The 55,270-nt window shown below is 68.3% G+C and carries 51 protein-coding genes (1 of these 51 cut by a window edge); 18 read left to right on the top strand and 33 right to left on the bottom strand.

Annotated features, from left to right (window positions below; all coding sequences use genetic code 11):
* Positions 1–248 precede the first annotated feature (248 nt).
* Positions 249–1,229, top strand: a complete 981-nt coding sequence (locus tag AC07PF_RS25680) for a Bug family tripartite tricarboxylate transporter substrate binding protein (protein WP_494613741.1) — start codon at positions 249–251, stop codon at positions 1,227–1,229.
* Between the two features lie 7 nt (positions 1,230–1,236).
* Here AC07PF_RS25680 and AC07PF_RS25675 read toward each other — a convergent pair whose 3' ends face one another.
* The 7 genes from AC07PF_RS25675 to AC07PF_RS25645 form a co-directional block, all read right to left on the bottom strand.
* A complete protein-coding gene (locus AC07PF_RS25675; RefSeq protein ID WP_494613740.1) occupies positions 1,237–2,244 on the bottom strand; it encodes an SDR family oxidoreductase in 1,008 nt (335 codons plus the stop codon).
* Between the two features lie 11 nt (positions 2,245–2,255).
* A complete protein-coding gene (locus tag AC07PF_RS25670) occupies positions 2,256–2,471 on the bottom strand; it encodes a hypothetical protein (protein ID WP_494607053.1) in 216 nt (71 codons plus the stop codon).
* A gap of 102 nt (positions 2,472–2,573) precedes the next feature.
* Positions 2,574–4,751: a TonB-dependent receptor gene (locus AC07PF_RS25665; RefSeq protein WP_494613739.1), complete on the bottom strand. Its 2,178-nt coding sequence runs from the start codon at positions 4,749–4,751 to the stop codon at positions 2,574–2,576.
* Positions 4,752–4,786: 35 nt separating this feature from the next.
* On the bottom strand, positions 4,787–6,250 hold the full coding sequence (locus tag AC07PF_RS25660) for an ABC transporter permease subunit (protein WP_494613738.1): 1,464 nt from the start codon (positions 6,248–6,250) through the stop codon (positions 4,787–4,789).
* Positions 6,251–6,259: 9 nt separating this feature from the next.
* Positions 6,260–7,657: an ABC transporter permease subunit gene (locus tag AC07PF_RS25655; protein WP_494613737.1), complete on the bottom strand. Its 1,398-nt coding sequence runs from the start codon at positions 7,655–7,657 to the stop codon at positions 6,260–6,262.
* Complete coding sequence (locus AC07PF_RS25650) at positions 7,654–8,364, bottom strand: ABC transporter ATP-binding protein (RefSeq protein WP_494613736.1); 711 nt, start codon at positions 8,362–8,364, stop codon at positions 7,654–7,656. The genes AC07PF_RS25655 and AC07PF_RS25650 overlap by 4 nt, the downstream gene beginning before the upstream one ends.
* A gap of 99 nt (positions 8,365–8,463) precedes the next feature.
* Positions 8,464–9,699 (bottom strand): GTP-binding protein, encoded by a 1,236-nt coding sequence (locus AC07PF_RS25645; protein ID WP_494613735.1) that lies wholly within the window; start codon positions 9,697–9,699, stop codon positions 8,464–8,466.
* Positions 9,700–9,875: 176 nt separating this feature from the next.
* On the opposite strand from AC07PF_RS25645, the gene AC07PF_RS25640 reads away from it, so the two are divergent.
* Positions 9,876–10,304 (top strand): Fur family transcriptional regulator, encoded by a 429-nt coding sequence (locus tag AC07PF_RS25640; protein WP_494613734.1) that lies wholly within the window; start codon positions 9,876–9,878, stop codon positions 10,302–10,304.
* Between the two features lie 6 nt (positions 10,305–10,310).
* On the opposite strand, the gene AC07PF_RS25635 is transcribed toward AC07PF_RS25640, so the two are convergent.
* From AC07PF_RS25635 to AC07PF_RS25620, 4 genes are read right to left on the bottom strand one after another with little or no spacing between them, the layout of a single operon-like run.
* Positions 10,311–11,495 carry a lipid-transfer protein gene (locus tag AC07PF_RS25635; protein ID WP_494613733.1) on the bottom strand — a complete coding sequence of 395 codons (1,185 nt, stop codon included), beginning with the start codon at positions 11,493–11,495 and terminating at the stop codon, positions 10,311–10,313.
* A gap of 15 nt (positions 11,496–11,510) precedes the next feature.
* Positions 11,511–13,043 carry an AMP-binding protein gene (locus AC07PF_RS25630; protein ID WP_494613732.1) on the bottom strand — a complete coding sequence of 511 codons (1,533 nt, stop codon included), beginning with the start codon at positions 13,041–13,043 and terminating at the stop codon, positions 11,511–11,513.
* Positions 13,044–13,056: 13 nt separating this feature from the next.
* Positions 13,057–14,199: a DUF5938 domain-containing protein gene (locus tag AC07PF_RS25625; protein ID WP_007850884.1), complete on the bottom strand. Its 1,143-nt coding sequence runs from the start codon at positions 14,197–14,199 to the stop codon at positions 13,057–13,059.
* Positions 14,200–14,222: 23 nt separating this feature from the next.
* The gene (locus AC07PF_RS25620) at positions 14,223–15,029 is read right to left on the bottom strand and encodes an SDR family oxidoreductase (protein ID WP_145696702.1); all 807 of its coding nucleotides are present in this window, start codon (positions 15,027–15,029) and stop codon (positions 14,223–14,225) included.
* A gap of 185 nt (positions 15,030–15,214) precedes the next feature.
* Between AC07PF_RS25620 and AC07PF_RS25615 the strand changes: the two genes are divergently transcribed.
* The 3 genes from AC07PF_RS25615 (at position 15,215) to AC07PF_RS25605 (ending at position 18,171) form a co-directional block, all read left to right on the top strand.
* The gene (locus AC07PF_RS25615; protein ID WP_108016464.1) at positions 15,215–15,880 is read left to right on the top strand and encodes a TetR/AcrR family transcriptional regulator; all 666 of its coding nucleotides are present in this window, start codon (positions 15,215–15,217) and stop codon (positions 15,878–15,880) included.
* A 157-nt stretch (positions 15,881–16,037) separates the two neighbouring features.
* Positions 16,038–16,973, top strand: a complete 936-nt coding sequence (locus AC07PF_RS25610; RefSeq protein WP_494613731.1) for a hydroxymethylglutaryl-CoA lyase — start codon at positions 16,038–16,040, stop codon at positions 16,971–16,973.
* Positions 16,966–18,171, top strand: a complete 1,206-nt coding sequence (locus AC07PF_RS25605) for a CaiB/BaiF CoA transferase family protein (protein ID WP_494613730.1) — start codon at positions 16,966–16,968, stop codon at positions 18,169–18,171. The genes AC07PF_RS25610 and AC07PF_RS25605 overlap by 8 nt, the downstream gene beginning before the upstream one ends.
* Positions 18,172–18,192: 21 nt before the next feature.
* Here AC07PF_RS25605 and AC07PF_RS25600 read toward each other — a convergent pair whose 3' ends face one another.
* Complete coding sequence (locus AC07PF_RS25600) at positions 18,193–19,146, bottom strand: helix-turn-helix domain-containing protein (protein ID WP_494613729.1); 954 nt, start codon at positions 19,144–19,146, stop codon at positions 18,193–18,195.
* A gap of 56 nt (positions 19,147–19,202) precedes the next feature.
* Here AC07PF_RS25600 and AC07PF_RS25595 point away from each other — a divergent pair, with 56 nt between their 5' ends.
* The 3 genes from AC07PF_RS25595 to AC07PF_RS25585 are packed head-to-tail and all read left to right on the top strand — an operon-like array spanning position 19,203 to position 22,461.
* Entirely contained in the window at positions 19,203–20,969 is a 1,767-nt protein-coding gene (locus AC07PF_RS25595; protein WP_494613728.1) for a thiamine pyrophosphate-binding protein, read from the top strand.
* Positions 20,970–21,020: 51 nt separating this feature from the next.
* Positions 21,021–22,019 (top strand): tripartite tricarboxylate transporter substrate-binding protein, encoded by a 999-nt coding sequence (locus AC07PF_RS25590; protein ID WP_494613727.1) that lies wholly within the window; start codon positions 21,021–21,023, stop codon positions 22,017–22,019.
* A gap of 4 nt (positions 22,020–22,023) precedes the next feature.
* Positions 22,024–22,461 carry a GlcG/HbpS family heme-binding protein gene (locus tag AC07PF_RS25585; protein WP_494613726.1) on the top strand — a complete coding sequence of 146 codons (438 nt, stop codon included), beginning with the start codon at positions 22,024–22,026 and terminating at the stop codon, positions 22,459–22,461.
* A 60-nt stretch (positions 22,462–22,521) separates the two neighbouring features.
* Here AC07PF_RS25585 and AC07PF_RS25580 read toward each other — a convergent pair whose 3' ends face one another.
* The 6 genes from AC07PF_RS25580 to AC07PF_RS25555 are packed head-to-tail and all read right to left on the bottom strand — an operon-like array spanning position 22,522 to position 28,434.
* The gene (locus tag AC07PF_RS25580) at positions 22,522–23,121 is read right to left on the bottom strand and encodes a YbhB/YbcL family Raf kinase inhibitor-like protein (protein ID WP_494613725.1); all 600 of its coding nucleotides are present in this window, start codon (positions 23,119–23,121) and stop codon (positions 22,522–22,524) included.
* A 43-nt stretch (positions 23,122–23,164) separates the two neighbouring features.
* Positions 23,165–24,637, bottom strand: a complete 1,473-nt coding sequence (locus AC07PF_RS25575; RefSeq protein WP_494613724.1) for a bifunctional 3-(3-hydroxy-phenyl)propionate/3-hydroxycinnamic acid hydroxylase — start codon at positions 24,635–24,637, stop codon at positions 23,165–23,167.
* Positions 24,638–24,640: 3 nt separating this feature from the next.
* The gene (locus AC07PF_RS25570; protein ID WP_494613723.1) at positions 24,641–25,483 is read right to left on the bottom strand and encodes a fumarylacetoacetate hydrolase family protein; all 843 of its coding nucleotides are present in this window, start codon (positions 25,481–25,483) and stop codon (positions 24,641–24,643) included.
* 11 nt (positions 25,484–25,494) lie between these two features.
* Positions 25,495–26,400 carry a VOC family protein gene (locus tag AC07PF_RS25565; protein ID WP_494613722.1) on the bottom strand — a complete coding sequence of 302 codons (906 nt, stop codon included), beginning with the start codon at positions 26,398–26,400 and terminating at the stop codon, positions 25,495–25,497.
* On the bottom strand, positions 26,397–27,449 hold the full coding sequence (locus AC07PF_RS25560; RefSeq protein WP_494613721.1) for an amidohydrolase family protein: 1,053 nt from the start codon (positions 27,447–27,449) through the stop codon (positions 26,397–26,399). Before AC07PF_RS25560 ends, AC07PF_RS25565 begins: the two co-directional genes overlap by 4 nt.
* 4 nt (positions 27,450–27,453) lie before the next feature.
* Entirely contained in the window at positions 27,454–28,434 is a 981-nt protein-coding gene (locus tag AC07PF_RS25555) for a Bug family tripartite tricarboxylate transporter substrate binding protein (RefSeq protein WP_007850854.1), read from the bottom strand.
* 91 nt (positions 28,435–28,525) lie between these two features.
* Between AC07PF_RS25555 and AC07PF_RS25550 the strand changes: the two genes are divergently transcribed.
* The 5 genes from AC07PF_RS25550 (at position 28,526) to AC07PF_RS25530 (ending at position 35,271) form a co-directional block, all read left to right on the top strand.
* Positions 28,526–29,452, top strand: coding sequence for a LysR family transcriptional regulator (locus AC07PF_RS25550; protein ID WP_007850853.1), 927 nt, complete (start codon positions 28,526–28,528; stop codon positions 29,450–29,452).
* A gap of 131 nt (positions 29,453–29,583) precedes the next feature.
* Positions 29,584–30,114, top strand: coding sequence for a putative pterin-binding protein (locus AC07PF_RS25545; RefSeq protein WP_494613720.1), 531 nt, complete (start codon positions 29,584–29,586; stop codon positions 30,112–30,114).
* A gap of 13 nt (positions 30,115–30,127) precedes the next feature.
* The gene (locus AC07PF_RS25540) at positions 30,128–33,151 is read left to right on the top strand and encodes a hybrid sensor histidine kinase/response regulator (protein WP_494613719.1); all 3,024 of its coding nucleotides are present in this window, start codon (positions 30,128–30,130) and stop codon (positions 33,149–33,151) included.
* On the top strand, positions 33,148–34,341 hold the full coding sequence (locus tag AC07PF_RS25535; protein WP_007859940.1) for a response regulator: 1,194 nt from the start codon (positions 33,148–33,150) through the stop codon (positions 34,339–34,341). Before AC07PF_RS25540 ends, AC07PF_RS25535 begins: the two co-directional genes overlap by 4 nt.
* A 3-nt stretch (positions 34,342–34,344) precedes the next feature.
* The gene (locus AC07PF_RS25530; RefSeq protein WP_494613718.1) at positions 34,345–35,271 is read left to right on the top strand and encodes a response regulator; all 927 of its coding nucleotides are present in this window, start codon (positions 34,345–34,347) and stop codon (positions 35,269–35,271) included.
* Positions 35,272–35,721: 450 nt separating this feature from the next.
* Here AC07PF_RS25530 and AC07PF_RS25525 read toward each other — a convergent pair whose 3' ends face one another.
* Positions 35,722–35,988: a hypothetical protein gene (locus AC07PF_RS25525; protein WP_494613717.1), complete on the bottom strand. Its 267-nt coding sequence runs from the start codon at positions 35,986–35,988 to the stop codon at positions 35,722–35,724.
* Between the two features lie 48 nt (positions 35,989–36,036).
* Positions 36,037–37,047 carry a biotin synthase BioB gene (gene bioB / locus AC07PF_RS25520; protein ID WP_494613716.1) on the bottom strand — a complete coding sequence of 337 codons (1,011 nt, stop codon included), beginning with the start codon at positions 37,045–37,047 and terminating at the stop codon, positions 36,037–36,039.
* Here bioB and AC07PF_RS25515 point away from each other — a divergent pair.
* Together AC07PF_RS25515 and AC07PF_RS25510 are read left to right on the top strand one after the other, a co-directional pair.
* A complete protein-coding gene (locus tag AC07PF_RS25515) occupies positions 37,046–37,300 on the top strand; it encodes a hypothetical protein (RefSeq protein WP_494613715.1) in 255 nt (84 codons plus the stop codon). The genes bioB and AC07PF_RS25515 overlap by 2 nt on opposite strands.
* Positions 37,301–37,690: 390 nt before the next feature.
* Positions 37,691–38,119 (top strand): hypothetical protein, encoded by a 429-nt coding sequence (locus tag AC07PF_RS25510; protein ID WP_199234335.1) that lies wholly within the window; start codon positions 37,691–37,693, stop codon positions 38,117–38,119.
* A 34-nt stretch (positions 38,120–38,153) separates the two neighbouring features.
* Here AC07PF_RS25510 and AC07PF_RS25505 read toward each other — a convergent pair whose 3' ends face one another.
* The 10 genes from AC07PF_RS25505 to scpA form a co-directional block, all read right to left on the bottom strand.
* Entirely contained in the window at positions 38,154–38,549 is a 396-nt protein-coding gene (locus tag AC07PF_RS25505; RefSeq protein WP_494613714.1) for a phosphopantetheine adenylyltransferase, read from the bottom strand.
* Positions 38,550–38,646: 97 nt separating this feature from the next.
* The gene (locus AC07PF_RS25500; RefSeq protein WP_494613713.1) at positions 38,647–38,994 is read right to left on the bottom strand and encodes a hypothetical protein; all 348 of its coding nucleotides are present in this window, start codon (positions 38,992–38,994) and stop codon (positions 38,647–38,649) included.
* Between the two features lie 14 nt (positions 38,995–39,008).
* Positions 39,009–39,482, bottom strand: coding sequence for a VOC family protein (locus tag AC07PF_RS25495; RefSeq protein WP_184856053.1), 474 nt, complete (start codon positions 39,480–39,482; stop codon positions 39,009–39,011).
* 27 nt (positions 39,483–39,509) lie between these two features.
* A complete protein-coding gene (locus AC07PF_RS25490) occupies positions 39,510–40,331 on the bottom strand; it encodes a YdcF family protein (RefSeq protein ID WP_494613712.1) in 822 nt (273 codons plus the stop codon).
* A gap of 25 nt (positions 40,332–40,356) precedes the next feature.
* Entirely contained in the window at positions 40,357–42,405 is a 2,049-nt protein-coding gene (locus AC07PF_RS25485) for an acetyl-CoA carboxylase biotin carboxylase subunit (RefSeq protein ID WP_007855228.1), read from the bottom strand.
* A 28-nt stretch (positions 42,406–42,433) separates the two neighbouring features.
* Positions 42,434–43,120, bottom strand: a complete 687-nt coding sequence (locus AC07PF_RS25480; RefSeq protein ID WP_494613711.1) for a YwqG family protein — start codon at positions 43,118–43,120, stop codon at positions 42,434–42,436.
* A 7-nt stretch (positions 43,121–43,127) separates the two neighbouring features.
* Complete coding sequence (locus AC07PF_RS25475) at positions 43,128–44,660, bottom strand: acyl-CoA carboxylase subunit beta (protein WP_494613710.1); 1,533 nt, start codon at positions 44,658–44,660, stop codon at positions 43,128–43,130.
* A gap of 35 nt (positions 44,661–44,695) precedes the next feature.
* Complete coding sequence (meaB, locus tag AC07PF_RS25470) at positions 44,696–45,742, bottom strand: methylmalonyl Co-A mutase-associated GTPase MeaB (RefSeq protein ID WP_494613709.1); 1,047 nt, start codon at positions 45,740–45,742, stop codon at positions 44,696–44,698.
* On the bottom strand, positions 45,739–46,230 hold the full coding sequence (locus tag AC07PF_RS25465) for a GNAT family N-acetyltransferase (RefSeq protein ID WP_494613708.1): 492 nt from the start codon (positions 46,228–46,230) through the stop codon (positions 45,739–45,741). The genes meaB and AC07PF_RS25465 overlap by 4 nt, the downstream gene beginning before the upstream one ends.
* Entirely contained in the window at positions 46,227–48,398 is a 2,172-nt protein-coding gene (gene scpA, locus AC07PF_RS25460) for a methylmalonyl-CoA mutase (RefSeq protein ID WP_494613707.1), read from the bottom strand. The genes AC07PF_RS25465 and scpA overlap by 4 nt, the downstream gene beginning before the upstream one ends.
* Positions 48,399–48,517: 119 nt before the next feature.
* Here scpA and AC07PF_RS25455 point away from each other — a divergent pair, with 119 nt between their 5' ends.
* Positions 48,518–49,153, top strand: coding sequence for a GntR family transcriptional regulator (locus AC07PF_RS25455; RefSeq protein WP_007855222.1), 636 nt, complete (start codon positions 48,518–48,520; stop codon positions 49,151–49,153).
* On the opposite strand, the gene AC07PF_RS25450 is transcribed toward AC07PF_RS25455, so the two are convergent.
* Entirely contained in the window at positions 49,150–50,307 is a 1,158-nt protein-coding gene (locus AC07PF_RS25450; RefSeq protein ID WP_007855221.1) for a GGDEF domain-containing protein, read from the bottom strand. The genes AC07PF_RS25455 and AC07PF_RS25450 overlap by 4 nt on opposite strands.
* 195 nt (positions 50,308–50,502) lie before the next feature.
* Between AC07PF_RS25450 and AC07PF_RS25445 the strand changes: the two genes are divergently transcribed.
* The gene (locus AC07PF_RS25445; protein ID WP_494613706.1) at positions 50,503–52,356 is read left to right on the top strand and encodes an AMP-dependent synthetase/ligase; all 1,854 of its coding nucleotides are present in this window, start codon (positions 50,503–50,505) and stop codon (positions 52,354–52,356) included.
* A gap of 9 nt (positions 52,357–52,365) precedes the next feature.
* Here the strand turns inward: AC07PF_RS25445 and AC07PF_RS25440 are convergent, their stop codons facing one another.
* Complete coding sequence (locus AC07PF_RS25440) at positions 52,366–53,640, bottom strand: HD-GYP domain-containing protein (protein WP_494613705.1); 1,275 nt, start codon at positions 53,638–53,640, stop codon at positions 52,366–52,368.
* Positions 53,641–53,935: 295 nt separating this feature from the next.
* Between AC07PF_RS25440 and dusA the strand changes: the two genes are divergently transcribed.
* Complete coding sequence (gene dusA / locus AC07PF_RS25435) at positions 53,936–54,961, top strand: tRNA dihydrouridine(20/20a) synthase DusA (protein WP_494607135.1); 1,026 nt, start codon at positions 53,936–53,938, stop codon at positions 54,959–54,961.
* Here dusA and AC07PF_RS25430 read toward each other — a convergent pair.
* On the bottom strand, positions 54,936–55,270 hold the 3' end of the coding sequence (locus AC07PF_RS25430) for a bifunctional diguanylate cyclase/phosphodiesterase (protein WP_494613704.1). 2,470 nt of this gene lie beyond the right edge of the window; 335 of the gene's 2,805 nt are visible here — the last part of the coding sequence; its start codon lies beyond the right edge, outside the window; it ends in the stop codon at positions 54,936–54,938. The genes dusA and AC07PF_RS25430 overlap by 26 nt on opposite strands.

Here is a 55,270-nt window from a genome sequence, read left to right as displayed (position 1 = left end):
TTGGCTCTGTCCCACCCTGCAGCGCGCGGATGGCGATATTGACTGGGATCGTAGCCAGAAAACGCGGGGCTTCTGCTCAGGTGAAGCGAGGATGGCGCGGCATCGGGCAATGCCCCGGCGTGTCGGCCTCCGGCCTCGCGCCTTCACCTGTACGAAACCGATTCGGCACCAACCAGTGCCGAAGCGGCACACCTCGCGTCGCACCGGATGTAACCATGGGTAACCCAACTCACCGACAGGAATGCCCCATGGACACGATGATTTTGAAGAAAGTCCGGACCGTTGTTTCAGTGCATGTGCTGGCCCTGTCCAGCATGACTGCCTGCGCACAGGATTACCCCTGGAAAGCCATCACCCTGGTGGTGGGCTACCCTGCAGGCGGCAGCGTGGACCTGGTGGCACGCGCCATTGCGCCTGGACTGTCGCGCCGCCTGGGCCAGCCCGTGAACGTGGAAAACATCCCCGGTACCAGCGGCGCCCTGGCCGCGGCCCGGGTGGCACTGGCCGAGCCGGACGGGCATACGCTGTTGCTGGGTTCGCCGGCCGAGGTGGGCATCAACCACCTCGTGAGCCGCCGACGCGATGGCTACAACCCGCTGAAGGACTCCACGCCCATCGGTCTGATCGGCAGCCAGCCCCTGGTACTGGTGGCCAGCAAGAAGACGCCGGTGGCCAGCATCGACGAATTCCTGCGCGCCACCGCCGAGGCGCCCGAGGCCATGCGCTACGCCTCGTCGGGCATGGGTACGCCGCTGCACCTGGCGGGAGAGACCATCCGCCAGCAGTCGGGCGTGCGCATGGCGCACGTGCCCTCGCGCGGGGCCGGGGCCATGCTCGCCAACCTGGAGGGCGGGGATGTGGACTTCGCCGTGATGGTGCTGTCCAGCGCCCTGCCCCATATCCGGGACGGCAAGATCAAGGCCATCGGCATCACAGAGCCAGAGCGTTCCGCGGCTGCGCCCCAGATCCCCGCGCTGGCCGAACACGCACGCTTCAAGGGAGTGGATGCTGGCGTGTGGTTTGGCCTGCTCGGCCCCGGCAAGCTGCCGCCTGCCACCACCAACCGCCTGCGCGAGGGCCTGCGGCAATTGCTGCAGGAGCCCGAGCTGCGCAAGGCGCTGGGTGCCGCCGGCCTGTCCATGATGGACGGCACGGATTTCGCGCCCTTCCTGCAGGCGGAGATCCAGAAATTCAGGCGCGTGGTGGAGTTCGCCAACATCCGCAACTGAGGAGCCGCTATCCTCCGTCTCCCGCGTTGCCGGTGATCGGCAGCACGATGCCGGTGATGTAGCTTGAGCAGCAAGGCGCTGCCAGGAACACATAGGCCGGCGAAATCTCCTCGGGCTGGGCCGAGCGCCCCATGTGGGTGCTGGCACCGAACTGGGCAATGTCCTCGGGCGTCTTGTCGGCCGGGTTGAGCGGGGTCCATACCGGGCCCGGGGCCACGGCGTTCACGCGGATGCCCCGGTCGGCCAGGTTGTGCGCCAGGGCCTTGGTGAAGGCGTGGATGGCGCCCTTGGTGGCCGAGTAGTCGAGCAGCTCCTTGCTGCCGCGCAGGCCCGTGACGGAGCCGGTGTTGATGATGGCATCGCCCCGGTGCAGGTGCGGCAGCGCGGCCTTGGCCATGTGGAAGTAGCCGTAGATATTGGTCCTGAAGGTCTCGTCGAAGCGCTCTTCGGTGAGGTCTTCGAGCGTGCTCGCATGCTCCTGGAAGGCCGCATTGTTCACCAGCAGGTTGAGCTTTCCGAAGGCCTTGACCGCGCGGTTCACCGCGCTGGCGCAAAAGCGCGCGCTTTTGACGTCGCCCGAGATGGCGATGCAGCGCCGACCCTCGGCCTGCACCAGTTCGCAGGTGCGCCGGGCGTCCTCGTGCTCGTTGAGGTAGGCGATGGCCACATCGGCCCCCTCCCGGGCGAACAGCACGGCCACGGCCCGGCCGATGCCCGAATCGCCGCCCGTGATCAGCGCCGACAGGCCTTCGAGCTTGCCGCTGCCATGGTAGTGCGGCGCCTCGAAGCGCGGCGGCAGCGACATGTGCGCCTCGATGCCGGGCTTGGCGAGAGGCTGGCTGGGCAGCGGGGTGCCCGGCTCGGCACGACCGGGGCCGGGTGCCACGGCCTTTTTCCTGGGCTGCGCAGGCTTATTGGCGGAGGATGCCTTCTTTTGGCTTGCGTCCTTGGCATCCTGCTCGGCCTGGATGCGTTTTTGCTTGTTGGCGGTCTGCTCCGCGGCGGATTTCTTCATGCCTCCCTCCCCTACTTGAGCCATCTGCGCTGCGGTTTGGGTTGCACGGTGACGTCCACCGTCTTGTGCACACCGGGCTGGCCGGTGGCAGGGTCGGTCTCGACCACGTCCTCCAGGTCGATGTCCTTGACCTCCGAGTTGGTCTCCTCTTCCAGGTCTTCCAGGATGTTGTCGATCTTGCGTTCGGCCTTGTCGACCTCGGCTTTGGGGAGCGGGGTGATGCGCATGGTGCTACTCCTAGGGGAATGCACCATTCTTGCCAGTCCACCGCCGCCCATCTGTCATCCATTGCCGACGATAAGCTGTCCTCTTGTGCCGACAGGCACACCTCAGAAATCGACCCTGGCCGACAACTCGAAGCTGCGCTGCGGCGCCAGCAGCACCTGGCTGGTGGCCCGGCCGGCGTAGCTGGCATAGAGCTTGTCCGTCAGGTTGCGGATGCGAAAGGTCAGCAGCGCCGGTTTGAGGCGGTAGCTGGCCGCGATGTCGGCCGTAGTATGGCCGTTGATGCGGATCTGGTTGGCGTTGTCCGTGTACATCTTGCCGGTGTGGTTCACGGACAGCAGCAGGTTGAGCGGCAGGTCCTTGAAGCGGTAGCTGGCAAACAGGTTGGCCACGCGCTCGGGCACATTGGGCGGGGTGTTGCCCACGCGCGAGACACCGCCCGCCTCCACCAGCGAGTCGAAGCGCGCATCGAGCGCCGCCACATTGCCCGACAGCGTGAGTTGCTTCGTGGCGCGCCATGCGGCGGAAAGCTCCACCCCGCGCGAGGATTGGCTGCCGTTGTTCACCGTGAGGTTGGCGTTGCTGGCATCGCGCGAGAGCACATTGTCCAGGCCGATGTGGTAGGCCGCTGCCGTCCATTCCACATCGCCCGTACTCTGCTTGAAGCCCACTTCGAACTGCTTGCCCTTGGACTGCGGGAAGACCGCATTGCCGGCGGACAGCAGGAACAGCGAACCCACGGGGATGGTGGCATTGGTGTACTGCGCATAGACCGACGATTCTGAAGAGAGGTCGTACACGGTGCCCAGGCGCACCGAGTTGGCCGAGTACTTCGTGCCGAACGCGCTGAACGTGCCCAGGTTCAGGTCGGTCACGCTGCGGTCCACGTCCACCCGGTCGTGGCGCAGGCCGCCGACCAAGGTCCAGGCTTTCGTCAGCTTGAGCGCGTCTTCGGCAAAAACGGAGCTGCTGTGCACGTCCGACGTGAAGTTGGTGCGGTTGCCGCCGCCGGCCATCAGGGCAGGGTCGTCGTTGTAGGTCCCCACCGCAGGATCGAACAGCGGCACGCGCAAGGTGGCATTGGTGCTGGCCGAGCCGTTGGAAAAGCGCCGTGTGTTGTCGAAATCGGTCTTGCTGACCTCGCCGCCCACCACCAGCTTGTTGGCCAGAGCGCCGATGCGGCCTTCGTGCGAGGCGTCCAGCCGGTTGGCCAGGTAACGCTGGTCGTGCGCGATCAGGGTCTGGTCGCGGGTGATGGACGAAGGCGCCGTGAACACCGCGCTCTCCGCATTGCGCCACAGCCGCTCCACCTTGTTGGCCGTGAATTCGTTGCGCAGCGTCCATTCGGGCGTCACCCGGCTGGTGATGCGGGCGCGCAGCCAGTACGCCTCGGACTGGTTGCGGTCGTCCAGGATGTTGTAGTTGCTCTGCGCGATGCGCCGGTCGATCACCCGGCCGTCGGGCGTGCTGACCACGCGGGTCGGCTGGGTGGACAGGCTGCCCGGGATCAGCGGCGTGCCCCAGTAGGCATGGCCCTCGTCGCGCGAATAGTCGAACGACAGGTCGAGCCGCGTGGCGCGCGCCACGTCGAAGGACAGGCCCGTGGTCAGGTGCTCCAGCTTTTCGCTGGTACGGGCGATGGTGCCCACGCGCGTATCGTTGCGGCTGTAGTCGAGCCGGTAGGCCCCGGTCTCGCCCACCGCACCGCCCAGGCCCACGGCGGCGCGGGTCGATCCGTAGCTGCCGTAGGACAGCAGGGCCTCGCGGCCCGGGTTGTTGCGGTCGGGCCGCTTGGCCTGGAAGTTGACGATGCCGCCGATGGCGCTGTCGCCCTGCAGCACCGAGGCCGGGCCCTTGAGCACTTCGATGCGCTCGTAGTTCCAGGTGTCCTCCACCCGGTTGGTGACACCCGCGCCCGACATGCGCACCCCGTCGTACAGGTAGAGCACATTGGTGAAGCCGCGCAGCGACAGGGTGGTGGGTGCCGAAGGCGGGCCGCCACCGGCCATGCCGGCGGTGCTGCGCAGCGCCTCGCTCAGGGTGCGCGCGCCGCGCTCCTGCATCAGGTCCTGCGAGAGGATCTCCACCGAGGCCGGCGTTTCGCGCAGCGTGAGGCCCAGGCGCGAGGCGCTGCTGCTCTTGTTGGAAAGCTGCAGGCTGCCCTCGTCCCGCCCGGCCTGGATGTTGACGGCCGGCAGTTCGGCCTCGGTAGCCTGCGCCAGCGCGCCCTGCATGGCGGCCGCCACGGCCAGCGCGACGGCGCTGCGTTTGAATGAAGTCATGGTGTGTTCCTGAAGTGTTGACATGGGGATCGGGCTCAGACCACGCGGTAGCGGCGCAGCCGCCAGCCGGCCAGCGCCAGCAGCACCAGCGTGGGCAGCAGCAGTTGCAGCACCGTGCGTGCGGCCTCGGCCTGCACGGCGCCCGCCTGCTCCTCACGCCAGTGGAAGGCGGGGATGCGTGGAAAATCGGCCTCGGTGAGGGCCAGGCCGCCGTCGATGCGGGGGTAGAAGAAGTCCTTCCAGGCCTGGTGGTAGCTGGCCACCTGCGCCAGGAACCAGGCGTTGCGGCTGTGCCCCGTGCCGGCCAGCGCGGTGATGCCCTCGTAGGCCACGGCCGCGGGCGACAGTGCGCTGAAGCGCGCCACCAGCGCCTGCTGGCGGGCCTGCTGCGCATTGAAGCGTTCCAGTTCGGGCCGCAGGGTCTCGTCCACCTGGCGCTCTATGCGGTAATTGGCCATGGCCCGGCCACTCATGGGCAGGCGGCCGCCCCGGGGCACCAGTGTCTCGGGCTGGTCCACGTGCGTGTAGTCGGTGGCCAGCAGCGCCGCGTTGTGCGACATGGCCTGCGCCGTGACCACCCGGGTGCGCGCTGCCAGCTCGGCGCGCGAGGGCGCCGGGCTGGCCTGGGTCACCGCGATGTTCAGCAGCACCGGCGTCACCAGCACCAGCACCACCCAGCCGATGACCAGCACCATGGCGTTGGTGGCCGACGACCAGCCGAAGGCATTCACCGCCACCACCGCCGTGAACCAGAACAGCGCATAGGCCCCCACCACCAGCGCCCACCACAGGGTGGCGCCCGGCGCGGCGAGCGCCTGGGGCCGGGCGATGAGCAGCACCGCCAGCGGCACCAGCACCGCAGCCCCGAGCAGCACGGCCGCGCGCACGGCGATCTTGGCCGCCACCAGCGTGGGCAGCGCCAGCGGCTGCGACAGCAGCAGGCGCAGCGTGCCATCCTCGCGCTCGCCCGACAGCAGGTTGTAGCTGAGCGCAAAGATCAGCAGCGGCAGCAGGTAGACCACGACGAAGGCCAGGTCGAAATGCCCGCTCTGCAGGTGCCAGGGATTCTCGATGTCGTTGTTGTGCAGGAAGTTGACCTTGCTCTGGTGCGTGACCTTGAACTGCGCAGGGAACAGGTCGGTCTGCCCCAGGGCCACGGGCGCCAGCGACGCGCTGGGCATCACGGCATGGTGAGCGCCCAGGCCACCCGCCATGTTGGCGGGGTTGGCCGGGTTGCCGAAGGGCGTGGGCACCTCGGTGCCGGCCATGATGCGACCCAGTTGCGCCCGCTGGCCGGCGCGTGCCTGGCTGTCGGCTGCCACCAGGGCGGCCTGGGCCTGGTCGCGCTGGCGCGTCTGCAGCATGCCGTTGAACAGCGCATAGGCCACGAGCAGCAGGAACAGGCCGCCCACCAGCCACAGGCTGCGGTCGCGCACAAGAAGGCTCAGCTCCTGCCGGGCGACGAGGCGAAAGCGTTGGAATGGGGAAGATGGGTTCACCGATGTCTCCTACAGCGCCCGCTGCCGTGCGACGGCCACGCAGGCAAAAGCCACCGCCAGCGCGAGGCCGGCACACAGAATCAGCAGGCTGGTGCCGCTGCGGGCCAGTGCCCAGCCGAAGGACGGCGCGTGGTAATCAAATGCCGGCACCCGCGCCCACAGCGCGGGGCTGGCTTGGTAGGCGAAGTGCTGGTGGCCCAGCGGGTCGGCGTGGTCCACCAGGTCCTGGCTCACGATGTCCTGGATCACGCGCCGGTGGCGCTCGGCCGCAGTGGTGAAATCGCGGTGGTGCGCGAAGTCCGTGCCTGCCATGGCGCTGGAAAAGCTGCGCATCGCCAGCAGCGGCAGCAGCAGGCCGCCGGCCTCCTGCACGGCCTGCTGCTGCTCCCAGGTGTCCCACAGCCGGCCGAAATGGCGGTCGTACACGGCGTAGCTGGCCTGGTCGTCGAGCTTCAGCGCCCTGCCCCATTGGTTCAGGGGCACATCCTTGCTCCAGCGCTCGGTGGTGCCGAAGGCCTGCATCCAGGTCGTGTCGGAGGTGGCCCTGAGGTCGGCCGCCAATGCCTGGTTGAATGCGAGCCGCGTCGGGCTGGGGAACACGGCGCGCGAGAGCTCGGACAGCACGCGCGGCGCCACCACGGCGTTGGCGATCCACAAGGCCAGCAGCACGGTGATGGCCACGCGCGAACTGCGCGAGGCGGCCGACACCCCGAGCGTGGCGAAGACGAAGATGGCCAGGTACAGCGCATAGCCCAGCGCCAGCCCGCCAAAGCGCAGCAGCGCTTCCAGGCGCTCGCCGCTGCCGGCGGACAGCGCCACGGCCGTGGCCGCGACCAGCCCGGCCGGTACCAGCAGCACCCCCAGGGCCCCGCCCAGTGCCAGCGCCTTGCCCCACAGCAGGCGCAGGGGCGGCACGCCCAGGCTCAGGGTCTGGCGCAGCATGCCCTGCTCGCGCTCGCCCGCAAAGGCGTTGAAGCCCAGCACCACCACCAGCAGCGGCCCCAGCACCTGCAGGATCCAGCCCACCGAGAGGTCGCCGAAGCGCTGCAGGCCGGTGGCGTCCTGCGCGGGGCGGAATTTCACCTCGCTCTGGCGGTGCGCCTGCAGCCACACGGTGCTGCCGATGTAAGGGTTGATGCCAGCATCCAGCAAGGCCAGTGCCGCGTCGGGCTTGAAGGCGTGCATGCCCTGGTGGGCGGCATCGTGGGGGTGGCGCGCGCCCTGGCGCAGCCAGTCCTGGTAGTCGGAGTTCTGCGCGGCGGCCTGCTCGGCGCGCGCCTCGCGCTGGTGGCCCCACCCCACGGCCAGGGCCGTGAGCAGCAGCAGCACGACGATGCCGCCCGCCCAATAAAGGCGCCCGTCGCGCAGGCGCTCGCGCAGGTCCTTGGCGGCGATGAGCGCGATCATGCCGTGCCCCGCATGTGCTGCAGGTACAGGGCCTGCAGGTCGGTGCCGCTGATCTCCTGGCCGTCGAGGCTCTCGACCAGGCGGCCCTGCTTCATGATGCCGATGCGGGTGGCCGTCTGCCGGGCGTGGAACAGGTCGTGCGTGGTGGCCAGGATGGCCACGCCCGCCTCGCTCCCGCGCTGCAGCAGGCTGGTGAACTCGGCGGCGGCGTGCGGGTCCAGGCCCGAGGTGGGTTCGTCGAGCAGCAGGGCCTTGGCCTCCTTGGCCAGCGCCACGGCGATCCAGATCTTCTGGCGCATGCCCTTGGAGTACGCGGCCACGCGCTTGTCGGCCGCGCTGGCATCCAGCCCCACCTGGGCCATCAGCTCCAGCAGGCGCGTGCGCGGCGGCGCCTCGCCCAGCGCCAGCGCGGCGAAGTAGCGCAGGTTCTCCAGCCCGGTCAGCGTGCCGTAGAGGTTGACCTGCTCGGGTATGTAGGCCAGGTACTGCTTGGTGGCCACGGGCTCGCGCGTGACGTCCACGCCATGCACCAGGGCCTGGCCGCCATCGGGGGCGATGAAGTTCAGGAACAGGTTGACCGTGGTCGTCTTGCCCGCGCCATTGGCGCCCAGCAGGCAGTAGATCTCGCCCGGGCGGATGCACAGGTCGAGCGGGTGCAGGGCGGTCTGGTCGCCGTAGCGTTTGGTCAGGCCAATGGCTTCGAGCACAGGATGTCCTTCGGTGAAAAATGGGGAAATGGAGGGCACAGGCTGGCGCCCGCCCAGGCAGGTCGTTGGCCGGCCGTGGCCTCTTCGGGCAGGTTCAGCTCAGGCGGGCGCCGGGTGTTCCACCCGTTCCCATGGGGGAAACGGGTCGCTCAACAAGCGCCAGCGCTCCGGGGGCAGGCGGCGCTCCGCATCGGTCAGCTGGGCGCTGCGCACGGCCTGCTCGATGGCGCCCTGGTCCAGCCCGATGCCGATGAACACGATCTCGTTGATGCGGTCGCCCCAGGGCTCCTGCCAGCGCCGCTCGATGGCGCGGCGCTCTGCACTGCCGGGCGGCGGCAGGTATTCGGGCCTGGACGCCGCCCACCAGTGGCCCACCCCCTCCACCGTGGCCCGGTTGCCAGCGCGTGAATAGGCCACGGCCCATTGCGGACGGCTGGCCAGCCAGACATGGCCCTTGGCGCGCAGCAGTCCGGGGATCGGCGCCTCGGCCAGCGCGGCAAAGCGCGCCGGGTGGAAGGGCTCGCGCGAGCGCAGCACGAAGCTCGCGATGCCGTACTCCTCGGTCTCGGGCGTGTGCTGGCCCGCCAGCTCCCTCGCCCAGCCGGGCATGGCGCTGGCACGCTCCAGGTCGAACTTGCCGGTGCCCAGGATGCGCGCCAGCGGCACCTGGCCGCGCTGCGCCACGACGATCTCGGCCACGGGGTTCAGGGCCTTCACGGCCCCCATCACTGCCAGCAACTGGTCGGCATCCACCAGGTCGGCCTTATTGACCACCACCACGTCGGCAAACTCGATCTGCTCGGCCAGCAGGCCCGCCAGGGTGCGCTCGTCGCCTTCGCCTGCTGTCTCCCCGCGCTGGGCCAGCAGATCGGCGCTGGAATAGTCGGCCAGCAGATTCGCGGCATCGACCACCGTGACCATGGTGTCGATGCGCGCATGGTCGCTGAGCGACTGGCCGTTCTCGTCCCGGAAGTCGAAGGTGGAGGCAATGGGCAGCGGCTCGCCCACGCCGGTCGATTCGATCAGCAGGTAGTCGAACCGGCCCTCCAGTGCCAGCTTGCGCACCTCCAGCAGCAGGTCTTCGCGCAGGGTGCAGCAGATGCAGCCATTGCTCATCTCCACCATCTTCTCTTCGGTGCGCGACAGCGCTGCACCGGCGTTGGCGGCACCACGCTCCAGCAGCGAGGCATCGATGTTCACCTCGCTCATGTCGTTCACGATGACCGCCACGCGCAGCCCTTCGCGGTTGGCCAGCACATGGTTGAGCAGTGTGGTCTTGCCCGAGCCAAGGAATCCGGAGAGAACGGTGACGGGCAGGAGTGAAGTGGTGCGCATGATCTTTAAATGATAATGCGTTATCAATATCAATTGCAACCGGGTGCAAGAAAAATGCGGCGGCCCTGGGTGCGGGCTTTACAGGAGGCTGCGCCCACACCCAGGGGCAGCACCTGTGCGCACATTTTTTCACTGATAATTGGTTATCAACAACAAGCCCTGCGGCACCGCCCCCCATGGAACGATCCACCCGGCAGCGCGCCGCCATCCTGGCGGCGATTGCAGATGCCCAGCGCCCCCTCACCCCACAGGAGGTGCTGGACAGCGCGCGCGAAGCCGTGCAGGGCCTGGGCATGGCCACGGTCTACCGCAACATCAAGGCCTTGCTGGAGGATGGATCGCTGCAGGCGGTGCAACTGCCGGGCGAAAGCCCGCGCTACGAGCCGGCCGAGCACGAGCACGGGCACCACCACCACCATTTCCAGTGCACGGTGTGCTCGCGCGTGTTCGACGTGCACGACTGCCCGGGCGACCTGGCCGGCATGGCGCCCAAGGGTTTCACGGTGGAGCGCCACGAGCTGACGCTGTATGGCCGCTGCGCGGACTGCGCGAAGGCGGCCGCCGCGGCCCCGAAGACCCGCGCCAAGGCCGCCGCCACCCGCTGATCGGTTTCAGGCCGCCTGGTACAGCGTCACCACGCAGGCCCCGCCCAGCCCCAGGTTGTGCTGCAGCGCCGTGCGGGCGCCGGGCACCTGCCGTTCCTGCGCACTGCCGCGCAGCTGGTGCGTGAGCTCGTAGCACTGGGCCAGGCCTGTAGCGCCCAGCGGGTGGCCCTTGGACAGCAGCCCGCCCGACGGGTTGGTGACCACCTGGCCCCCATAGGTGTTGTCGCCCGCATCGATGAAGGCCGCCGCGCCGCCCGGCGGGCACAGGCCCAGGGCTTCGTAGCTGATGAGCTCGTTCTGCGCAAAGCAGTCGTGCAGTTCCACCACGTCGAGGTCCTCGGGGCCGATGCCGGCCTGCTCGTAGACCTGGTGCGCGGCCGCTTCGGTCATGCCGTAGCCCACCAGGCGCATCATGTCGTGGCGGTCGAAGGTGTCGGGCCGGTCCGTGGTCATGGCCTGGGCGGCGATGAACACGTCGGTGCGCAGACCATGGCGTCTGGCAAAGGCTTGGGACACCAGCACCGCGGCCGCAGCGCCGCAGGTCGGCGGGCAAGCCATGAGCCGGGTGAGCACGCCGGGCCAGAGCATGGGCGCGTTCATCACGTCATCGACCGACAGCTCCTTGCGCAGCAGCGCCAGCGGGTTGCGCGCCGCATGCCGGCTGGCCTTGGCGCGCACCTGGGCAAAGGCTTCGAGCGGCGTGCCGTACTGGCGCATGTGGCTCTGCCCGGCCCCGCCGAAGTAGCGCAGCGCCAGCGGCAGTTCGGGCATGCCGACCAGGGCCTCGGCCTCGCGGTCGAAGTCCCTGAATGGGCTGGGCCGGTCGTTGAACACGGTGCCGATGGCGCCCGGGTTCATCTGCTCGAAGCCCAGGACCAGCACGCAGTCGGCCGCGCCGCTTTCCACCGCCTGGCGCGCCAGGAACAGCGCCGTGGAGCCGGTCGAGCAGTTGTTGTTGACGTTGAAGACCGGTATGCCCGTCATGCCCAGGCCGTAGACGGCCTTCTGGCCGCTGGTGGAGTCGCCGTAGACGTAGCCCACGTACGCCTGCTCGATCGCGCCGTAGTCGATGCCCGCATCCGTGAGGGCCAGCCGCCCGGCCTGCGCGGCCATCACCGGGTAGGGTTCGCTGGCGCCGGGCTTGGCGAAGGGCACCATGCCCACACCCGCGATGAATGCCTTGTGTGACATGGATGGCTTTCTTTCTCAGCGCGCCAGCACGGTGGCGCGGATGTCCTTCTTGAGCACCTTGCCCACCTTGGAGCGCGGCAGGTCGGGCCAGATCTCCACCTGCTTGGGCGCCTTCACGCTGCCGATGCGCGCCTTGGTGAAGGCGATCAGCTCCTCGGGCTGCACCGTGCGGCCCGGCCGCAACTGCAGCACGGCCACCACCCGCTCGCCCCATTTGTCGTCGGGCAGGCCGATGACGGCGCTGTCCTGCACGTCGGGGTGTTGCATCAGCGCCTGCTCGACCTCGACCGAGTAGACGTTGAAGCCGCCGGTGATGATCATGTCCTTGGCGCGGTCCACGATGTAGAGAAAGCCGTCGGCATCCACCCGGCCGATGTCGCCCGTGTGGTGCCAGCCGCCCTGCCCCGCCTCGGCCGTGGCTTCGGGGTTCTTGTAGTAGCCCATCATCACCAGCGAGCTGCGCACCACGATCTCGCCGGTCTCGCCGCGCGGCAACAGCCGGCCTTCGCCGTCCATGGTGGCCACCTGCACCAGCGGGCCCGGCCGGCCGGCGCTGGACAGGCGCTCGCGCGCAACCGTGCCGTCGGCATGGAAATGCTCGCGCGGCGCCATCATGGAGATCATCATCGGCGCCTCGGTCTGGCCGAAGAGCTGGGCCATCACCGGGCCGATGGCCGTGAGCGCCTCTTCGAGCCGCGCCGCCGCGATCGGCGCCGCCCCGTACCAGAAGCACTGCAGCGAATCGAGCCGCGTGCTGGCCAGCTTTTCGTGGTGCAGCAGCATGTAGATCAGCGTGGGCGGCAGGAAGGTGTGCGTCACCCGGTGCCGTTCCACCAGCACCAGGAACTCGCCCAGGTCCGGCTTGGGCATGATGACCACGCGCCCGCCCAGGGCCATCACCGGCAGGCACAGCACGCCGGCCGCGTGGGTGAGCGGCGCCAGGGCCAGGTAGACCGGCCGGCCTTCGAAGGGGTAGCCCATCAGGGTGAGGGCGGACATGGTCTCCAGGTTGCGGCCCGAGAGCATCACGCCCTTGGGCTGGCCTGTGGTGCCACCGGTACCGGCGATCATGGCCAGGTCGTCCACGGGGGCGATGGCCACAGGCTCGTCGCCCACGCCCTGCACCCATTCTTCCCACGAAGGCGCCCAGCCCAGGGCCGCGTCCAGGCAGACGAACTGGCGCACCTTGGGCAGCTGCGCGCGCATCTGATCCACCATGGATGCATAGGCGCTGTGGAAGATGAGACAGCTGCAGTCGAAGGCGTCGAGCACGAAACGGTTCTCGGACGCCTCGTTGCGCGGGTTCACCGGGCACCACACGGCGGCCGCGCGCGAGATGCCGAACACGCAGGCAAAGGCCAGGGCATCGTTGCTGGAGAGCACGGCCACCTTGTCGCCGGGCGCGATGCCCGAACGCTGCAGCGCCCTCGCCACCCGGTGGCTGGTGCGCTGCACCTCGCCGTAGGAGAGGTCGGCCGTGCCCATGGTCAGGCACGGCGCGTCCTCGTCCAGCATGGCCCCCTTGTCGAGGTAGTCGATCAGGCGCATGGGGGCGGCCTGATCAGTGCTGCACCGTGAGCACGGGCGGCTGCACCAGGCCGAAGCTGCGCAGCACGCCCAGTAGCTCGTGGTGGCCAAAGGCCTGGCAGCCCGAGGCAAAGCCGACGCGGCGCGGGGCCTGCTGCAGCAGGTGGGCCGCGGCATAGGCCTGCATCAACCCGGTCTGCTTGTAGTTGCAGTTGCCATAGATCACGCAGTGGGCGCGTGCCAGCGGACCCGACGCATGCACCGAATCCACCGACTTGTTAATGCGCGGGTTCTCGCGCGGCGGCATGGAACCCATGACGGCAGCGGCCGTCTGCGCCAGGGCGGCGTAGCGGTCCTCCTCGTTCATGCCCTCGGTGGCCTTGAGCGCGGCGGCCACGATCTGCGGCACGCCCAGCATCAGCGGCTTGTTGAACACGCCGCCCAGCACCTTGACGTTGGCCACGCGCGGGTCCTTCTTGAACCACACGGGGTGCGAGGTGCCGCCCCAGGGCAGCGCCAGTGCTGCCTCGTGCTGGCCGGGAATGGCCAGGCTGTACAGCCCGGCATCGGGCTGCCACTCCACGTACTGGTTCTGCTCCAGGTAGTAGGCCTTGGACGTGGCGGCATTGACCAGGATGGTCTGGGTGGACGCCACCGTGGGGCTGCCGCCCCAGAACACCGCGATGTCCAGGGTATCGAGGCCCGGCGTCTCCAGGCACAGCTGGGCGGCGATCTCGCCCGTGGTGTACATCTGCGCCAGGCCCGGCGACAGCAGCAGGCCGGCGGCTGCGAACTTCGGCCCGTACTCGGCCTCCAGCGTGATGAGCCAGTCCTGCTCGCCCGTGGTGTCGGTGTAGTGGCACTTCGTGGCCAGGCAGGCCTGCACCACCTCGTGGCCGAATTTGGCGAACGGGCCCACGGTGTTGAGCACCACACTGGCGCCGTCGAACAAGGCGCTGAGCGCTTCCACCGTGTGCGCCACTTCCACCACCTCGTAGCTGGCGGTTTCGATGCCGGGCACGTGCGAGCGCATCGCCTCGTCGAGCTTTTCCTTGCTGCGGCCCGCCGCGATGAAGGGGATGTTGTACTCGCGCAGGTACTCGCAGACCAGCCGGCCGGTGTAGCCGGAGGCGCCGTAGACCACGACGGGTTTCTTGCTGCTGCTGGGTTTGTTCATGGTGGGTCTCCTGTTTGTGCTGCTCACATGCCCATGCCGCCATCGACCGGCAGGCCCGCGCCGGTGATGAAGCGCGACGCGTCGGAGCACAGGAAGACCACCGCATCGGCCATGTCGGCCACCTCGCCCAGGCGGCCCGCGGGCGTCTGCTCGATGATGGCGCCCACGGCTGCCTCGGGCGACGGGAACAGGCCGGCGGCCACCACGTCGGCGGCGAGCTTCATGCCCATTTCGGTGGGCACCAGGCCGGGGTAGATGCAGTTCACGCGCACGCCATAGCCGAGCTTGCCCGACTCCATCGCCGCCACGCGGGTGAGGCGGTCAACGGCCGACTTGGTGGCCGAGTAGCCGGCGATCGCCGGGAAGGCGATGGTCGCGGCCACCGAAGAGATGTTCACCACCGCCCCGCCCTTGCCCGCGCCACCGCCCGGGCGCATGGCGCGAAACGCGTGCTTGAGGCCCAGCGCTGTGCCGACGATGTTCACGTCGAGCATGCGGCGCAGCGATTCGGCCTCGATCTCGGACACCAGGGCCGTGACCTCGATACCGGCGTTGTTGATGAGGATGTCGAAGCCGCCCAGCGTCTCGACCGTGGCCTGCACGGCAGTGGCCCAGTCGGCCTCCTGCGTCACGTCGAGCTTCACGAAGCCGGCCTTGGCACCGCCGGCCACGGGCAGCTTGCCCGCCGCCTCCTGGCCCAGCGACGTGAGCACGTCGCCAATCATCACCGAGGCCCCGGCGGCAGCGAGTGCCTGGGCCATGCCTTCACCGAGGCCGCGCGCGCCACCGGTGACCAGGGCCTTGCGGCCGGTCAAATCGAACTTCGCCATGTCTTGTCTCCTGGTATTGGGATCGTTGGCTCACCGCTTTCTGCGATGAACGGAATCGATTCTGGAAATGTGTTTGACAAGTGTCAAGACAATTTCTTGACACTTGTCATAAATTCAATCGACCGGCCCTGGTCCATGCATGAAAAGACATGGGCGCCCTGCCCGGCTCTGCCTACAATGGCGCGATGGAAAGAGCACCCCGCCGTGACAAATACGCCGAACGCCGCGCCGAGCTGGGCGAGGCCGCACTGCAGACGCTGGCCGAACTGGGCTATGCCCGCACCAGCCTGCGTGAGATCGCACAGAACTCTGCCTTCTCGCACGGCGTGCTGCACTACTACTTCACCGACAAGCTCGACCTCATCCTGTGCAGCGTGCGCCAGTACAAGGCGCGCTGCGTCACGCGCTACGACGATGTGACGAACAGCTCGACCACCTTCGCACAGCTGGTGGACGGCTTCGTCGATGTGCTGGGCGAAACGGTGCGCAGCGAAGCGCCCATGCATCGGCTGTGGTACGACATCCGCTCGCAGTCGCTGTTCGAGGACGCGCTGCGCGCCGATGTGGAGGCCATCGACAAGAGCCTGGCCAACATGGTCTGGCGCGTGCTCACGCGCATGTCCGAGCTGGCCGGCCTGCCCGTGCGCGCCCCCATCGACCTCACCTATGCCATGTTCGACGGCGTGTTCCAGCAGTGCCTGCTGCGCCACATGGCCGGTGATGCCAAGGCCATACCGGTCATGCAGGGCCATGTGCGCCTGCTGGTGGAGCAGTTGATCGGCAAGCCCGCCGAGGCTGCTGCACCCGCCAAGGCGCCGCGCAAGCGCAAGCTGGCGGAGCAGGCTGCATAGCAAGCGCCACCGTCCCTTTTGTACCAGGCCGTTCTGTTCTGCAGAACGGCTTTTTTGTTTCCGGTGGTGCTTGACCTGTCTGAAAAGTCTCTTCATACTTTCATGAGACAGATCAATGTTCTTTCTTATAGAACATTGCCAGCATCCAGGAGATTCCATGCCCCCAATACCCGATGTGCTGATCAGCGAGGTCGGCCCGCGCGACGGCCTGCAGTCGGTGAAGGCCACCATGCCCACGGCCGACAAGCTGCGCTGGATCAATGCGCTCCATGCCGCGGGCGTGCGCGAGATCGAGGTCGCGTCCTTCGTGCCCGCGCGGCTGCTGCCGCAGATGGCCGATGCAGCCGAGGTGGTGCGCCATGCCATCACCCTGCCCGGCCTCACGGTGATGGCGCTGGTGCCCAACCGCAAGGGGGCGCAGGCAGCGCTCGAGGCCGGGGTGCACAAGCTCACCATGCCCGTCTCCGCCAGCGCCGCGCATTCGCTGGCCAATGTGCGCAAGACGCGCGAGGAGATGGTCGAGGAGGTGCGCGCCATATCGGACCTGCGCCGCGACATCGCGCCCCACGTGAAGCTGGAGGCCGGCATTTCCACCGCCTTCGGCTGCACCCTGCAGGGCCTGGTGCCCGAGGACGAGGTGATCTGGCTGGCCGCGCAGTGCGTTGCGGCCGGGGCCGACGAGTCCGGCCTGTCGGACACCGTGGGCTATGCCAACCCGGCCCAGGTGCGCCGGTTGTTCAAGCGCCTGCGTGCCGAACTCGGCGACAAGGCCGGTGCCGCGCACATGCACAACACGCGCGGCCTGGGCCTGGCCAACTGCCTGGCGGCCTATGAAGAAGGCGTGCGCACCTTCGATGCCTCATTGGGCGGGCTGGGTGGTTGCCCGTATGCGCCGGGCGCCTCGGGCAATGTGGTCACGGAAGACCTGGTGTTCATGTTCGAGGCCAGCGGCATTTCCACCGGCATCGACCTGCAGCGGTTGATGGATGCGCGCGCGCCGCTGGTGGCCGGGCTGCCCGGCGAGCCGGTGTACGGCATGACGCCCGAGGCGGGTTTGCCCAAGGGCTTCGTACAAGGAGCCAGCCATGTCTGACGCAACGAACAACGACCAACCCCTGCCCTACGCCGGCATCCGCGTGGTGGAGTTCACCCACATGGTCATGGGCCCCACCTGCGGCATGGTGCTGGCCGACCTGGGGGCCGAGGTGATCAAGGTCGAGCCCATCGAGGGCGACAGCACGCGCCACCTGCTGGGCTCGGGCGCCGGGTTCTTTCCCACCTTCAACCGCAACAAGAAGAGCATCGCGCTCGACCTCAAGAAGCCCGAGGGCCTGCAGGCCGCGCTGCGCCTGATCGCCACGGCCGACATCGTGAGCGAGAACTTCAAGCCCGGCACCATGGCCAAGCTGGGGCTGGACTACGCCTCCCTCAAGAAGCTCAACCCGCGCCTGATCTACGTGAGCCACAAGGGCTTTCTGCCCGGGCCCTACGAGCAGCGTACGGCCCTGGACGAAGTGGTGCAGATGATGGGCGGCCTGGCCTACATGACCGGGCGCCTGGGTGACCCGCTGCGTGCGGGCACCAGCGTCAACGACATCATGGGCGGCATGTTCGGTGCCATCGGCGCCATGGCGGCGCTGCGCCAGCGTGAGCTGAGCGACGAGGGCTCGGAAGTGCAGGCTGCGCTGTTCGAGAACAACGTCTTCCTGGTGGCGCAGCACATGATGCAGTTCGCCAGCACCGGCAAGGCGGCCAACCCCATGCCCAGCCGCATCTCGGCCTGGGCCATCTACGACGTGTTCACGGTGAAGGATGGTGAGCAGATCTTCCTGGCCGCCGTGAGCGACAAGCAGTGGGCCATCTTCTGCGAGGCCCTGGGCCTGGCCGAGCTGCTGGCCGACCCGCGCCTCACAACCAACAACGACCGCGTGCAGGCGCGCGACTGGATGATGCCGCAGCTGCGCGCGCACCTGGCCAGCCGCAGCGCGGCGGAACTGGCGGCCATCTTCGAGGCCAACGAACTGCCGTTCGCGCCCATCACCAGGCCCGAGGAGCTGTTTGCCGACCGGCACCTCAACGAGAGCGGGGGCCTGGCGCCGATTCGCCTGAACAACGGTACCGAATCCAAGGTGCCGCTCTTGCCCCTGACCATCGGCGGCACGCGCCCCGGCGTGCGCCTGCAGCCGCCGGGCCCGGGCGAGCACACGGCAGCCTTGCTGCAGGAGCTGGGCTACACCGACGCCGAAATGGCGGCCCTGCAGGCACAGGGCGCCGTGGCGGGCGTGGCCTGAGCGCGGGTTCCAGGGCGGGCTCTATGGCGCTGCAGCATCCACCCGGCGCACGCCATGGGCCACCAGGGCCCGGTACTCCGACGGGGTATGGCCCATGGCCCGGCCAAAGGACTTACTGAAGTAGGCGGCATCCTCATACCCCAGCTGGCCTGCCACCTGCGCAATGGGCATCGGCGTGTACGCGAGCAGGCGGCGCGCCTCCAGCATCAGGCGCTCCTGCAGTATTTCCAGCGCGGATTTCTGCACCAGGTTGCGGCAGGTGCGGCTGAGGTGGTCGGCCGAGACCCGCAGGGCCTCGGAATAGAACGTGAGCGGCCGGTGCTCGGCGTAGTGCTGCTCCACCAGGGCCAGGTAGCGCTGGAGCAGTGTGTCACGCAGGCCCTTGGGCGCCTCGCGTTCGAACTGCTCGCCCCGTTCACGGATGAAGCGCACGGCAATCAACGCCACCAGCGCGAGCAAGGCCGGCACGCGCCCCACATCGCTGCGCTGGAACTCTCTGGATATCCGCGCGAACATCTCTGCAATGCCCACGCTATCGTCTTCGGGGGAAAGCACGAACGAGGATTTGAGGTGGGTCTGCACCAGCTCCGACTCCCCCAGCAACTGGGACAGCGTCGACGCAGGCAGCGTGACCTGGTGGCCCACGGCGTCCCGCGTGTAGGTGAAGCCATGCACCGCCCCGGGTGCCAGCATCAGCATCACCGGGGACTGGGCCTGGAACTCCCGCCCGTCGATGGAGCCACGGATGCCGCCGCTTTCGATGAACTGGAACTGGTGCAAACCCTCATGCCGATGGGCCGGAATTGTCCAGTCCATCTCGGCGGCCCGCACCGCAATCTGCTCGTAGTGCAAACAATCATCCGGCTGGTCGTGGCGGACTTCACGGTAGGGCACCCATGGCAATTGCAGCTTCTTCATGACGGACAGGCCTTTTCTGATGCCGGAAAAGTACAGGAAATGAGCCGAAACGTCCATCGCTCTCCAGCAGGCCCACGGGCACCATGGAGGTCCTTTCACTGATGACCGCGACCATGACCCGCCCCCTCCCCTCCGAGCAAGCGCCCATTGCGCACAAGCCACCGCCCCTGCGGCTGACCGGCGCCCAGGCCCTGGTGCGCGTGCTGAAGGCCGAAGGCGTGGACACGGTCTTCGGCATCGTCGGCGGCAAGCTCTCGCCCCTGTTCCATGCGCTGAGCCAGGAGCCGGGCATCCGCTTCATCGGCGTGCGGCATGAAGCGGCCGGCCCCATGATGGCGGCCGCCGTGCATGCCGGCACGGGGCGCCTGGCGGTGGCCGTCGGCGAGTTGGGCCCCGGTGGCCTCAACCTGGCGTCGGGCCTGGGCGTCGCATTCAACAACCACCTGCCCCTGCTGGCGATCACCACCAACCAGCACCGGGCGGCCTCCTACCCGCACCTGGGCGTCTTCATGGACCTGGACACGCGGGCCGTCACCGCGCCGCTGACCAAATGGAATGCCGTGGTCAACGATGCACGCCGGGTGCCCGAACTGGCCCGTCGGGCCATCCGCGAGGCCCTGGGCGGCTGCCCCGGCCCGGTGCACCTGGACATTCCGCAGGACGTGCTCGGGGAAACGCAGGCCTTCGCCCCCGACGAGTTCGAGCTCACGCCCGATCGCTACCGCGCCACCCGGCACCCGCGCCCCCATGCCGACGCGGTGCGCGAGGCCGTCGCGCTGCTGCGCCAGGCCCAGCGCCCGCTGATCGTCGGCGGCGGCGGCGTGGTGGCATCGGGCGCCGTGGCCGAACTGCGCGAGCTGGCGCGTCGGCTGCGCGCCCCCCTGCTCCCGACGCAGATGGCGCTGGGCCTGGTGCCCAGCGACAGCCCCGGCTTCATCGGCCATGGCGGCATCATTGCCGGCGATCCGGTGCGGCACGCGTTTGCCCGCGCCGACGTGGTGCTCAGCGTGGGTTGCCGCTGGTCCTCCTGGATGTGGGACGAGAAAGGCGCACTGGCACGCCGGCACCACCGCGTGATCAACATCAACATCGACCCGAGCGCCCTCGGGCATTCGGTGGTCCATGAGGTGGCCATGCAGGCCGATGCGCTCGAAGCCCTGCGCGACCTGCTGGCGGCCACGCCCGCCGAACCCGGCAGGGACATGGCATGGCTGAACGAAATGCGCCAGGAGCGCCTGCACTACGAACAGGCGCTGGCCGCGATGGCCGCCGAGACCACGCCCGTCATGCACCCCGCGGCACTGGCCAAGGCGATCGGCGAGGCCCTGCCCGCCGATGCCCTGGCCGTCTTCGACGGCGGGCACACGACCTTCTGGAGCAACGACCTCACGCCGGTCCACGGGGTGCGCACGCGCCTGCACGAGCCCGGCATGAGCCACCTGGGCTTCGGGCTCCCCGCGGCGATCGCGCTCAAGAGCCAGTTTCCCGACCAGCCCGTCGTCAACATCACCGGCGATGGTGCCTTCGGCTTCACGCTCAACGAGCTGGACACAGCCCGGCGCCATGGCCTGCCGGTGCTCACCATCGTCCACAACAACGCGTCCTGGGGCGTGATCCGCATGGGGCAGAAGATGGGACTGGGTTTCGAGATGGCCACCGGGCTGGAGGACACCGACTACGCCGCCATCGCGCGGGGCTTCGGCTGCCATGGCGAGACCGTCACCGAGGCGCAACAGGTGGCCGGCGCGATGCAGCGCGCCCTGGCCAGCGGCCTGCCCGCCGTGCTCGACTGCCGCACCCGGTTCGTCCCCCATCCCGCCGTCGGGCAATTTGCCAGCATGAACAAATACAGCTTCGATTCCCTCTCCCGGACCGGATAGGCCACGAGGCAGCCAACGCATTCCCGTACAAACCCAAAAAAGGAGACAAGCATGAAAAGAAGGCAGCTGCTTCACGCAGGCATGGCCCTGGGCGGCCTGGGCGGCCTGGGCGGCCTGGGCGCATTGCCGCAGGGGGCCCTGGCACAACCCGGTGGATTTCTCAGTATCTGGTCCGGATTTCCGGCCGGCGGGCTGGGCGACCAGGTCACCCGCCCCCTGCTGGACCAGATGCGCGGAAAGTTTCCCCAGAACCTGGTCTACGACAGCAAGCCAGGGGCCGGCGGGCGCATTGCGGCGGAGCACGTCAAGCGCGCCGGCATGGATGGCAACCACATCCTCCAGTGCCCGAGCTCCAGCATGACGCTGCACCCCCATGTGTTCAAGAAACTGGGGTACGACACCCTCACGGACTTTGTTCCCATCGCCGGCCTGTGCTCTTACACCGCCGTCTTCACGGCGGGCCCCGGGCTGCCCGCCGAGGTGAAAAGCATCGCCGACTACACCCGCTGGGCCAAGGCCCACCCCACCGAAGCCAACTACGGCGTGCCCGCCATGGGCTCGACCCTGCACCTGGCGGGCGCCTTGTTCGGCAAGCAGGCCCAGATCGACATGCGTGCGATCTCCTACAAGGGAGGCGCGCCCCTGTTGACCGACCTGCTGGGCGGCCAGGTGCCGGTGGCGGTCAACGCGGTCAGCGAGGTGCTGCCGCACATCCGCAGCGGCAAGCTGCGCGCGCTGGCCGTGACGGCGCCCACGCGATGGCCGGCCCTGCCCGAGGTACCCACGCTGACGGAACTGGGCTTCAAGGACATTGCCTTTGTCGACTGGCTGGCCTGGTACGGGGCCGCCGGATTCCCCGCCGACAAGCTCAGGCAGGTGAACGCGGCCGTCAACGACGCCCTGGCCACCAGCCAGATGCTGGAGGTGTTCGCCAAGAACGGGCTGGAGGTCATGCGCGTGACCCCGCAGCGCCTGGCCACCAGCGTCAAGGAAGGCCACGCCTTCTGGGCCAGGGTGGTCAAGATCACAGGATTCACACCGGAGGACTGAAGCGATGCAGAAAATCACCCTGGCGCAGGCCAGCAAGATGCTGGAGGTGGCCCTGGCCAAGGCCTCCAGCGCCCACTACCCGCCCATGGGCATCGTGGTGCTCGACGAGGGCGGTCACCTGATCGCGTTTGCCCGGCAGGATGGCGCCAGCATGTTCCGCTTCGACATCGCCCAGGCCAAGGCCTGGGGCAGCGTCGGCATGGGCGCGTCGAGCCGCACCCTGGGAGAACGCGCCAAGAACAACCCCAACTTCTTCGTGTCCCTGTCCTCGACCTCGGACGGGCGCTTTCTTCCCCAGACCGGCGCGGTGCTGGTCAGGGACGCGGCCGGCAACACCGTGGGGGCGGTCGGCGCCAGCGGGGGCACGGGGGACCAGGACGAGGAGATCTGCCTGGCGGGCGTGTTGGCCGCGGGCTTTTTCAGCGACCTGCCGGCTGCGTGAAGCGGCAGCGGGGCCTGGCCAGAAATGGCCCAGGCCCCTGCCCTGCCAGGCAAGGCCGCCTCAGTGCGCGAAGCGCAGCACCAGGCTGCCGGCGGCCAGCGCCTTGCCCTGGAGCGCCTCCATCAACTGGGCCTTGGTGAGCCCTTCGGGCAGGGCGTCGGGGGCCAGCGAGGTTGCAATCAAGGTGAAGACGTAGTGCTGCGGCGCATTGCCCTTGCGCGGGCACGGGCCCAGGTAGGCCCTGTCGTTGAGCGTGTTGGCGCCCACGACGAACGCCGCCGGGCGCTGTGCGGAAGCACCCTGGGGCAACCCGCGCAGGGTGGCGGCCATGCCATAGGCCGTCCAGTGGTTCACCCCCAATCCGGCCCGGCCCGCCTGGTCGTCCATCACGATGGCAAAGCTCCGGGTGCCCTCCGGCACGCCCGCCCAGGCCAGCGCGGGCGAGAGGTTCTCGCCCACGCAGTTGGGGTTGGCAGGATTGCGGCCCGCAAACGGGCGCTCCAGCATGGCGTTGTCGCTGCGCCCCGGTGAGCTCAGGGCCAGGCCGGTGATGGTGGGCGCTGTCGCCGGGGGTGCCGGTGGCACCGCGGTCGGCGCGCCGGCGCGCCGGCGCAGCCCGCCAGCACCGCCAGGCCGGCAAAACGGGTCGCTGGAATCCACTTCATGGCTATCTCCTTCGGGTTGGACAGGATGCGAGGGCGGATCAGCGCTGCTGCCACTGCGTGAGCAACTGCGCCATTTCGGCAGCGCTGGACGCAGCGCCGTAGGTGTAGTGGTCGGGGCGCACGATGGCCGCATGCACGCCGTGGCGCAGCATCCAGGAAGACACCACGCCCTGGGCTTCGGGTTCGGAACGCATGTCGATCGGCCGCAGCCCTGGCGGCACCTCGATCGGCAGGGCGCCGTCGGTGACCAGGCGCCAGCCACTGCCAAAGCGCTGGTCCATGAGTTCGCCGCTTTGCATCCGGGGCTGGGGAAAGAGCGTTCCGGCTCCGGCCGTCGGCGCGACCAGGCCCGTGGTCAGGGCGGGGAGAATGTCCTGGCGCGGTGTGTCCTTCACCACCCCGCCGCACTCGGCCAGCAGCCGCGCATCGCGTTCGCGGGCCTTGTGCGGGTCGCGCTCGCAGATCACCTCGCCGACATGCTTGATGCGGCGCGTGAGTTCCATCACATGGGCCTTGCGCTCGCTGCCGTAGGTGCCGAGCAGGCGCTCGGCGGCTGCGCCAAACACCTCGCCCTTGGCCACCGACGCCAGCTTCCACGTGAGGTTGGCGACATCGCGCACGCCCTGGCACATGCCCTGCCCCAGAAACGGCGGCTGCATGTGGGCCGCGTCGCCCGCCAGGAACACGCGGCCCGCGCGCCAGTGCTGCGCCACCAGGGCATGGAACCGGTAGCTCGACTGGCGCCACAACTCCCCGTCCTGCGGGGTGATCCAGCGCGACAGCAGTTTCCACGTCTCCTCGGGGGTGGCCATCTGCCGGGGGTCTTCCCCGGGCTTGAGGCTGATCTCCCAGCGGCGGTGGTTTCCCGGTCCGATGACATAGGTGCAGGGCCGTTCCGGCTCGCAGTACTGCACACTGGTCTTAGGAAGCCTGGCCAGCCCTTGGTCGTTGACCAGTACATCCACCACGAGCCATGGCTCGTCGAAGTCCAGGTCTTCCAGTTCGATGCCGAGCATGCCCCGCAACGCGCTGGCGCCACCATCGGCAGCGATGGCCCAGCGTGCCCGCACGGTCTCGCCGCCGATGGTGAGCGACACGCCGTCGGCATCCTGCGAGAGCGCGGTGCACTCGGCGTTCTCCTGCACGGTGACGTTGCCCAGGCGGGCCACGAGTGCGCGCAGCGCGCGCTCGACCGGCGGCTGGGTGAAGACGATGGAGGGGGTGTAGCCCTGGGGGTACGGGGGCGCCACCATGGTCATGCGGCGGATCAGCTGGCCGTCGGCCCCGAAGTACTCCGACGGCGTGAAGGGCTCGCAAAAGCGCTGCACCTCGTCCACGACGCCCAGACGCTGGAATACCCGCATGATTTCGTGGTCCAGCGCAATGGCGCGCGGGATCTCGTAGACGCCCTGGCGGCGGTCGCACACGTGGACCTTCAGGCCGGCCTGGCCGAGCAGCCCGGCCGCAACCGCACCCGCCGGACCAAAGCCGACGATGGCAACGTCGTACATGGCTCAGGCCTCCGCGACGATGGGGTTGCTCAGGAGCCCGATCTTCTCGATCTCGATCTCGATGGTGTCGCCCGCCTTCATCCACACCGGCGGTGTGCGCGCCTGGCCCACGCCAGCCGGGGTGCCCATGATGATCGCGTCGCCGGGCTCCAGGGTCAGGCACTGCGAAAGCAGGTGGATGGTCTCCGCCACCCCCCAGATCATGTCGGAGGTGTTCGCATCCTGCATGACCTGCCCATTGAGCCGGCTCTGTATGCGCAGGCCCGTGGCCCCTGGCGCCAGTTCGTCGGCCGTCACCAGCACTGGCCCGAAGCCGCCGGTGCCATCGAAGTTCTTGCCGATCGTCCACTGGGGCGTGCGCTTCTGGAAGTCGCGCACCGACATGTCGTTGAAGCAGCTGTAGCCAAAGACATACTGCAGCGCCTCGTCCTGGGGCACATGCCGCGGCACCTTGCGGCCGATCACCACGGCGAGCTCGGCCTCGTAGTCGAACTTCGTGGACACCCGGGGCAACAGCCCTGGCTGGGCATGCCCGATCAGCGAGCTCTTGCCCCGGTAGAAGAACCAGGGGTACTCGGGCTTCTCGCGGCCGCCTTCCTTGGCGTGGTCGAAATAGTTCAGCCCCAGGCAGATGGTCTTGCCCGGCTCGGGCAGCAGCGGCGCAAAAGCCAGGTCCTTCAATGCCAGGCGCGGCGCGCCCGACTGCAGCGCGGCACGGCCCATGGCCGCCAGGTCATGGCCGGCTTCGAGCTCGGCACGCAGATCGGCGGCCAGGTCCACGGCCGTATCGCCGTCCACGACCGCCAGGCGGGGTTGGCCGTTGTGCAGGTAGGTGGTGAATCGCATGGGGAGAATCCTCAGAGGGTGGGAACAAAGAAAACGGTGCGCTGGGCCTCTTTGAGGCGCGCGCTGGGTGGCTGGGAAATGCCCCACTGGTCCACGCGGCCAGGGGGCCAGGTCCAGTCGGCGGGGGTGCCGGGGCGGTAGCTGTCATCGATCTGCTCGACTTCGGCCGTGTATTCGATGACCAGGCCGAAGGGATCGATGAAGTAGTTGAATGCGTTGTCCCCCGGGCCATGGCGCCCGGGGCCCCATTCGGTGCCATGCCCCGCATCCTTCATGCGCCCCGCGCCCCGCATTACGGCATCCAGCGTCGGCATGACGAAGGCGATGTGGTTGAGCGCGTCGTTGTCGGAGTCGCCCAGCGCCAGGGTGTGGTGGTCCGCATCGCAGTTCATGAAGGCCATGATCCGGGTGCGGTCGGCGAGCACGAAGCCCAGCGCCTGCTCCAGGAAGGCCTGCGTGGCGGCCACGTCGTGGCTGTTCAGGACCGCATGCGCCAGGCGCTGGGGCTGGTCTGGGGGGGCCGGCTCGGTGGGTGCGTTCTGCATGTCGCCATGCACCACCTCGAAGCGGCGGCCGTCGGCATCCCGCACCACGATGCGGGTTCCACCTGCAGGGTCTGTGGCGGGTCCCACGTCCTGCTCCACCCGCCCGCCCGCAGCAAGTGCCGCCTGCGCAATGGCGGCAAGTGCCTGGGCGGTGCGCGCGCGCAGGGTGACATGGCGCAGCTGCGGTGTTCCGGGGCGCTCGTGCAGTGCCAGCAGGTGGTGGTCTGCGCCGCTGCCGCGCAGGTAGAGGGCGCCGTCGCCGCGCGCCGCGACCTGGAGCTGCCATACCTGGGTGTAGAAGCGCTCGGCCGCCGCGAGATCGGGCACGGTCAGGGACACGCTGCGCAGCGATTGGATCCAGGGGGATTTCATGGGAGTTCCTTGGAAGAAGTGGGTGGTCGGCCCAGGAAGCGCCGGGCATTTTCGAAGGCCAGCGCATCGCAGGTTGCGGCCGACAGCCCGGCCTCCTGCAGCCGCGCCAGCGGCCGGCGCTCGTGGAAGTTGAAGGGGTAGTCCGTGCCGAGCATCAGCGCCTGCTCGCCAAAGCAATCGATCAGGTAGCGCAGGGCGGGCGCATCGAACACCAGCGTGTCGAAGTACAGCCGCCGGGCCTGCTCCTGCGGCGATTGCGCCATGCCCTGCGCCAGGGCCGGAAACACCTGCCAACCTTGCTGCAGGCGCGGCAGCAGCATCGGCAAGGTGCCGCCGCCATGGCTGAAGGCCATGCGCAGCGCGGGCAGCCGCTGCAGCAGCCCGCCGGTGATTACCGATGCGGCCGCCAGACCGACGTCGGTCGGGTAGGCCAGCACCTGCTGCAGCGCGGCCGGGCCCACCAGCCGCTCCATGCCCGCGGGCTTGAGGGCGTGCACAAACACGGGAACATCAAGCTCCACGCACGCCGCAAAGAAGGGCTCGAAGCGCGGGTCGCCGATGGCCGTGCCATTGACATTGCTGCCCACCTCCACGCCGACCAGTCCCAGCGAGCGCACGGCATACGCCAGTTCGGCAATCGCCGCACCGATGTCCTGCAGCGGCACCGCCGCCAGGCCCAGCATCCGGCCCGCGCTTTCGGCACACAGCGCCGCCGTGGTTTCATTGAGGAAGCGGATCAGGGGCTGCGCATCGGCGAGTTCCAGCCAGTAGCTCAGGAGCTCGGGCATGGGCGACACCACCTGCGTGGCGATGCCCATGTCCGGCAGGTCGGCCAGGCGCCGGGGCGCCGACCAGCACTTCTCGCTCACCGTGCGGTAGTGCTTGCCCTGCACCAGCACATGCCGATGGCACAGGCCCTGGGCGTCGGGTGCGTGCGCGGTGGTGGGCCACGGCGCGGGCAGCGTCTTGCCCAGGTAGGCGGGAAAGGCCTCGGGCACGACATGCGCGTGCACGTCGATCCCGCAGGCGCAGGGGTTCAGCCAGGCCACGCATTCACTCCGGCAGGATGCCGAGGTTCTTGACCAGCGTGGACCATCGCTCGCGCTCGGACCGCATGAAGGACTCGGCCTCCGGCACGGACATGCCGGGCTCCACGATAGAGCCGAGCGCCTGCATGCGCTGCGCGACCTCGGGCGCCCGCAGCACCGTCTCCAGGTCGCGGTTGACCCGGGCCACCAGTTCGGGGGGCGTCCCCGTGGGCGCAAAAAGGCCGTTCCAGCCGGTGTATTCGAACCCCGGAAAGCTCTCGGCCAGGGCCGGCACCTGGGGCAGGTCCGGCAGGCGCCGGGGCGTGCTCACCGCCAGCGGCCTGACCTGCCCGGCCTTCACATAGCTGCTCAAGGCCGCATCGGGAAGGCACACCAGCTGCACCCTCCCTGCCAGCACGTCCTGCATGGCGTCGGACGATTTCGTGTACGGAATGTGGTTGAACTTCACGCCCGCCAGGTGGGCCACCGCGTCGGCCAGCATGCCCGAGAAGGTGCGCCCGCCCTCGGTGGCGATGGTCAGCACGCCGGGCTGTGCTCTGGCGTCGGCCAGCACCTCGGCCAGGCCCTTGCCCGGGAGGGCAGTACCGGCCGCCAGCACGAAGGGGCTGCGGCCGATCAGGCGCACAGGAACGAAGTCCTTGGCCGGGTCATAGGGCAGTGACCTGAAGGTCAGCGGGTTGGTCACCATCGCCGCGGTGGTGGCGTAGTAGAAGGTGTAGCCGTCCGGTGCCGAGCGCGCCGCCGCCTGCGCCCCGATGACGTTCTGCCCGCCGGGGCGGTTGTCCACCACCACCGGCCGCCCCCAGACCCTTGCAAGCTGCTCGCCCACGTACCGGGCCAGGATGTCCGGGCCCGCTCCGGCGGCTTGCGACAGGATCCAGCGCACCGGGCGCTGGGGCCAGGCGGATGCCTGCGCGCGCAGGCCCGGGGTGGGGGTACTGGTGGCCAGGGCGGCAACCGCCCCTAGAACATCGCGCCGCAGCATGCTTGTCTCCTGGTCTTGTGGGTATGGGCTGATCCTAGGCAGAGTGGAAAAATTTGAACAGCCGATACAGTGGATACATAAAATCCATGCCATGGATATTCGTTCTATCGACCTGAACCTGCTCGTGGTCTTCGACACCATGGCCCGGACCCGCAGCGTGAGCCGCGCCGCCGAAGCCCTCGGACTGAGCCAGCCGGCCACCAGTGCCGCCCTGGCCCGGTTGCGGCAGATGTTCGACGACACCCTGTTCGTGCGCACCGGCGCCGGCATGGAGCCCACGCCGCGCGCCCAGGAGATCGCGCCCCTGGTGCGCCAGGTGGTGGAAACCATCAGCAGCGAGATCCTGCAGCGCGCCGGCTTCGACCCCTCCCGTGCGCAGCGGGGGTTCACCGTGCTCACGCCGGATATCGGGGAGGTCACCTTTCTGCCGGGGGTGCTCAGGCACCTGCGCCAGGAGGCGCCGCAGGTGCGCCTGTACGCCATGGCCAAACCCAAGGCGGCGGCGGCCCAGGCGCTGGAGTCGGGCGAGGCGGATCTGGCGATCGGCTTCTTCCCGGACCTGCAGAAGGCCGGCTTCTACCAGCAGCTGCTGTTCAAGACCTCATATGCCTGCATCACCTGCACGCACAACGCCGCGATCGGCGACCGCCCCACGCTGCGCCAGTTCCTGGGCGCCAAGCATGTGGTGGTCCGGCCCGACGGGCGCGAGCACCAGATTGACAGCTTCCTGTCGGACAAGGGGCACCAGCGCCAGGTGATGCTGGAACTGTCGCATTTCATGAGCCTGCTGGCCCTGCTGCCCGGCTCGGACCTGGTGGCCACGGTGCCACAGGACATCGCCGATGCTGTGGCCCGGCATGTGCAGATCCGCCGCATCGCCCTGCCCTTTCGCCCTCCGCAGATCCAGGTGCAGCAGTACTGGCATCGCCGCCAGCACGAAGCCCCGGCCAATCGCTGGCTGCGCCAGGTGTTCTACCGCGTGAATCGCCGCGACATGCCCGCCGACGCGGCCCCGTGACGGCCGCCCGCCGCCGCCACATGCGGGCCGCGCGGCGGTGGTCAAATCGCAAGTGCATGAATCCGCGCTGGCTGTTATAACTGTGCATACAGCAAGAAACGGCCCCAAAAGGCCGGCGAGGGGGAAACAGCATGACCGATGCGAAAGGGGCCACAGGCCCGTTGTCACGCCTGGCTGCAGGCGTTTTGGCGGCTGCCTGCGCCTTTCTTCCAGCCCAGGCGCAGCCGCTGGACAAGCCTGCGGGGCCCGTGGTGCTGACCATCCAGGGGGGCGTCAGCAAGACCAACCAGGGGGAGAAGGCCCAGTTCGACATGAAGATGCTCGAAAACCTGCCCCAGAAGACCTTCACCACCCAGACCCCCTGGTACCCCCAGCCCATCACCTTCACCGGGCCGCTGCTGCGCGACGTTCTGGCGGCCGCGGGCGCCAAGGGCAGCAAGATCACGGCGGTGGCGCTCAACGACTACAAGACCGAGATACCGTTCGACGACGCCACGCGCCACGAGGTGATCGTGGCCCGGCTCATGAACAACCGCGCCATGCCCATCCGCGAAAAAGGCCCCCTGTTCATCGTCTACCCCTTCGATACCAAGGCCGAACTGCGCACCGAGCTCTACTACAACCGCTCTGCCTGGCAGCTCAGCACATTGCAGATCAAGTAGCGCGGGGCTGCCCATGCTGCGCAGCAAGCACCTCCTGCCCCTGATCATCGCCAGCCTGGTGGTGGTCTACGTGTCCATCGCCACGGTCCAGTACCGCCAGTACCGCAGCGTCGAAGCCGTGATGCGCCGGGGCGACGTGAACGCCCTGTGGTCCTACCTGCAGCTCAATGTGGAGCACGAACGGCTGGACCACGCACTGCACCAGTACGAGTACGACCCCCAAAGCATCTCCACGGATGCGCTGCAACTGCGCTACGACCTGTTCCTGAGCCGTTTCAGCGCACTGGAGAGCGGCACCGCGCGCACGCTCATGCAGCACGAGCCGCTGTACGCCAAGGCACTGGCGGAGCTGCAGGAGTTCGTGGAGGCCGGTGACAGCTATTTCGGCCAGAGCGTCGACGCGCGCACCAGCCAGGCCAACATGCGGCTGCTGCGTGAGCGCCTGGTGGAACTGCGCCCGACGGTGCAGGAGCTGTCGCTCAACGCCTCGCGCATTTCCGCGCTGCTCGGCGACCAGCGCAACGCCGAGGTGCAGCACCAGACCCTGCTGACCACCGGCCTCACGGCCTTCCAGGCAGTGCTCACCTTTTTGCTGGCCGTGGCCATGGCCCGGCAGTTCCTCAAGCGCGAAAAAGCCAAGTCGGTGGCCCTGGCCGCACAGGCCGAGCTGGTGGAAGCCTTGAAGCGCAGCGAAGAGGTGCTCGAAGCCCGGGTGGTTCAGCGCACCGAGGAGCTGGAGCAGGTCAATGCCACCCTGCGCGAGCACGAGGACGAGCTCGAGGTGGCCCGCGCCCGCGCCGAAGATGCCTCGCAGATGAAGTCGGACTTCCTGGCCAACATGAGCCACGAGATCCGCACCCCCATGAACGCCGTGATCGGCATGAGCCACCTGGCGCTGACCACCGACCTGTCGCCACGCCAGCGCGACTATGTCGAGAAGATCCAGCGCTCGGGCCAGCACCTCTTGGGCTTGATCAACGATATCCTCGATTTCTCCAAGATCGAGGCCGGCAAGCTGGAGGTGGAGACCGTCGATTTCGACCTGCGTGGCGTGCTCGACAACGTGGCCAACCTGATCGGCGACAAGTGCTCGGCCAAGGGCCTGGAGCTGATGTTCGACGTGGACCCGGCCCTGCCCGACGACCTGCGCGGCGACCCGCTGCGCCTGGGGCAGATCCTCGTGAACTATGGCAACAACGCCGTGAAATTCACCGACACCGGAGAGATCGTGGTGCGGGTGACCACGCTGCAGCGCGATGCCGACGGCCTGCTGCTGCGCTTCGAAGTCCAGGACACGGGCATCGGCCTCACGCCCGAGCAGCAGTCGCGGCTGTTCCGCTCCTTCGAGCAGGCGGACACCTCCACCACGCGCAAGTACGGCGGCACCGGGCTGGGCCTGGCCATCTCCAAGAAGCTGGCGGGCCTGATGGGCGGTGAGGTCGGCGTGGACAGCACACCCGGGTTGGGCAGCCGCTTCTGGTTCACGGCCCGCGTGGGCCTGGGCACGCCCTCGGCGCGCCCTTTGCTGCCCGAGCCCGACCTGCGCGGGCGCCGGGTGCTGGTGGTGGACGACAGCGAGCAGGCACGCCAGATCCTGGCGGGCCTGCTGGCCAGCATGAGCTTTGCGGTGACCACGGCCGCCTCGGGCAGCGAGGCGATTGCCGCGGCACGCGATGCGGACGCGGCGGGCGCGCCCTGCGAGATTGCGTTCCTGGACTGGAAGATGCCGGACATGGACGGCGTGCAGACCGCGGCCCAGCTGGCCCTGCTGCCCCACCCCCCGGTGCCGGTGATCGTCACCGCGCATGGCCGGGAGGATGTGTTCCGTGCACTGGAGCAGGCCGGCATCCGCCTGATGCTGACAAAGCCGGTCAGCCCGTCCCAGCTGTTCGACACCGCCATCCGGGCGCTGGGCGGCGTGCAGGACACCGGCCTGGCAGACCGCGCCGCAGCGCGCCGAACCAGCGCGCCCGACCTGGCCCCCATCCATGGCGCCCGGGTGCTGCTGGTGGACGACAACGACCTGAACCAGCAGGTGGGCGCCGACCTGCTGGGCGATGCCGGGCTGGTGGTGGAGGTGGCCGAGAACGGCCAGGTGGCGCTCGACATGCTGCACCAGCGTGCGCCCTACGACATCGTGCTCATGGACATGCAGATGCCGGTGATGGATGGCCTCACCGCCACGCGCCGCCTGCGCGAGAACCCGGCCTGGGCCGGCCTGCCCGTGCTGGCCATGACGGCCAATGCCATGAGCAGCGACCGCGACAGCTGCCTGGCGGCCGGCATGAACGGCCATGTGGCCAAGCCCATCGACCCCGATGAGCTGTTTTCCCAACTGCTGCAGTGGGTGCCGGCGCGCTCCGAGGGCCAGGGAGCGCAGGCTGCTGCCGCACCTGCCCAGGCGGCGGGCACGCTCCCTGAGCCGCTCACGCGCATCGACGGGCTGGACACGGCCGCCGGCCTGCGCCGCGTGCTGGGCAAGCCGGCGGCCTACGAGAGCCTGCTGCGCAAGTTCGTGGCCGGCCAGGCGTCGGCGGTGCAAAACACGCAGGCCTTCCTGGCCGCGGGGCAGCGCGAGGATGCCCTGCGCAGCATGCACACCTTGAAGGGCACGGCGGGCACCATTGGCGCGGCACCTCTGGCCCAGTTGGCAGAAGCGGTGGAAAAGGCCCTGGCGGACGGGGCAGACACGGCCGCGCTGGCCGCCCTGCTCTCCCCCCTGGACACCGGCTGCCAGGCGCTGGTGGCGGCATTGCAAGGTGCGCTGCCCGCCGAAGAGGCCGCTGTGGCCCAGGTGCTGGTGGACGAAGCCGAGGCCCGGCAACTGCTGGCGCGCCTGGATGCCCTGCTGGCGGACGACGATTCGGACGCCGTGGAGCTATTCAAGGAGTCCGCGCCCGCCCTCAAGGCCTTGCTGGGCCCCGTCTACGGCGAAATGAAACGGGCATTGGACAGCTACATCTTCACCGACGCACTGGCGCTGCTGCGTGCTGCGCCCCTGACCGACCCCGCGATACAAGGAGGACCCACGTCATGACGAGCAACCCCATGGAGCCCAGCGGCAAATGCACCGTGCTGGTGGTGGACGACATGCCCGACAACCTGTCGGTGATGAGCGGGCTGCTGCGCCCCGACTACAAGGTCAAGCTGGCTAACAGCGGCGAGCGGGCCCTGCAGATCGTCGCCGGCGACGGCAAGCCCGACCTGATCCTGCTGGATATCATGATGCCGGAGATGGATGGCTACGAGGTGCTGCGCCGCCTGCAGTTCAACCCCGACACCGAGGACATCCCGGTCATCTTCCTCACGGCCATGAGCGCATCGGACGACGAGACGGTCGGCCTGGAGCTAGGGGCGGTGGACTACATCACCAAGCCCATCAATCCGGCCATCACGCTGGCGCGGGTGCGCAACCACCTGCTGCTCAAGCGCGCCCGCGACCTGCTGGCGCGCCAGAACCAGTACCTGGAGGAAGAAGTGGCCCGGCGCACGCGGGAAGTGGTGGAGCTGCAGGACGGCACCATCCGCGCCATGGCCTCGCTGGCGGAAACGCGCGACAACGAGACGGGCAACCACATCCGCCGCACCCAGCACTACGTGGAAGTGCTGGCGCGCAAGCTGCAGCACCATCCGCGCTTCAGCGAGGAGCTCACCGAGGCGGCGATCGAGATGATCTTCAAGTCGGCGCCGCTGCACGACATCGGCAAGGTGGGCATCCCGGACCGCATCCTGCTCAAACCGGGCAAGCTCACGCCCGAGGAGTTCGAGATCATGAAGACCCACACCACGCTGGGGCGCGACGCCATCGTGGCGGCGGAGCGCGAGGCGTCGCAGACCAACCCCTTCTTCCGCTACGCCAAGGAGATCGCCTACAGCCACCAGGAGAAGTGGGATGGTTCGGGCTACCCCGAAGGGCTGGTGGGCAACACCATTCCCCTGTCCGCGCGGCTGATGGCCGTGGCCGACGTGTACGACGCGCTGATCTCCGAGCGTGTCTACAAGGCCGCTTTCCCCCACGAGGTGGCGGTGGAAATCATCCGCGACGGCCGGGGCAGCCATTTCGACCCCGACATGGTGGACGCCTTCCTGGCACTGTCCGAGGAGTTCCGGGGCATCGCCCAGCGCTTTGCCGATGGCGAGCATGCGCTGAACGCCCAGGTGGACCGGATCGCCACAGACCTGCCCGCCGAGCACATCGAACTGACCGCGCAAGACACCAAGTCCTGAGACATGCACCCCTCCAAGACCACCGTGCTGCTGGCCGAAGGCGCCAGCGCCATGCGCCAGGCCCTGGCCAGCCAGCTGCAGACCTTCGGCTTCGGCCAGGTGCTGCAGGCCCGCGACGGCGCGCGCGCCCTGCAGCTGCTGCGCGCGGAACCCGTGCACGTGGTGATCTGCGACCTGGACATGCAGGGCCTGGACGGCCTCGCGGTGCTCGAGGCCATGCGCGCCGAGCCCAAGCTGGCGGGCCTGCCCTTCATCCTGATGTCGGGCGGGCTGGACCGCGACTCGGCCGCCCGGGCCATCCGCCTGGGCATCGGCGACCTGCTGGTCAAGCCCTTCACGGTGCGCCGCCTCATTGAGCGCATGCAGCGTGTACTGCAGCGCGACGCCCCAGCGCCCTTGCGCACGGGAGCCCCGGACGAGCACCCGCCCCTGGAACCCGTGCCCGAACCCGAGCGCGCCACCATCCTGGTGGTGGACGACACGCCCGACAACCTGCAGCTGCTGGCCGGCCTGTTCCGCGACCGCTTCAAGGTCAAGATCGCGCACAACGGCGAGAAGGCGCTGGCCATCTGCCAGTCCGACACGCCGCCGGACCTGATATTGCTCGACGTGATGATGCCCGGCATGGACGGCTTCGAGGTGGCGCGCCGCCTGCGCGAGCACCACGCCTCGGAATGCACGCCCATCATCTTCGTCACCGCGATGACCGACGACGCCTCACGCCACCAGGGCCTGAGCCTGGGCGCCATCGACTACGTCTTCAAGCCCATCGAGCCCGAGCTGCTGCGCCTGCGGGTCAGCAACCTGATGTACTACGTGGAGCACCGCAAGCAGCTGCAAAAGGATTTTGACCAGATGCACGAGAACAGCCGGTTGCAGGCGGAGGTGGAGCGCTTGCGGGCCGAGGTGAAGAATTTGCGCGGCGGCTGAGCTGCACAAGCTGCTTCACGCCACCTCGCCAGCGTACGCAGGCTCCAGAGGCTATGGGATTGGACATCCCTCAGCGCGTCGCATAAGTTCTGCACTTTTGTGGGGGTCTTTGGGCACGCAGGTCCCGAGCCGGTACATCCACCCCATCCTTCTTGCCGCACAGCTTTGCTGGGTCGCAGCCCACTCGTTCTCGATGGCTTTCCCCAGGCTGGCTACAGCTTCCTTGCATTCGGGGCCCTGGGCATCATGGGCGGGAGCCGACTCATTGATGAGCTTGTCCGCATAGTCCGCCTGGTACCTGGCAAGCTTTTCGGTGGGCACGGGCCCATCGGGAGGCAGTGCGACCAATTCCTTCAGGTAGCGCTCCCCTGCTTCACGCTTCGCAGCGAGTGCCCGGCAGTAATGTCCATGGGGGAGTTTTTCGTAGCCTCGGTCCCAGGTCCTGCTCTTTCAGGTTTCGTAGAGGAAGGCGGTGGCCAGCTGTTGACGGGCAAGCCAGTCACCTTGCTGGGCGCTTTTCAGGGGCGCTTCGATGTCTCCACTGGCGGGTGGCTCCTTGGGGTCTGGCAACTCCCGAATGAGCCAATCCTCATGCCGTGCCGGAGCCGCCGTGGCAGCGTGGCCACCCATGACAAAGCCAACCGCGATCAGCAACACCGACCACCGGGCAAGCAGCCAAAAATCCACGCTGATTCTGTTGAACGTGGTGACTTCCATTGATTCCGCTGGGGGGGGTGAATCCAGATCAGGCCATGCGCCGGCTCTTTACGCTTGACCCGTAGCCACCAACCCCAGCTTGCCCAGCAGTTGCACATCGGCCTCCACATCGGGGTTGCCTGTCACCAGCAGCTTGTCGCCGTAAAAGATCGAATTGGCCCCGGCCAGAAAGCACAGCGCCTGCACCGCCTCGCCCAGTTGCTGGCGCCCGGCCGAGAGGCGCACGCGGGCGCGGGGCATGGTGATGCGGGCCACGGCGATCATGCGCACGAAGTCGAGCGGGTCGATGGGATCGCTGTCGGCCAGCGGGGTGCCGGGCACGCGCACCAGGCTGTTGATGGGCACGGACTCGGGGTACGGGTCGAGGTTGGCCAACTGGGCAATCAGCCCGGCACGGTGCACGGGCGCCTCGCCCATGCCGACGATGCCGCCGCAGCAGACGCTGATGCCGGCGCTGCGCACATGCTGCAGGGTATCGAGCCGGTCCTGGTAGGCGCGGGTGCTGACCACATCGGTGTAGTACTCGGGGGCGGTGTCGAGGTTGTGGTTGTAGTAGTCCAGGCCCGCGTCCTTGAGCGCCATCGCCTGGTGCGATTCGAGCATGCCCAGGGTGGCACAGGTCTGCAGGCCCAGGCCCTTGACGGCGCCGATCAACTCGCTGACCTTCTCGATGTCGCGGTCCTTGGGGGCGCGCCATGCCGCGCCCATGCAAAAGCGGGTGGCGCCCGCGTCCTTGGCGGCCTGGGCGGCGCGCAGCACCTCGTCCACGGCCATGAGCTTCTCGGCCTTCACGCCCGTATCGAACTCGGCCGCCTGCGGGCAGTAGCCGCAGTTCTCGGGGCAGCCGCCGGTCTTCACCGAGAGCAGCGTGGCCAGTTCGATGTCGCCCTTGGGCCAGTGCTCGCGGTGCACGGTCTGGGCCTCGAACAGCAGGTCCATCAGGGGTTTGTCGAGCAGGGCCTGGATGGCCTGCACCGACCAGGCCCCCCGCACAGGGCGTGAAGCGACGGGGCGGTGCAGCTGGATGGCCTGGGGGGCCGCGGTCGTGGTGGATGGCATGGGTTCTTCTCTCCTTGCAATGCTGCCTGGTGCCCCCAAAGGTGGCGGCATCCACAGGCAACAGGTGACAAAAGACGCCACAGGCATGAACCAATCCCATGTGGCGCGCTGCGCTATGGCGATGATTCTGAAGGAGAAAAAGGCACAAGATCAAGCCATCGGGTCACAAAAAGTGCCACAAAAACCCATGCACCAACCGCACGCAAGATGGCGTGCAAAAAACCAGAAAAAGGCAGAAGTTATTGGCTTTTGACGGAATTTGTCCGCATAGAAAAATCCGCCGCAGCAAATTGCCACTTATGGAGGACATCTGCAGGCAATCCGGGGGCAGGCCTTCGTGCGGCTCCTCGACGTTGGCGCAAGATGCCATCCCGATGTGTAAGAACCTGTTCACGATCTCCCAGGGGTCGCGCAGCGGCTTTGGCGGGAGGTATGCAAGGCGCGGTGCGCAGCCAATAGCTCGGCTATTGGCAAGCGCCGCAACGCCGCAGACCGCCCGCCAAGGCCACTGCCCGAAGGGTTGGAGCGAAATCGGGCGATTGGATCCCGATTGCGCCCCAACGCGATCCCCTGCGAGATCGTGAACAGGTTCTAAGGCCTGGCCCGGATTGGATAGCATGGGGGCATGAAACAGCTCACTGCAATGTCCCTGGGCCTGGCCCTTGGCGCCGCCCTGGCAGGCCCTGCCCATGCGGGCATCTATTCGGACGATCTGGCCAAGTGCCTCGTGGCGTCCACCAGCGATGCCGACCGCTCACTGTTGGTGCGCTGGATCTTTTCCACGTCCGCCCTGCACCCGGATGTGGCGAGCATTTCGGCGGTCACGCCGGCGCAGCGCGAGGGCACGAACAAGTCGACCGGGCAGTTGATCGAACGCCTGCTGACCGACACCTGCCGCAAACCGACCCGTGAAGCCCTGAAGTACGAAGGCCCCGCCGCGATCCAGACCAGCTTTCAGGTGCTGGGCCAGGTGGCGATGCGCTCGCTGATGGAGAACCCGGCGGTCGCCCAGGGCTTCCAGGGCATGGGCCGGTACATCGACGAAAACAAGATCCGCGAACTGGCCAAGTAAGACCGCGGCCGGCGCAACGGAACGCAGGACAAGTTCAGGCGCCGGGCGCTGGGCCGGCACGCTCGGTCCATGCCAGGGCCAGCGCGCCGCCGGCCAGGCAGAGCAAGGCCACCAGGTCGGCCACCACCACCCGCTGCAGGTGGGCGTTGAACCCGCCCGTGGACCAGGCCAGCCAAAGGAAAGAGACCACGCTGAAGCCTCCCAGGACCAGTGCCAGCCACTGCAGGGCGGGCTTGAACGCGGCCAGCACGCACACGCCACCCACGATGCCGAACAGCACGGCGCGGTGGCGCATGAGGATCAGCGCACTGGGGTCGGACGGTGCGGCCCCATACAAACGGGCCAGGTGCTCCGGCCCGAGCACGCCCGACAAGGGGATCAGGTGGATGACGCCCACGGCCAGCAGGGCCAGGGTGGTGAGGATTGGCATGGGGCACAACTCCAGGAAAGAACGGAATGCCCCGGTTGTATCCCCCATGGACTTACGGATCCATGACCCGCCAGGTCATGGACGGCGCCCTGCACACTCAGCGCTCGAGCAGTTCCTCCAGCGCCTGGCGGATGGCGCCCGGCTTGTCCGCCGTGCCCTCGAAGGCGGAGCAACTCGGGGCGCGCTCCCGCTCGGGGCCGCGCGCACCCACCTGCGAGAACAGGCGCTCGCAGTCGCAGCGCAGCCGGGCCAGGGTCTGCCGGGTGCGGCGGTTCTTGACCTCGGCCACCCAGCAGCTGTCGGCGCAACCGCAGGAGCGGTATTCCAACACTTCACCGGAGCGGCCCCAGTCCAGCGGGTAGGCGCCGCCTGCGGCCCAGAGCGCGGGGCTGGCCAGCGCCAGCAGCAAGGCGGCTGCAGCCTGGGTTCGTCCCGCGAAGACCATTGCTCGCCGTGGGCTCAGCCCAGCGCCGCGATCACGTCGGCTGGCGCCTGCACCAGCTCGATGAGCACGCCCTCGCCCGCAATCGGGAACTCGTCGTTGCTCTTGGGATGCAGAAAGGTGATGTCGTAGCCGGCAGCCCCCTTGCGGATGCCGCCCGGCGCAAAGCGCACGCCCTTGGCGGTGAGCCATTCGACGGCACGGGGCAGGTCGTCGATCCACAGGCCGATGTGGTTGAGCGGCGTGGTGTGCACGGCGGGCTTCTTGTCGATGTCGAGCGGCTGCATGATGTCGACCTCGACCTTCCAGGCGCCCTGCCCCATGGCCAGGATGTCCTCGTCGACGTTCTCGCGCTCGCTCTGGAAAGTACCGGTCTGCGTGAGGCCGAGCATGTCCACCCACAGGGTCTTCATGCGCGCCTTGTCGGTACCGCCGATGGCGACCTGCTGGATGCCCAGGACTTTGAAGGGACGGGAGGCTGCGGTATTCATGGCAGATCTTTCAAAAAAATAGTGGTGTCAGACTTCACCGAGCACCCAACTGCTGGCGGTGGCGAAGTATTCGCGCAGCCAGGCGTTGTAGCGCAGGTAGAGCGGCGTGGGGGCGGCCGCCACCACGGATTGCGTGTAGCCGATCTTGCGCGCGATGCGCTGGGCGCGCACGGTGTGGAAATCGCTGGTGACCACGGCCACGGGGCTGGCCAGGCCCAGGCCCCTGGCCTGCAGCAGCGGCAGGCTGTAGCGCAGGTTCAACTCGGTGCTGGTGCTGCGCTCCTCCTGCAGGATGCGCCCGGCCGCCATGCCCTGCGCGCGCAGGTAGTCGCCCATGATGCGGCCCTCGCTCGCGGTTTCGCCAAAATCCACCCCGCCCGAGACCACCACCCAGGCGGCGGGATGGGCGGCAGCCAGCTCGCGCGCCTTGTCCAGCCGGGCCCGCAACGCGGGCGATGGCTGGCCGTTGGGCGTGCCGCTGCCCAGCACGATGATGGCCTTGAGGGGCACTTCGCCCGCTGCAGCGTTGAAGGCCTGCACCTGCCCGGCCAGCGCATTCCAGAACAGGCCGACGCTGGCCACCCAGGCCAGAAGCAGCAGCCAGCCTGCGCGCCACAGGCGCCGGCCCCAGGGCGAGCGCTTGCGCCAGGCTTGCAAGGCCTGCCAGCGCCAGGCCAGCAGGCACAAGCCCAGGCCGAGGGCACCCGGCACGGTCACGCCCATCGAGAACAGGCCCATGGACATCAGCACCAGGCCATCGGCCAGCAGCACCGCACCTGCCAGCAGGCAGGCCAGGCGCGCCAGCGGCCACCGTTTTCGTGGCGCGGTCGGCCACCCGTCCACCGTCACGAACACAGCTGCGTACGCCCCGCGATCATTGGAATTCCAGGATCACCTGGTCCACGGCCAGCGATTCGCCCTTGCCGGCGACGATCTTGCCGACCACGCCATCCTGCGCGGCAAAAAGGATGTTCTCCATCTTCATGGCCTCGATCACGGCCAGCTTCTCGCCGGCCTGCACCTTCTGGCCGGGTTGCACGGCCACGTCCACCAGCAGGCCGGGCATGGGCGAGAGCAAAAAGCGGCTCAGGTCCGGCGGTGCCTTGAAGGGCATGAGCTGGTGCAGGCGTGCGCCCAGCGGCGAGAGCACGATGGCGTCGATCTGCGTGCCGTTGTGGGCGATGCGCAGCGCCAGCGGGTTCTTGCCCGGGCCGCGCTCGACCTGGGCGGTGAAGCCCAGGCCATTGCACTGGCCCTGCACGCGCACCTGGCCCAGTGTGGCCGAGCTGCTGATGCGGTAGGTGCGGTCCTCCACCGTCACTGCGCTGGAGCCGGACTTGTCCTCGAAGTCCGTGACCGACACGGCGTGGTGGATGTTCTTGCCTTCGGCGCCCAGCGTGACCACCACGAACTGCTCGCCCACCTTGACCTCGTGGCCTGCCAGCTGGCCGCTGATGCCCGAGGCGCGCGCGCGGTAGCGGCGGTTCATGTAGGCGGCCAGCGCCACCAGGAACAGCGGGTCTTCGTGCGGCACGTCCTCGGCGGCAAAGCCCTGGCTGTAGTTCTCGGCGATGAAGCCGGTGTTGAAGTCACCCGAGACGAACTTCGGGTGCGCCAGCAGCGCCGCCTGGAAGGGGATGTTGCTGCTGATGCCGCGGATCACGAAGCCGTTGAGCGCCGCGCGCATCTTGTGGATGGCGTCTTCGCGGTCGGTGCCGTGCACGATGAGCTTGGCGATCATCGAGTCGTAGAACATCGGGATCTCGCCGCCCTCGTACACGCCAGTGTCCACGCGCACGCCCAGCTTCTTGGCCGTGTCGGACTGGAACATGCTCTCTTCCGGCGGCTGGAAACGCACCAGGCGCCCGGTGCTCGGCAGGAAGTTGCGGAACGGGTCTTCGGCGTTGATGCGGCACTCGATGGCCCAGCCGTCGCGCTTCACGTCGGCCTGGGTCAGCGGCAGGGCCTCGCCAGCGGCCACGCGGATCATCAGCTCCACCAGGTCCAGGCCGGTGATGCACTCGGTCACCGGGTGCTCCACCTGCAGGCGGGTGTTCATCTCCAGGAAGTAGAAGTCCTGGTCCTTGCCGACCACGAACTCCACCGTGCCGGCGCTCTGGTACTTCACGGCCTTGGCCAGTTGCACGGCCTGCTCACCCATGGCCTTGCGCGTGGCGTCGCTGATGAAGGGGGACGGCGCCTCTTCGATCACTTTCTGGTGGCGGCGCTGGATGGAGCATTCGCGCTCGTTCAGGTAGATCACGTTGCCGTGGCTGTCGCCCAGCACCTGGATCTCGATGTGGCGCGGCTGCTGCACGAACTTCTCGATGAAGATGCGGTCGTCGCCGAAGCTGTTGCGCGCTTCGTTCTGGCAGCTGGTGAAGCCCTCGAAGGCCTCCTTGTCGTTGAAGGCCACGCGCAGGCCCTTGCCACCGCCGCCGGCCGAGGCCTTGATCATCACCGGGTAGCCGATGCCCTTGGCGATCTCCACTGCCTGCTCGGGGCCACTGATGGCGTCGTTGTAACCCGGGATGGTATTGACCTGGGCCTCGTTGGCGAGCTTCTTGGAGGCGATCTTGTCGCCCATGGCCGCGATCGAATGCGCCTTGGGGCCGATGAAGGCGATGCCCTCGTCCTCGCAGCGCTGGGCAAAGGCCTCGTTCTCCGACAGGAAGCCGTAGCCCGGGTGAATGGCCTGGGCGCCGGTCTGCTTGGCCGCGGCAATGATGTTGTCGGCCAGCAGGTAGCTTTCGCGGCTCGGTGCCGCGCCGATGCGCACGGCCTCGTCGGCCAGCTTCACATGGCGCGCCTCCTTGTCGGCATCGGAGTACACGGCCACGGTGGCGATGCCCATCTTTTGGGCGGTGGCGATGACTCGGCACGCGATCTCACCGCGGTTGGCGATCAGGATTTTGGTGAACATGGTCTGTCTCTTCTAGGGTTTGACCGCATCAGCGGTTGATGATCAGGGAGTAGACCGGCTGCGTCTGCGACCGGTCCACAAAGACATAGGCGGTGCCGTCCGAGCAGAAGTTCGCCACCTCGGTGGTGCCGCCCTCCTCCAGTGCCACCCAGTTGTCGATCTGCAGTACCAGGCGGCCGGGCGGCACCTGCTGGGCGCCATTGGCGGTCCAGTACGGCACACCGCCGGCCTTGGTGCGCCACTCGCTGGCCCAGTCGTGCGGGTGGGCGATCTCGTCGGGCAGGTCGCTGTGCTTGCCGTAGTCGTAGAAGGCCTCTTCGAGTTCGGCAGGGGCGCCGTCGTCGGCGGCATGCCAGTGGGTGACGGCCAGCTCGGGCAGGACTTCGGGCGTGCCGTCCTCCACCACGGGGGCTGGCGTCAGCGCGTCGGCAAGCGCCTGGCGCGGCACGGTGAAAACCGCGTTGGCGCCGCCATCGACTTCCCAGAAGCTGCAGACGCTGTCCCATTCGCACTTGAAGGCGAACAGCACTTCGCCATCCGCCACGCCGGGCAACACCGCCGGGTCGGCCGGCAGCTGGGCCAGGTGGCTCATGGGGCGACCGCACTCCTCGCAGACCGGCCAGCGCTCGACGGGCAGGCCCCAGGGAAGGCCGCCGAGCTTGGGCACCAGGCCCTGCGCGGCGCCCTTGCGAAAACGGGGGTAGTGGCTCAGCACCGTGGCCTCACAGCGGAATGTTGCCGTGCTTGCGCCAGGGGTTCTCGAGCTTCTTGTCGCGCAGCATGACGAGGCTGCGGCAGATGCGCTTGCGCGTCTCGTGCGGCAGGATCACGTCGTCGATGAAGCCGCGCGCGCTGGCCACGAAGGGGTTGGCAAAGCGCTCCTTGTACTCGGCCTCGCGGGCGGCAAGCTTCACGGGGTCGTTCTTGTCCTCGCGGAAGATGATCTCCACCGCGCCCTTGGCACCCATCACGGCGATCTCGGCGTTGGGCCAGGCCAGGTTGACGTCGCCGCGCAGGTGCTTGGAGCTCATCACGTCGTAGGCGCCGCCGTAGGCCTTGCGCGTGATGACGGTGATTTTGGGCACCGTGCACTCGGCGTACGCGTAGAGCAGCTTGGCACCGTGCTTGATGATGCCGCCGTACTCCTGGCTGGTGCCGGGCATGAAGCCGGGCACGTCGACGAAGGTGACCACGGGGATGTTGAAGGCATCGCAAAAGCGCACGAAGCGCGCAGCCTTGATGGAGCTCTTGATATCCAGGCAGCCTGCCAGCACCAGCGGCTGGTTGGCGACGATGCCCACGGTCTGCCCCTCCATGCGCGCCAGGCCGATCACGATGTTCTTGGCGTAGTCGGGCTGCAGCTCGAAGAAGTCGCCGTCGTCCACCACCTTGATGATCAGCTCCTTCATGTCGTAGGGCTTGTTGGGGTTCTCGGGCACCAGGGTATCGAGGCTCCGGTCCATGCGGTCGGCCGGGTCGTTGCTCGGGCGCACGGGCGCCTTTTCGCGGTTGTTCAGGGGCAGGTAGTTGTACAGGCGGCGCAGCATCATCAGCGCCTCCACGTCGTTCTCGAAGGCCATGTCGGCCACGCCGCTGCGCGTGGTGTGGGTACCGGCGCCGCCCAGTTCCTCGGCGGTGACCTCCTCATGCGTCACGGTCTTGACCACCTCGGGGCCGGTCACGAACATGTAGCTCGAGTCCTTGACCATGAAGATGAAGTCGGTCATGGCCGGCGAGTACACCGCGCCGCCGGCGCAGGGGCCCATGATCATGCTGATCTGCGGGATCACGCCGCTGGCCAGCACGTTCTTCTGGAACACGTCGGCATAGCCGCCCAGCGAGGCCACGCCCTCCTGGATGCGCGCGCCGCCCGAGTCGTTGATGCCGATCACGGGTGCGCCGACCTTCATGGCCTGGTCCATCACCTTGCAGATCTTCTCGGCATGCGTCTCGCTCAGGGCGCCACCGAAGACAGTGAAGTCCTGGCTGAAGACGAAGACCAGGCGGCCGTTGATCATGCCGTAGCCGGTGACCACGCCGTCGCCGGGGATCTTGTTGGCTTCCATGCCGAAGTCGGTGCAGCGGTGCTCGACGAACATGTCCCACTCTTCGAAGGTGTTGTCGTCGAGCAGCAACTCGATGCGCTCGCGCGCCGTGAGCTTGCCCTTGGCGTGCTGCGCATCGATGCGCTTTTGCCCGCCGCCCAGTCGCGCCAGGGCGCGCTTCTTCTCCAGTTGCTCCAGGATGTCTTGCATGGTCGCTGCTCTTTCGGTGAAATGGCTGTGGTTGTCTAGGGTGTAGGGGTATGGGATGCCGCCAGCAGGTTGCGCGCGGCGGTGGATGCCGCGACGCGCCCCGCGGCCACGTCGGCCTGCAGCGTGGGCAGCAGGCCGCGCACGGCCGGGTGCTGGCGGAACGCCTGCTTGAGTCCGGCGTCGATGCGCTCCCACATCCAGGCCAGCGATTGTTTTTCGCGGCGCAGGGCCAGGCGGCCGTTGTCGGTCTGCTGGGTGCGGAACTGGGTGACGGCGTCCCAGAAGCCGTCCACGCCCTGGCCCAGCAGGGCGCTGATCTGCACCACGCGCGGCTGCCACAGGGCGCCGTGGGTGGCATGGTCGGGGTTGCCGTGCATGCCCAAAAGGCGCAGGCTCGAGGTGATCTGGGCCTGGGCGCGGGTGGCGGCATTCTTGTCGATGTCGGCCTTGTTGATGGCCACCAGATCGGCGATCTCCATCACGCCCTTCTTGATGGCCTGCAGGTCGTCGCCCGCATTGGGCAGCTGCAGCAGCACGAACATGTCGGTCATGCCGGCCACCGCGATCTCGCTCTGGCCCACGCCCACGGTCTCCACCATCACCACGTCGTAGCCGGCGGCCTCGCAGACCAGCATGGCCTCGCGCGTCTTTTCGGCCACGCCGCCCAGCGTGCCGCTCGAGGGGCTGGGGCGGATGTAGGCCTCCTCGCGCATGGACAGCTGCTCCATGCGTGTCTTGTCGCCCAGGATGGAGCCGCCCGACACCGTGCTCGACGGGTCGATGGTGAGCACCGCCACGCGGTGGCCCTTGCCGATGAGGAACAGGCCCAGGGCCTCGATGAAGGTGGACTTGCCCACGCCCGGCACGCCGCTGATGCCCAGGCGGAAGGCCTGGCCGGTGTGCGGCAGCAGGGCCGTGAGCAGCGCGTCGCCCTGGGCGCGGTGGTCGGCGCGGGTGGACTCGAGCAGGGTGATGGCCTTGGCCATGGCCCGGCGCTGCACGGGCTGGCTGCCATGCAGGATGCCGTCGAACCAGGTGTTGGCGGGCGCTTGCAGGTCGGGCAGAGGCAGGGGTGCGTTCATGCGGCAGCGCCCTCCCCGGCCCGCCACTCGTAGTGCACGTCCACGTCCTCCGCGCCGGTCTGCACGAAGCCGTGGCGCTGGTAGAACCGGTTGGCGTCGCTCCGCTGCAAGGCCGTCAGGCGCAGCACCGCGCCCTCGCGACGCGCCCGCTGCTGCACGCTGGCCAGCACGGCGGCGCCGATGCCGCTGCCCTGCCAGTCGGGGTGCAGGTACAGGTGCTGCAGGCGCAGCACGCCCGCGCCCTCGGGTTGCACGGTGACGAAGCCCATGCGCCGGCCGGCGGGCGACACCAGGTGCTGCATGTACCGGGGCGCAAAGGCGGCGCGCAGGCGCTCACGCGAGCGCTCGGGCGTGTAACGGCCCACGCGCTCCAGGCTTTCGCGCATGGCGGCGGTGCGTAACTCCAGCATGGATTCGAAATCCTCTTCGGCCACGGGCTGCAGGGTGAACAGGGGCGCAGTCAACGCAGCACCTCCCACGTCCATCATGCCGCGATGGCCTTGCGGATCTGTTCGAGCACGTCCTTGGCGCTGGCCGGGATGGGCGTGCCCGGGCCGTAGACGCCCTTGACGCCGGCTTCGTACAGGAAATCGTAGTCCTGCGCCGGGATCACGCCGCCGACGAAGACGATGATGTCGTCCGCACCCTGGTCCTTGAGCGACTGGATGATGGCCGGCACCAGGGTCTTGTGGCCGGCGGCCAGCGTGCTCACGCCCACGGCGTGCACGTCGTTCTCGATGGCCTGGCGCGCGCATTCCTCGGGGGTCTGGAACAGCGGGCCCATGTCCACGTCGAAGCCCAGGTCGGCAAAGGCCGTGGCCACCACCTTGGCGCCGCGGTCGTGGCCGTCCTGGCCGAGCTTGGCGATCATCACGCGCGGGCGGCGGCCCTCAGCGTCGGCAAACGCGCTGATTTCGCTCTTGAGTTTGTCCCAGCCCTCGGCCGAGTCATAGGCAGCAGCGTACACACCGGTCACCTTTTGCGTGTCGGCGCGGTGGCGCCCGTAGATTTTTTCGAGCGCATCCGACACCTCGCCCACCGTGGCGCGCAGGCGCACGGCCTTGATGGCCAGGTCCAGCAGGTTGCCCTCGCCGGATTCGGCGGCATGGGTGAGCGCGTCGAGCGCCTGCTGCACCTGGGCTGTGTCGCGCTTGGCGCGGATGTCCTTCAAGCGCGCGATCTGGCCGTCGCGCACCATCACGTTGTCGATCTGCAGGATGTCGACCGGGTCTTCCTTTTGGAGCTTGTACTTGTTGACGCCCACGATCACGTCCTTGCCGCTGTCGATGCGCGCCTGCTTCTCGGCGGCGGCGGCCTCGATCTTGAGCTTGGCCCAGCCGCTGTCCACGGCCTGCGTCATGCCGCCCATGGCCTCGACCTCTTCGATGATGGCCCAGGCGGCATCCATCATGTCCTGGGTGAGCTTTTCCATCATGTAGCTGCCGGCCCAGGGGTCGACCACGTTGGTGATGTGCGTCTCTTCCTGGATGATGAGCTGCGTGTTGCGTGCGATGCGCGAGGAGAACTCGGTGGGCAGGGCAATGGCTTCGTCGAGCGCATTGGTGTGCAGGCTCTGCGTGCCGCCGAACACCGCCGCCATGGCCTCGATGGTGGTGCGCACGATGTTGTTGTAGGGGTCCTGCTCGGTCAGGCTCCAGCCGCTTGTCTGGCAGTGGGTGCGCAGCATCAGGCTCTTGGGGTTCTTGGCGCCGGTCTCCTTCATGATGCGGCACCACAGCAGGCGCGCGGCGCGCATCTTGGCCACTTCGAGGTAGAAGTTCATGCCGATGGCCCAGAAGAAGGACAGCCGGCCGGCGAAATCGTCCACGTCCAGGCCCGAGGCCATCGCCGTCTTCACGTACTCCTTGCCGTCGGCCAGGGTAAAGGCCAGCTCCAGCGCCTGGTTGGCGCCCGCCTCCTGCATGTGGTAGCCGGAGATGGAGATGGAATTGAACTTCGGCATGTTGCGTGCCGTGTAGCCGATGATGTCGCCGATGATGCGCATGCTCGGCTTGGGCGGGTAGATGTAGGTGTTGCGCACCATGAACTCTTTCAGAATGTCGTTCTGAATGGTTCCGCTCAACTGGTCCTGGCCCACGCCCTGCTCTTCGGCCGCCACCACGTAGCCGGCCAGCACGGGCAGCACGGCGCCGTTCATGGTCATCGAGACCGAGACCTTGTCCAGCGGGATCTGGTCGAACAGGATCTTCATGTCCTCCACCGAGTCGATGGCCACGCCGGCCTTGCCCACGTCGCCGGTCACGCGCGGGTGGTCGCTGTCGTAGCCGCGGTGCGTGGCCAGATCGAACGCCACGCTCACGCCCTGCCCGCCTGCGGCCAGGGCCTTGCGGTAGAAAGCATTCGATTCTTCTGCGGTGGAAAAGCCCGCGTACTGGCGGATGGTCCAGGGCCGCACCGCGTACATGGTGGCCTGGGGGCCGCGCAGGTAGGGCTCGAAGCCCGGCAAGGTGTTGGCGTACTGCAGGTCGGCCGTATCGGCCGCCGTGTACAACGGCTTGACGGTGATGCCGTCGGGCGTGACCCAATTCAGCGCGTTGACGTCGCCACCCGGTGCCGACTTGGCGGCGGCTTTGGCCCAGGCCTCGAGGGAGGCGGCAGCGAATTCAGGGGGGCTGTGGGGGGGCGTGGCACTCATGGCGAAACGGTCTCCGAGGATGGCGGTGTCGTATTCAGGGGCAAATCCCGATGTGGCATTGAGTTTACATCATTCATAATTATTGATTCAAAATATTCTTCGCAGCATACAATCCGCCCATGTCTGCACTGACCCTCACGCCCCGCGCCCTCTACGAAGAAGTGGCTGAGCAATTGCGCCAGCGCATCTTCCGCCGCGAGCTGGAGCCCGGCAGTTGGATCGACGAGCTCAAGATCGCCGAGGAATTCGGCATCAGCCGCACGCCCCTGCGCGAGGCGCTCAAGGTACTGGCCGCCGAGGGCCTGGTCACGATGAAGGTGCGCCGTGGCGCCTATGTGACCGAGATGTCGGACAAGGACCTGCGCGACGTCTACCACCTGCTCAGCCTGCTGGAGAGCGACGCTGCGGCCGTGGTGGCCACCAGCGCCACCCCGGCGCAGCTGCAGGAACTGCAGGGCCTGCACGCCGAGCTGGAGGCCGCCGCCGGCGAGCGCGAGCGCTTCTTTGCCGTGAACGAGCGCTTTCACATGCGGGTGCTGGAGATGGCCGACAACCGCTGGCGCAGCCAGATGGTGGCCGACCTGCGCAAGGTCATGAAGCTCAACCGCCACAACTCGCTGCTCAAGCAAGGCCGCATCGAGGATTCGCTGGCCGAGCACCGGGCCGTGATGGCCGCGCTGGCCCGGCGCGATGGGGCCGGCACCGCCCAGGCCATGCAGGCCCACTTCGCCCAGGGGCTGGAGGCTGCAGCCTAGGCCAATTCGACCCGGTTGCGCCCGCTGCGCTTGGCGGCGTAGAGCGCGTCGTCGGCGCGGCGCAGCAGCTGGTCCAGGGTGGTGTCACCGTCTGCCTGCAGGGCGACACCGGCCGAGATGGTGATGGTCAACGAGGCCCCGTCGGCGCTGAACGGTGCGCCCGCCACGGCCTGGCGCAGGCGCTCGCCGGCTGCCTGGGGATCGCCGTGCTGCCCCAGGTCGAGCAGCACCACGAACTCCTCTCCCCCATGGCGGGCCACGAAGTCCAGGCCGCGCGCCGTGGCCTGCAGCTGCCGGGCCACGTGCTGCAGGGCCTTGTCACCCACCGCGTGCCCGTGGCCGTCGTTGATGGCCTTGAAGTGGTCCACGTCGACCAGGGCCAGTGCCAGGTGGGCGCCGCCCCGGCGCGCCGTGGCAAAGCGGTTCTCGCCCTCGGCGAGCAGGGTCCGGCGGTTGGCCAGGCCCGTCAGGTAGTCGGTGGCGGCGGCCCGCTCCCACTGCCGGCCGATGCGCTGCGAACACATGAACAGGAAGGCCGTGGTGCCCACCACCGGGAGCAAGGCCGTGATGAGCGGACTGGCAGTGTTGATCCAGGCGCCCTCGCCGGTGATGTCGAACGACGGTCCCACGCGACGCACCAGGAAGTAGCCCGCGCGAAACAGCACGAACAGGCCCACCAGGAAGAACAGGCCCGCCAGCGCCTTGCGGCTGCGCGCCCGTTCCCCCGTGCCACCGCGCACGAGCTGCAGGGTACCGGCCATCAACACGAAGGCAACCACGCCGGACAGCAGCAGGATGCGGCTGGGCGTATCGGGCTGCACGCCCGCGAACCACACCACGCCGCCAATGCCGGCCAGGGCCGGCAGCCACATCCACCAGCGGTCCGGCACGCCATCGAACTGGCGCAGTGCGCGCCAGTAGCCGGTGCAGCCCAGCATCACCATGCCATTGGCCATCGGCGAGACCAGGCCCAGCGGCAGCTCGTACTGCACGGCATAGAGCACGGCGCTGCCTGCCAGCAGCAGGGTGGCGATGCGCCAGGTTTCGGCACAGGGCTGCAGCGACACCGGCAGGTCCTTGTGCATCAGCCCCAGCACCCCCCCATTGGCCAGCATCATCAGCGTCGCGACGATAAAGATGGTGATGGGATCCATGGATCAGTGCAGGCAGGGGAAGGGGCGTGGAGATACGGGGATTGTGGCCGACCAGGGCAATGTCCCCAGGTCAACGAAACAAAGAAGCACAGCCTGTGCCTCCAGGATGGGTATGATCGCGCGGGTTTTCCCCAGGTTGGTACAGCATGGTACCGCCCTGGCTCCGTGCATGCCGCCCAGGCCCCGAACGACCCGATGACCTCTTCCTTCTCCGACATCGGCAGCGTCCAGACGCTGCCCCAGCTTCTTTCCTGGCGCGCCACCCAGACGCCCGACGCGCCCGCCTTCCGTGCCTTCGATGCCGCGAGCCAGGCCTGGGCGACCTGGACCTGGGCCGAGACCGCGAGCCACGTGGCCCGGTGGTCGCGGGCCCTGGTGGCCTTGCAGCTGCCGGCGGGTGCCCGCGTGGCCATCCTGCTGCCCAACGGCCTCGATGCCATGTGCGCCGACCAGTCCACCCTGGCCAGCAACTGCGTGCCCGTGCCGCTGCACGCCATCGACAACCCGGGCAGCATCGCCTACATCCTGTCGGACTGCGAAGCCTCCATGCTCATCGTGGGCAGCGCCCAGCAGTGGGAGAAGATCCGCGCCGCGGGCACGGAGTTTCCTGCGCTGCGGGCAGTGATCGTGACCGATCCGGAACCCGCCTTCACAGCCACCCCCGCATCGGCGCACGCCCCGGCCGTGGGCTCGCTCGCACAGTGGCTCGAAGGCGCAGCCCAGGCGGTGGAACAGGCCGCACCGGCTGCCGCAGGCCCTGAGGACCTGGCGGCCATCGTGTACACCTCGGGTACCACCGGCAAACCCAAGGGCGTGATGCTCACGCACCGCAACGTGGTCAGCGACGTGAAGGCCGTGCTCGAGCGCATCGCACCCACGGTGGACGACGTGTTCCTGTCCTTCCTGCCGCTGTCGCACACCTTCGAGCGCACGGGCGGCTACTACCTGCCGATCGCAGCCGGCAGCTGCGTGGCCTATGCGCGCTCGGTGCAGCAACTGGCCGAGGACCTGCAGACCATCCGCCCCACGGTGCTGGTCTCGGTGCCGCGCATCTACGAGCGCATCCACGCCAAGCTGCTCGAAAAGCTCTCGCCCACGCCCTGGAAGATGCAGCTCTACGAGGCCGCGCAATCCAGGGGCTGGCAGCGCTTCTGTGCCGCGCAGGGCCTGCCGGTGCCCGAGGCCGACCAAGCCGGGGGCTGGATGAACGCCCTGCCCTGGGGCCTGCTGCAGGCCCTGGTGGCCAAGCCGCTGCTGGCCCAGTTCGGCGGCCGCGTGCGCGTGGCCGTGAGCGGCGGCGCGCCCCTGTCGCCCACCATCGCCAAGTGCTTCCTGGGCCTGGGCCTGCCGCTGGTGCAGGGCTATGGCATGACCGAGACGGCGCCCGTGGTCTCGGTGAACTCGCTGCTGGACAACGACCCGGCCTGCGTGGGCCGGGCGCTGCCCGGCGTGGAGGTGCGCATCGGCGAGAACCGCGAGCTGCAGGTGCGCGGCCCCATCGTGATGAAAGGCTACTGGAAGCGGCCGGAGGACACGGCGCGCATCCTCGCGGCCGACGGCTGGCTGGGCACGGGCGACCAGGCCGACATCGTGGACGGGCGCATCTACATCCGTGGCCGCATCAAGGAGATCATCGTCACCTCCACCGGCGAGAAGGTGCCCCCGGGCGACCTGGAACTGGCCCTGCTGGCCGACCCGCTGCTGGAGCAGGCTTTCGTGGTGGGCGAGAACCGCCCCTTCATCGCCGCCGTGGCCGTGCTGCGCGCCGACGAGTGGCAGCGCCTGGCCGGCGACCTGGGCCTGGCCGCCCAGGACCCCGACAGCCTGAACCACCCGGCCGTGCACCGCGCCGTGCTGGCGCGCATCGAAAAGAGCACGGCCAGCTTTGCGCGCTACGCGGTGCCGCGTGCCGTGCACCTCACGCTGGCGCCCTGGAGCATCGAGAACGGCTTCATGACGCCCACGCTCAAGCTCAAGCGCGCGCCGCTCATGGCCCACTTCGCCCAGGCCATCGAGGGCCTGTACCAGCAAAAGCCGGGGGCGCGCTGAACCCGGCCTTCAGTCCTCGACCGAGTAGAAGTACGACAGCCGCTGCTGCGGATTGAGCCAGTCGAGCACGTCGGCAGGCAGCGTGGACGGCCGGATCGCCTCGGCCACGCGGATGTCCGGCTCGGTGTGCAGCTCCACCAGGGGGGCCTCGTCCTTGGGGATCTCGGGCGTGTAGACCAGTACCTGGGGGCGCAGCGCCTCGGGCCCAGGGGCCACCACCAGCGCCAGCGCGCCATCGGTGAGCTGGACCACGGTGCCCGGCGGGTACACGCCCAGCAGCTTGATGAGCGAGCTGAGCAGCGCCGGGTCGTGCTGGCCCGACTCGTTCTTGAACATGTGCGCCAGGGCCTCGGCCGGCATCAGTGGCTCCACGTCGCGGGCCTCCGGCGAACACAGGTTGTCGTAGCGGTTGACGAGCGCCAGGATCAGCGCCAGGCGGTGGGTCTCGCGCTGGCCGCGCGGCCAGCCCGAGCCGTCGGCCGCCTCGTGGTGGCCGGCGATGCAGGCCAGCGCCTCCTTGCTGAAGGCGCCGGAGTTCGAGGCCAGCTGGGTGCTGTACATCACGTGCTGGCGCACGAACTCCTCCTCGTGCCGTTTGCGCCGGGAGGTCTTGAACAGCTGCGGCGGCACCTTGGACTTGCCCACGTCGTGCGCCAGCGCCGCCATGGCCAGGTCGGCCAGTTCACGCTCGGACAGGCCGGCCTTCTTGCCCACCAGCATGCTGAGGGTGAGCACGTTGAGCGCATGGAACTGCGGTCCCTGGTCCTTCTTGTCGCCCAGCAGGTGCAGCAGCACCTCCTTGCTCTGGGCAATGCGGGCCGCCGTCTCGGCCGACAGGTCGGCCAGGATCTTGCCTGCGGCCTTGGGCGAGCGCGTGAGCGTCAGCAGTGCCTCCCGGGTCTGGCGTGCGGCATCCTCCCAGGCGCGGTCGGCCCGCGCGGCGGCGTCGCGCTGGCGCTGGCGTTTTTCCTTCTTGGCCTTGTCGCGCTGGCGCACCTCGGCGGCCAGGGCTGCCTGCTCGTCGGGCTGCGCGGCTTCCGGCTCGGTTCGCGGCCCCGCAGCTGGCGCCGGGGGCAGCGGCTCGGCCGTGCTTCGGTCGGGGTGGTAGTACAGGTGGCCTTCAAGGCCCAGCGACTGGATCACCGCCACATCCTTGGAGGTGCGGACCATGAAGCGGTTGGCGATGAAGGGATGCTCGTCCCAGCGCATCTCCAGCCAGACGTACAGGCCGACAGTGAGCTGGGACGGACGGATCGCAACAGCGCTCCCGGGGTTCTTCCACATGCAGGTGCTTCAAAGAAAGGAATGGCAATTTCGCTCCCTGGCGGCATTCGAGCCACCGGGGACGGCCCCTGATACTAGGGCCTGTCAACACTATTTTCAGGGATCGCCAAAAGGGTGCTGACAGGCGCCAAAGACAATGCGCCGCCAGCGCGGCAACACGGTGCGAATCCGCGCACAGGAACGCCAGTTTCCAGCCGCTGAAGCCCCTGAACCCATATGCTGCCCCAAGACCTGAGAAAATGCGGTTCGGCACCTCTTTGGGGCCCTTCGCCCCCTGCAACACCGGTTTCTCGCCTTGGACAACAGCCCTGCCTCCCCCGCCGCCGCCCAGCCCGCCACCTTCAGCCCCTGGCGCATGTCCGTTGCGCCCATGATGGACTGGACGGACCGCCACTGCCGCTATTTCCACCGCCTGCTGACACGCCAGACCCTGCTGTACACGGAGATGGTGAACGCGGGCGCCATCATCCATGGCGGCACCGAGCGGCACCTGCGCTTCAATGCCGAGGAGCACCCCGTGGCGCTGCAGCTGGGCGGCAACGAGCCCGAACTGCTGGCGCAGGCTGCGCGGCTGGGAGCGCAGTGGGGATATGGCGAGATCAACCTGAACTGCGGCTGCCCGAGCGATCGGGTGCAGCGCGGTGCCTTTGGCGCCAGCCTGATGAAGGCGCCCCAGCTGGTGGCCGATGGCGTGAAGGCCATGAAGGACGTGGTCGATGTGCCCGTGACGGTCAAGCACCGTATCGGCATCGACAAGGTCGAGGACTACGGCTTCGTGCGCGATTTCGTGGGCACCGTGGCCGATGCCGGCTGCACGGTGTTCATCGTGCATGCACGCAACGCATGGCTGCAGGGCCTCTCGCCCAAGGAGAACCGTGACATCCCGCCGCTGCGCTACGAGGTGGTGCACCGGCTCAAGCAGGAATTCCCGCAGCTGACCATCGCCATCAACGGTGGCATACAGGCCGACGAGGTGGTGCTGGAGCAATTGCAGCACCTGGACGGCGTGATGATCGGCCGCGAGGCCTACCACAACCCCTGGTGGCTGGCCCGTTGGGACCAGATCTACTATGGCGGCGAGCCCTGCGCGCTGACGCGCGAGGAGGTCGAGCTGGCCATGGTGGACTACATGGAGCGCGAGGCCGCCCTGCACGGCACGCCCTGGCCCCACATCGCCCGCCACATGCTGGGCCTGCGCCATGGCCTGCGCGGCGCGCGCCTGTGGCGCCAGGTCTGGAGCAACCACCTGCTCAAGGACCGGCCGGCACGCGAGGTGCACGCCCTGGCGCTGGCGACTACGCTGGTGCCAGAACCCGTGTAAGCCAGCCGTCCAGCGGCTCCGGCCGATAGAACAGGTAGCCCTGCAGGCATTCGCAGTGGCTGGCCACGAGGAAGTCGGCCTGGGCGCGGGTTTCCACCCCTTCGGCCACCACGCGCAGGCCCAGGTGGCGCGCCACCGAGATGATGGACTGCACGATGGCCGTGTCGCTCGGGTCATCGGGCGTGTCCTGCACGAAGCTCTTGTCGATCTTGAGCTCGTACAGCGGCAGGCGCTTGAGGTAGGCCAGGCTCGAGTAGCCGGTGCCGAAGTCGTCGATGGAAAATCGCACCCCGAGCTGCACCAGCTCCG

The sequence above is a fragment of the Acidovorax sp. GW821-FHT10A04 genome (assembly GCF_059415825.1).
Note: the sequence above shows the minus strand (reverse complement) of the source record. Positions and strands in the feature narration are given on the sequence as shown.

What these genes read in the sequence shown, in the direction of transcription:
- AC07PF_RS25630 (WP_494613732.1), bottom strand. Translation starts at nt 13,043, where the DNA reads ATGCGCCTGATCGACTACCTCGACAAGGGGGCCATGCTGGACGAGGAC.
- AC07PF_RS25450 (WP_007855221.1), bottom strand. Translation starts at nt 50,307, where the DNA reads ATGGATCCCATCACCATCTTTATCGTCGCGACGCTGATGATGCTGGCC.
- AC07PF_RS25595 (WP_494613728.1), top strand. Translation starts at nt 19,203, where the DNA reads ATGACCCGCCCCCTCCCCTCCGAGCAAGCGCCCATTGCGCACAAGCCA.
- bioB (WP_494613716.1), bottom strand. Translation starts at nt 37,047, where the DNA reads ATGCCATCCACCACGACCGCGGCCCCCCAGGCCATCCAGCTGCACCGC.
- AC07PF_RS25485 (WP_007855228.1), bottom strand. Translation starts at nt 42,405, where the DNA reads ATGTTCACCAAAATCCTGATCGCCAACCGCGGTGAGATCGCGTGCCGA.
- AC07PF_RS25600 (WP_494613729.1), bottom strand. Translation starts at nt 19,146, where the DNA reads ATGGACGTTTCGGCTCATTTCCTGTACTTTTCCGGCATCAGAAAAGGC.
- scpA (WP_494613707.1), bottom strand. Translation starts at nt 48,398, where the DNA reads ATGAGTGCCACGCCCCCCCACAGCCCCCCTGAATTCGCTGCCGCCTCC.
- AC07PF_RS25440 (WP_494613705.1), bottom strand. Translation starts at nt 53,640, where the DNA reads ATGTGGAAGAACCCCGGGAGCGCTGTTGCGATCCGTCCGTCCCAGCTC.
- AC07PF_RS25615 (WP_108016464.1), top strand. Translation starts at nt 15,215, where the DNA reads ATGGAAAGAGCACCCCGCCGTGACAAATACGCCGAACGCCGCGCCGAG.
- AC07PF_RS25530 (WP_494613718.1), top strand. Translation starts at nt 34,345, where the DNA reads ATGCACCCCTCCAAGACCACCGTGCTGCTGGCCGAAGGCGCCAGCGCC.
- AC07PF_RS25585 (WP_494613726.1), top strand. Translation starts at nt 22,024, where the DNA reads ATGCAGAAAATCACCCTGGCGCAGGCCAGCAAGATGCTGGAGGTGGCC.
- AC07PF_RS25590 (WP_494613727.1), top strand. Translation starts at nt 21,021, where the DNA reads ATGAAAAGAAGGCAGCTGCTTCACGCAGGCATGGCCCTGGGCGGCCTG.
- AC07PF_RS25455 (WP_007855222.1), top strand. Translation starts at nt 48,518, where the DNA reads ATGTCTGCACTGACCCTCACGCCCCGCGCCCTCTACGAAGAAGTGGCT.
- AC07PF_RS25670 (WP_494607053.1), bottom strand. Translation starts at nt 2,471, where the DNA reads ATGCGCATCACCCCGCTCCCCAAAGCCGAGGTCGACAAGGCCGAACGC.
- AC07PF_RS25515 (WP_494613715.1), top strand. Translation starts at nt 37,046, where the DNA reads ATGGGTTCTTCTCTCCTTGCAATGCTGCCTGGTGCCCCCAAAGGTGGC.
- AC07PF_RS25525 (WP_494613717.1), bottom strand. Translation starts at nt 35,988, where the DNA reads ATGGAAGTCACCACGTTCAACAGAATCAGCGTGGATTTTTGGCTGCTT.
- AC07PF_RS25555 (WP_007850854.1), bottom strand. Translation starts at nt 28,434, where the DNA reads ATGCTGCGGCGCGATGTTCTAGGGGCGGTTGCCGCCCTGGCCACCAGT.
- AC07PF_RS25675 (WP_494613740.1), bottom strand. Translation starts at nt 2,244, where the DNA reads ATGAAGAAATCCGCCGCGGAGCAGACCGCCAACAAGCAAAAACGCATC.
- AC07PF_RS25645 (WP_494613735.1), bottom strand. Translation starts at nt 9,699, where the DNA reads ATGCGCACCACTTCACTCCTGCCCGTCACCGTTCTCTCCGGATTCCTT.
- AC07PF_RS25445 (WP_494613706.1), top strand. Translation starts at nt 50,503, where the DNA reads ATGACCTCTTCCTTCTCCGACATCGGCAGCGTCCAGACGCTGCCCCAG.
- AC07PF_RS25535 (WP_007859940.1), top strand. Translation starts at nt 33,148, where the DNA reads ATGACGAGCAACCCCATGGAGCCCAGCGGCAAATGCACCGTGCTGGTG.
- AC07PF_RS25565 (WP_494613722.1), bottom strand. Translation starts at nt 26,400, where the DNA reads ATGAAATCCCCCTGGATCCAATCGCTGCGCAGCGTGTCCCTGACCGTG.
- AC07PF_RS25620 (WP_145696702.1), bottom strand. Translation starts at nt 15,029, where the DNA reads ATGGCGAAGTTCGATTTGACCGGCCGCAAGGCCCTGGTCACCGGTGGC.
- AC07PF_RS25465 (WP_494613708.1), bottom strand. Translation starts at nt 46,230, where the DNA reads ATGATGGACGTGGGAGGTGCTGCGTTGACTGCGCCCCTGTTCACCCTG.
- AC07PF_RS25495 (WP_184856053.1), bottom strand. Translation starts at nt 39,482, where the DNA reads ATGAATACCGCAGCCTCCCGTCCCTTCAAAGTCCTGGGCATCCAGCAG.
- AC07PF_RS25545 (WP_494613720.1), top strand. Translation starts at nt 29,584, where the DNA reads ATGACCGATGCGAAAGGGGCCACAGGCCCGTTGTCACGCCTGGCTGCA.
- AC07PF_RS25610 (WP_494613731.1), top strand. Translation starts at nt 16,038, where the DNA reads ATGCCCCCAATACCCGATGTGCTGATCAGCGAGGTCGGCCCGCGCGAC.
- AC07PF_RS25550 (WP_007850853.1), top strand. Translation starts at nt 28,526, where the DNA reads ATGGATATTCGTTCTATCGACCTGAACCTGCTCGTGGTCTTCGACACC.
- AC07PF_RS25500 (WP_494613713.1), bottom strand. Translation starts at nt 38,994, where the DNA reads ATGGTCTTCGCGGGACGAACCCAGGCTGCAGCCGCCTTGCTGCTGGCG.
- AC07PF_RS25505 (WP_494613714.1), bottom strand. Translation starts at nt 38,549, where the DNA reads ATGCCAATCCTCACCACCCTGGCCCTGCTGGCCGTGGGCGTCATCCAC.
- AC07PF_RS25575 (WP_494613724.1), bottom strand. Translation starts at nt 24,637, where the DNA reads ATGTACGACGTTGCCATCGTCGGCTTTGGTCCGGCGGGTGCGGTTGCG.
- AC07PF_RS25570 (WP_494613723.1), bottom strand. Translation starts at nt 25,483, where the DNA reads ATGCGATTCACCACCTACCTGCACAACGGCCAACCCCGCCTGGCGGTC.
- AC07PF_RS25665 (WP_494613739.1), bottom strand. Translation starts at nt 4,751, where the DNA reads ATGACTTCATTCAAACGCAGCGCCGTCGCGCTGGCCGTGGCGGCCGCC.
- AC07PF_RS25680 (WP_494613741.1), top strand. Translation starts at nt 249, where the DNA reads ATGGACACGATGATTTTGAAGAAAGTCCGGACCGTTGTTTCAGTGCAT.
- AC07PF_RS25605 (WP_494613730.1), top strand. Translation starts at nt 16,966, where the DNA reads ATGTCTGACGCAACGAACAACGACCAACCCCTGCCCTACGCCGGCATC.
- AC07PF_RS25540 (WP_494613719.1), top strand. Translation starts at nt 30,128, where the DNA reads ATGCTGCGCAGCAAGCACCTCCTGCCCCTGATCATCGCCAGCCTGGTG.
- AC07PF_RS25635 (WP_494613733.1), bottom strand. Translation starts at nt 11,495, where the DNA reads ATGTCACACAAGGCATTCATCGCGGGTGTGGGCATGGTGCCCTTCGCC.
- AC07PF_RS25475 (WP_494613710.1), bottom strand. Translation starts at nt 44,660, where the DNA reads ATGCAAGACATCCTGGAGCAACTGGAGAAGAAGCGCGCCCTGGCGCGA.
- AC07PF_RS25510 (WP_199234335.1), top strand. Translation starts at nt 37,691, where the DNA reads ATGTCCCTGGGCCTGGCCCTTGGCGCCGCCCTGGCAGGCCCTGCCCAT.
- meaB (WP_494613709.1), bottom strand. Translation starts at nt 45,742, where the DNA reads ATGAACGCACCCCTGCCTCTGCCCGACCTGCAAGCGCCCGCCAACACC.
- AC07PF_RS25640 (WP_494613734.1), top strand. Translation starts at nt 9,876, where the DNA reads ATGGAACGATCCACCCGGCAGCGCGCCGCCATCCTGGCGGCGATTGCA.
- AC07PF_RS25655 (WP_494613737.1), bottom strand. Translation starts at nt 7,657, where the DNA reads ATGATCGCGCTCATCGCCGCCAAGGACCTGCGCGAGCGCCTGCGCGAC.
- AC07PF_RS25625 (WP_007850884.1), bottom strand. Translation starts at nt 14,199, where the DNA reads ATGAACAAACCCAGCAGCAGCAAGAAACCCGTCGTGGTCTACGGCGCC.